Origin of the sequence: Solibacillus merdavium (assembly GCF_014836935.1) — a bacterium.
In the GTDB taxonomy this organism is placed as follows: Bacteria; Bacillota; Bacilli; order Bacillales_A; family Planococcaceae; genus Solibacillus; species Solibacillus ferritrahens.
The window spans coordinates 1-46,569 of the sequence record NZ_JACSPW010000022.1 but is presented as its reverse complement, the minus strand read 5'-3'; the positions used below and the strand labels follow the sequence as shown (position 1 = coordinate 46,569).

Annotated in this window: 41 protein-coding genes, 1 rRNA gene and 3 riboswitches; of the genes, 35 read left to right on the top strand and 7 right to left on the bottom strand. The window is 37.5% G+C overall.

Translation table 11 applies throughout. The annotated features are described in order from the left end of the window. The 7 genes from rrf to tsaD all read left to right on the top strand — a co-directional run. Nucleotides 1-74 (top strand): 5S ribosomal RNA (rrf, locus tag H9632_RS19165); the annotation flags it as partial. A 185-nt stretch (nucleotides 75-259) separates the two neighbouring features. Then, a complete protein-coding gene (locus H9632_RS17060) occupies nucleotides 260-1,351 on the top strand; it encodes an NADH-dependent flavin oxidoreductase (RefSeq protein ID WP_191705268.1) in 1,092 nt (363 codons plus the stop codon). A 131-nt stretch (nucleotides 1,352-1,482) separates the two neighbouring features. Continuing rightward, nucleotides 1,483-1,821: a hypothetical protein gene (locus tag H9632_RS17055; RefSeq protein WP_191705267.1), complete on the top strand. Its 339-nt coding sequence runs from the start codon at nucleotides 1,483-1,485 to the stop codon at nucleotides 1,819-1,821. Between the two features lie 162 nt (nucleotides 1,822-1,983). Further along, the gene (gene tsaE, locus H9632_RS17050; protein WP_191705266.1) at nucleotides 1,984-2,436 is read left to right on the top strand and encodes a tRNA (adenosine(37)-N6)-threonylcarbamoyltransferase complex ATPase subunit type 1 TsaE; all 453 of its coding nucleotides are present in this window, start codon (nucleotides 1,984-1,986) and stop codon (nucleotides 2,434-2,436) included. Then, nucleotides 2,433-3,137 (top strand): tRNA (adenosine(37)-N6)-threonylcarbamoyltransferase complex dimerization subunit type 1 TsaB, encoded by a 705-nt coding sequence (gene tsaB, locus H9632_RS17045; RefSeq protein ID WP_191705265.1) that lies wholly within the window; start codon nucleotides 2,433-2,435, stop codon nucleotides 3,135-3,137. Before tsaE ends, tsaB begins: the two co-directional genes overlap by 4 nt. Next, nucleotides 3,137-3,580: a ribosomal protein S18-alanine N-acetyltransferase gene (gene rimI / locus H9632_RS17040; protein ID WP_191705264.1), complete on the top strand. Its 444-nt coding sequence runs from the start codon at nucleotides 3,137-3,139 to the stop codon at nucleotides 3,578-3,580. Before tsaB ends, rimI begins: the two co-directional genes overlap by 1 nt. Beyond that, nucleotides 3,580-4,593, top strand: a complete 1,014-nt coding sequence (gene tsaD / locus H9632_RS17035; RefSeq protein ID WP_191705263.1) for a tRNA (adenosine(37)-N6)-threonylcarbamoyltransferase complex transferase subunit TsaD — start codon at nucleotides 3,580-3,582, stop codon at nucleotides 4,591-4,593. The genes rimI and tsaD overlap by 1 nt, the downstream gene beginning before the upstream one ends. A gap of 572 nt (nucleotides 4,594-5,165) precedes the next feature. Here the strand turns inward: tsaD and abc-f are convergent. After that, a complete protein-coding gene (gene abc-f, locus H9632_RS17030) occupies nucleotides 5,166-7,106 on the bottom strand; it encodes a ribosomal protection-like ABC-F family protein (RefSeq protein ID WP_191705262.1) in 1,941 nt (646 codons plus the stop codon). 212 nt (nucleotides 7,107-7,318) lie between these two features. On the opposite strand from abc-f, the gene H9632_RS17025 reads away from it, so the two are divergent. From H9632_RS17025 to tatC, 3 genes are all read left to right on the top strand, one after another. Beyond that, nucleotides 7,319-7,951, top strand: coding sequence for a redox-sensing transcriptional repressor Rex (locus tag H9632_RS17025; RefSeq protein WP_191705261.1), 633 nt, complete (start codon nucleotides 7,319-7,321; stop codon nucleotides 7,949-7,951). 83 nt (nucleotides 7,952-8,034) lie between these two features. Next, nucleotides 8,035-8,262 carry a twin-arginine translocase TatA/TatE family subunit gene (gene tatA / locus H9632_RS17020; protein ID WP_318247714.1) on the top strand — a complete coding sequence of 76 codons (228 nt, stop codon included), beginning with the start codon at nucleotides 8,035-8,037 and terminating at the stop codon, nucleotides 8,260-8,262. A gap of 16 nt (nucleotides 8,263-8,278) precedes the next feature. Continuing rightward, nucleotides 8,279-9,100, top strand: coding sequence for a twin-arginine translocase subunit TatC (gene tatC, locus H9632_RS17015; RefSeq protein ID WP_191705259.1), 822 nt, complete (start codon nucleotides 8,279-8,281; stop codon nucleotides 9,098-9,100). Between the two features lie 92 nt (nucleotides 9,101-9,192). On the opposite strand, the gene H9632_RS19100 is transcribed toward tatC, so the two are convergent. Further along, on the bottom strand, nucleotides 9,193-9,921 hold the full coding sequence (locus H9632_RS19100) for a CPBP family intramembrane glutamic endopeptidase (protein WP_191705258.1): 729 nt from the start codon (nucleotides 9,919-9,921) through the stop codon (nucleotides 9,193-9,195). 277 nt (nucleotides 9,922-10,198) lie between these two features. Here H9632_RS19100 and groES point away from each other — a divergent pair, with 277 nt between their 5' ends. From groES to H9632_RS16995, 3 genes are all read left to right on the top strand, one after another. Then, nucleotides 10,199-10,483 carry a co-chaperone GroES gene (gene groES, locus H9632_RS17005; RefSeq protein ID WP_191705257.1) on the top strand — a complete coding sequence of 95 codons (285 nt, stop codon included), beginning with the start codon at nucleotides 10,199-10,201 and terminating at the stop codon, nucleotides 10,481-10,483. Between the two features lie 118 nt (nucleotides 10,484-10,601). Continuing rightward, entirely contained in the window at nucleotides 10,602-12,233 is a 1,632-nt protein-coding gene (gene groL / locus H9632_RS17000) for a chaperonin GroEL (protein ID WP_191705256.1), read from the top strand. Between the two features lie 177 nt (nucleotides 12,234-12,410). Continuing rightward, nucleotides 12,411-13,784 carry an S-layer homology domain-containing protein gene (locus H9632_RS16995; protein ID WP_191705255.1) on the top strand — a complete coding sequence of 458 codons (1,374 nt, stop codon included), beginning with the start codon at nucleotides 12,411-12,413 and terminating at the stop codon, nucleotides 13,782-13,784. A gap of 197 nt (nucleotides 13,785-13,981) precedes the next feature. Here H9632_RS16995 and H9632_RS16990 read toward each other — a convergent pair whose 3' ends face one another. Beyond that, nucleotides 13,982-14,728, bottom strand: a complete 747-nt coding sequence (locus tag H9632_RS16990; RefSeq protein ID WP_191701825.1) for an alpha/beta hydrolase — start codon at nucleotides 14,726-14,728, stop codon at nucleotides 13,982-13,984. Between the two features lie 195 nt (nucleotides 14,729-14,923). Here H9632_RS16990 and H9632_RS16985 point away from each other — a divergent pair, with 195 nt between their 5' ends. From H9632_RS16985 to H9632_RS16935, 11 genes are all read left to right on the top strand, one after another. Then, nucleotides 14,924-15,811, top strand: a complete 888-nt coding sequence (locus tag H9632_RS16985; protein ID WP_191705254.1) for a LysR family transcriptional regulator — start codon at nucleotides 14,924-14,926, stop codon at nucleotides 15,809-15,811. 1 nt (nucleotide 15,812) lies between these two features. Further along, entirely contained in the window at nucleotides 15,813-16,670 is an 858-nt protein-coding gene (locus tag H9632_RS16980) for a tetratricopeptide repeat protein (RefSeq protein ID WP_225223897.1), read from the top strand. Nucleotides 16,671-16,758: 88 nt separating this feature from the next. Continuing rightward, complete coding sequence (locus tag H9632_RS16975) at nucleotides 16,759-17,250, top strand: chemotaxis protein (RefSeq protein ID WP_191705253.1); 492 nt, start codon at nucleotides 16,759-16,761, stop codon at nucleotides 17,248-17,250. A gap of 229 nt (nucleotides 17,251-17,479) precedes the next feature. After that, entirely contained in the window at nucleotides 17,480-18,772 is a 1,293-nt protein-coding gene (locus H9632_RS16970; RefSeq protein ID WP_191705252.1) for a globin-coupled sensor protein, read from the top strand. Nucleotides 18,773-18,940: 168 nt separating this feature from the next. After that, nucleotides 18,941-20,326 (top strand): protoporphyrinogen oxidase, encoded by a 1,386-nt coding sequence (hemG, locus tag H9632_RS16965; RefSeq protein WP_191705251.1) that lies wholly within the window; start codon nucleotides 18,941-18,943, stop codon nucleotides 20,324-20,326. A gap of 102 nt (nucleotides 20,327-20,428) precedes the next feature. Then, nucleotides 20,429-20,526, top strand: a riboswitch (SAM riboswitch). Between the two features lie 109 nt (nucleotides 20,527-20,635). Next, nucleotides 20,636-22,480, top strand: a complete 1,845-nt coding sequence (locus H9632_RS16960) for a bifunctional homocysteine S-methyltransferase/methylenetetrahydrofolate reductase (RefSeq protein ID WP_191705250.1) — start codon at nucleotides 20,636-20,638, stop codon at nucleotides 22,478-22,480. Next, complete coding sequence (gene metH, locus H9632_RS16955; protein ID WP_191705249.1) at nucleotides 22,473-25,901, top strand: methionine synthase; 3,429 nt, start codon at nucleotides 22,473-22,475, stop codon at nucleotides 25,899-25,901. The genes H9632_RS16960 and metH overlap by 8 nt, the downstream gene beginning before the upstream one ends. 63 nt (nucleotides 25,902-25,964) lie before the next feature. Then, nucleotides 25,965-26,477 (top strand): GNAT family N-acetyltransferase, encoded by a 513-nt coding sequence (locus H9632_RS16950; protein WP_191705248.1) that lies wholly within the window; start codon nucleotides 25,965-25,967, stop codon nucleotides 26,475-26,477. 130 nt (nucleotides 26,478-26,607) lie between these two features. Then, nucleotides 26,608-27,651, top strand: coding sequence for a fatty acid desaturase family protein (locus H9632_RS16945; RefSeq protein WP_191705247.1), 1,044 nt, complete (start codon nucleotides 26,608-26,610; stop codon nucleotides 27,649-27,651). A gap of 84 nt (nucleotides 27,652-27,735) precedes the next feature. After that, nucleotides 27,736-28,872, top strand: a complete 1,137-nt coding sequence (locus H9632_RS16940) for a sensor histidine kinase (RefSeq protein ID WP_191705246.1) — start codon at nucleotides 27,736-27,738, stop codon at nucleotides 28,870-28,872. Beyond that, complete coding sequence (locus tag H9632_RS16935) at nucleotides 28,869-29,474, top strand: response regulator transcription factor (protein ID WP_191705245.1); 606 nt, start codon at nucleotides 28,869-28,871, stop codon at nucleotides 29,472-29,474. The genes H9632_RS16940 and H9632_RS16935 overlap by 4 nt, the downstream gene beginning before the upstream one ends. 50 nt (nucleotides 29,475-29,524) lie before the next feature. Here the strand turns inward: H9632_RS16935 and H9632_RS16930 are convergent, their stop codons facing one another. From H9632_RS16930 to H9632_RS16920, 3 genes are all read right to left on the bottom strand, one after another. Further along, nucleotides 29,525-30,496, bottom strand: coding sequence for a proline dehydrogenase family protein (locus tag H9632_RS16930; protein ID WP_191705244.1), 972 nt, complete (start codon nucleotides 30,494-30,496; stop codon nucleotides 29,525-29,527). A gap of 308 nt (nucleotides 30,497-30,804) precedes the next feature. Continuing rightward, nucleotides 30,805-32,112, bottom strand: a complete 1,308-nt coding sequence (locus H9632_RS16925; protein WP_191705243.1) for an ammonium transporter — start codon at nucleotides 32,110-32,112, stop codon at nucleotides 30,805-30,807. 29 nt (nucleotides 32,113-32,141) lie between these two features. Beyond that, complete coding sequence (locus H9632_RS16920) at nucleotides 32,142-32,483, bottom strand: P-II family nitrogen regulator (RefSeq protein ID WP_191701812.1); 342 nt, start codon at nucleotides 32,481-32,483, stop codon at nucleotides 32,142-32,144. A gap of 360 nt (nucleotides 32,484-32,843) precedes the next feature. On the opposite strand from H9632_RS16920, the gene H9632_RS16915 reads away from it, so the two are divergent. The 9 genes from H9632_RS16915 (at nucleotide 32,844) to H9632_RS16875 (ending at nucleotide 42,940) form a co-directional block, all read left to right on the top strand. Next, a complete protein-coding gene (locus H9632_RS16915; protein ID WP_191705242.1) occupies nucleotides 32,844-34,307 on the top strand; it encodes a nicotinate phosphoribosyltransferase in 1,464 nt (487 codons plus the stop codon). An 18-nt stretch (nucleotides 34,308-34,325) separates the two neighbouring features. Next, nucleotides 34,326-35,153, top strand: coding sequence for an ammonia-dependent NAD(+) synthetase (gene nadE / locus H9632_RS16910; RefSeq protein ID WP_191705241.1), 828 nt, complete (start codon nucleotides 34,326-34,328; stop codon nucleotides 35,151-35,153). Nucleotides 35,154-35,261: 108 nt separating this feature from the next. After that, the gene (locus tag H9632_RS16905; protein WP_191705240.1) at nucleotides 35,262-35,597 is read left to right on the top strand and encodes a hypothetical protein; all 336 of its coding nucleotides are present in this window, start codon (nucleotides 35,262-35,264) and stop codon (nucleotides 35,595-35,597) included. A gap of 131 nt (nucleotides 35,598-35,728) precedes the next feature. Beyond that, entirely contained in the window at nucleotides 35,729-36,673 is a 945-nt protein-coding gene (locus H9632_RS16900; RefSeq protein WP_191705239.1) for an AAA family ATPase, read from the top strand. Next, on the top strand, nucleotides 36,670-37,857 hold the full coding sequence (locus H9632_RS16895) for a DUF58 domain-containing protein (protein ID WP_191705238.1): 1,188 nt from the start codon (nucleotides 36,670-36,672) through the stop codon (nucleotides 37,855-37,857). Before H9632_RS16900 ends, H9632_RS16895 begins: the two co-directional genes overlap by 4 nt. Continuing rightward, complete coding sequence (locus tag H9632_RS16890; protein WP_191705237.1) at nucleotides 37,854-40,004, top strand: transglutaminaseTgpA domain-containing protein; 2,151 nt, start codon at nucleotides 37,854-37,856, stop codon at nucleotides 40,002-40,004. The genes H9632_RS16895 and H9632_RS16890 overlap by 4 nt, the downstream gene beginning before the upstream one ends. Nucleotides 40,005-40,035: 31 nt before the next feature. Beyond that, nucleotides 40,036-40,137, top strand: a riboswitch (purine riboswitch). A 117-nt stretch (nucleotides 40,138-40,254) separates the two neighbouring features. Further along, complete coding sequence (gene guaA / locus H9632_RS16885) at nucleotides 40,255-41,808, top strand: glutamine-hydrolyzing GMP synthase (RefSeq protein ID WP_191705269.1); 1,554 nt, start codon at nucleotides 40,255-40,257, stop codon at nucleotides 41,806-41,808. 243 nt (nucleotides 41,809-42,051) lie between these two features. Next, on the top strand, nucleotides 42,052-42,201 hold the full coding sequence (locus tag H9632_RS16880) for a hypothetical protein (protein ID WP_191701804.1): 150 nt from the start codon (nucleotides 42,052-42,054) through the stop codon (nucleotides 42,199-42,201). Nucleotides 42,202-42,436: 235 nt separating this feature from the next. Next, nucleotides 42,437-42,940, top strand: coding sequence for a general stress protein (locus H9632_RS16875; RefSeq protein WP_225223895.1), 504 nt, complete (start codon nucleotides 42,437-42,439; stop codon nucleotides 42,938-42,940). Nucleotides 42,941-43,267: 327 nt separating this feature from the next. Here H9632_RS16875 and H9632_RS16870 read toward each other — a convergent pair whose 3' ends face one another. After that, nucleotides 43,268-43,669, bottom strand: coding sequence for a hypothetical protein (locus H9632_RS16870; RefSeq protein WP_191705236.1), 402 nt, complete (start codon nucleotides 43,667-43,669; stop codon nucleotides 43,268-43,270). Nucleotides 43,670-44,000: 331 nt separating this feature from the next. Then, nucleotides 44,001-44,102, top strand: a riboswitch (purine riboswitch). Nucleotides 44,103-44,239: 137 nt separating this feature from the next. On the opposite strand from H9632_RS16870, the gene H9632_RS16865 reads away from it, so the two are divergent. Then, nucleotides 44,240-45,571, top strand: coding sequence for an NCS2 family permease (locus tag H9632_RS16865; RefSeq protein WP_191705235.1), 1,332 nt, complete (start codon nucleotides 44,240-44,242; stop codon nucleotides 45,569-45,571). 151 nt (nucleotides 45,572-45,722) lie between these two features. Then, complete coding sequence (locus H9632_RS16860) at nucleotides 45,723-46,199, top strand: GNAT family N-acetyltransferase (protein ID WP_191705234.1); 477 nt, start codon at nucleotides 45,723-45,725, stop codon at nucleotides 46,197-46,199. The last annotated feature ends 370 nt before the right edge of the window (nucleotides 46,200-46,569 follow it).

The following is a 46,569-nucleotide window of genomic DNA, read 5'->3' as shown; positions in this document are numbered from 1 at the left end:
AACACGGAAGTTAAGCTCTTTAGCGCCGATGGTAGTTGGGGGCTTCCCCCTGTGAGAGTAGGACGTCGCTTCGCACACGTAAAACCACTGATTCCTCAGTGGTTTTTTTGTTGTTAAAGCATATTATGGTTTCTTTCAAAAAAAATGATTCATATCATCTACCTCTATTTCTACTAAATAACAAGATTAGATGCCTGTTGCTTGAAAATAACGAATTGTTTCGTTAAAGTCATAGCATAGCAAAAGGAGGAATTAAGGTATGAAAGCACTTTTTGAAAAGGTAAAACTAAATGAAAAGATTGAACTTAGAAATCGCTTTGTAATGGCCCCAATGACAACTTATTCGGGTAACGAAGATGATACGGTTTCAGATGAAGAGATTACTTATTATAAAGAACGTGCTTCAGGAGCTGGCATGATTATTACGGCATGTGCATATGTTGCGGCAAATGGAAAGGCCTTTCCAGGGCAAATAGCAGCTCATGAGGATCACTATATACCAAGTCTACAAAGAATTGCACAAGCTATTCAGCAAGGTGGCGCGAAGGCTGTTCTGCAAATTCACCATGGGGGTCGTCAATCCCTTCAGGACTTAGTTCCAGATGGGGATGTTGTAAGCGCAAGTACAGCTATTACAATAGAGAAAAATGAAGCACGATCATTAACTCTCGATGAAACAAAACAACTTATAAAAGCATATGGAGAAGCGACAAGACGAGCGATTCAAGCAGGCTTTGATGGTGTTGAAATTCATGGGGCGAATACGTATTTAATTCAACAATTCTTTTCAGCATATACGAATAAAAGAAATGATGAATATGGTGGAACGATAGATAAACGAATGCGTTTCCCATTAGAGATAGTTGAAGAAGTATTAAATGTTAGAAATATGTATGCAGATGATTCGTTCATTGTTGGCTATCGATTTAGTCCAGAAGAGCCAGAGGAAGGTGGAATTACGATGGATGATACTATCGTGTTAGTAAATGAATTAGCTAAAACAGAGCTAACGTATTTACATATTTCACTTGGAGATTTCCGCTCAGAGACACATCGCTATGAAAAGGGACAACAGAATCGAATCTCGGCTATTCAAAGTTTATTAGATGGAAGAAAGCCTTTGATTGGTGTTGGTTCAATATATACAGTTGAAGAGGCAGAACAAGCATTACAGCTAGGGGCAGATTTAGTTGCGCTTGGTCGTGCATTACTTATTGAACCACACTGGGTTGAAAAAGTAGAAAAGGGAGAGCAAGTTTATACAGCATACAATGAGAATGTTGATACTGTACTTCCAAGTCCATTACTAAAAAGGTTGAAATCTAGACCGGGATGGGTTCCGGGTTTTTAATTAAAGGTAATTATAAAAGGTTTAGTAAGGGGGTTAAGTCCTTTACTAAGCCTTTTTTATATTGCGAAAATGTTTTGTAGTGCAATGTTGCGGGAAAAGTTCGCTATATACATAGTGAAGGAGGGATACTGATGAATAAAAAGGGTTTCTTTATCTACCTATCTATTTGTCTTGTTTTCTTTCTAATGATGATGGTTTCTGCATGTACTGATGAAATTTTGGAGATTGAAGAAGGTAATACATATAGCTGGCAGAAGTATATGAATGAAGAAGAATATAATAAACTGAAAGAAGGTATGTCGTATCTGGAGGTAGTGCGGATTACAGGTGGCGCAGGTGAAGAAATTGACAGTGGAGTTTATGAGTGGAATGATGAATTTTTACTAACAAAGGCTTATCGTCTTCAGTTTAATGAGGATGCTTTAGTTCAAAAGGAAATAGTAGAACGGAAAGGTCACTCTTCACGTTAAAATAGATCTTATAGGCATTTTGCTTATAAGATTTTTTCTTTTTAAATACCTGAACCTAAGTTTTCATGTGTAAACATTATCTAGGAGTAATACATTTTGAACAATTGCCTCAGTTCAAGTAAACTAGAGATAATTGATTTTTTGTGGAAGGAAGCAAATTACATGATATATGAAAAATATATAGATACTCTAGAGGAGACGCAAGTACTTGCGATAAGACTGGCAGGTTTAGTTCATCCCCAGTATACAATTACTCTTGAAGGGGACTTAGGTGCTGGCAAAACGACTTTTACACAGAGTTTTGCAAAGGGACTTGGTGTAAAACGAACAGTTAATAGCCCAACATTTACGATTATGAAACAGTATGAAGGACGGATTCCACTGAATCATTTAGATGTCTATCGATTAGCCGATAGCGATGAAGATTTAGGATGGGAGGAAATTTTTTTTGGTGATGCGGTTACAGTTGTAGAATGGGCCCATTTAATTGATGAGGATTTACCAGAGGAACGTTTAGCAATAGAAATTACACGTATTGATGAAACAAAACGTAAGTTTATATTGAAACCAATTGGCGAAAAATATATTCGCCTTTGTGAGGAGTTATTAAAATGATTTGGTTAGGAATTGAAACAGCAAATGCACCGCTTTCTGTCGCAATTGTGAACGAAAATAAAGTGCTGGCAGAAGTTGTACAAAATATAAAGTTAACACATTCAGTTGGGGCAATGCCTGCAATTGAAGAAGTAATAAAAAAAGCAGGATTATTACCAGCAGATATCGAGGCTATTGCTGTTTCGGAAGGACCTGGCTCCTATACAGGTGTCCGTATTGGCGTTACCCTTGCCAAAACTTTTGCGTGGTCATTGAAAAAACCTTTAGTAGGTGTTTCTAGCTTAAAAGTACTGGCTGCCAATGCCAGTACTTCTAATTATGCGATTTGTTCTTTAATCGATGCACGTCGTCAAAATGTATATGCAGCGGTTTATGAATCAGGTAGTTTAAATACAGTGATTGAAGATTATCACGATCATATAGACGGTTTATTACAAAAGCTTCAACAACTTAATCGACCAATTTTATTTATAGGGAGCGATGTAGAAATATACTTCGAAAAAATTCAGCATGAATTAGGAGATTTAGCCATAAGAGCGCCTTATACAATGGATTTACCGAGAGCTTCTGAATTGGTTGCCTTAGCACAACAGATGCCATTACCTGCTATTGGAGCGGTTCATGAATTTGTTCCCCAATATCGCCGTATTGCAGAAGCAGAAGCGAACTGGATTAAGGAACAGAAAAAGGAGCAACACTAATGGTACAGTATCGTAAAATGACAATTGATGATGTTCCGGCTGTCCATGCAATCGAGCTTGCCACATTTCCAACACCATGGACATTAGAATCGTTTTACTATGAGATGACAGAAAATCAATTTTCTCATTACTTAGTAGCGGAAAGCGAAACAGGCGAAATTATCGGTTTTTGTGGTATATGGCTTGTCATTGATGCTGCACAAATTACAAATGTAGCTGTGGTAGATTCTGTACGTGGTCAAGGTATTGGTGAAGGGCTTATGCGTGAGGCATTACGAATAGCCAATGAAGCTAATATGGATGTAATGAGTTTAGAAGTACGTGTAACAAATACGGTTGCACAAAATTTATATCGCAAGCTTGGATTCCAAGAAGGTGGGCTTCGCAAAGGCTACTATACGGATAATCATGAAGATGCGTTAGTAATGTGGGTGAAATTATAATGGATAACTATATATTAGCAATAGAAACAAGTTGTGATGAAACAGCAGCAGCAATTATTAAAAATGGTACAGAAATTATTTCAAATGTCGTGTCATCGCAAATTGACAGTCATAAACGCTTTGGAGGAGTTGTACCTGAAATTGCGTCACGTCATCATGTCGAACAGGTAACAATTGTATTAGAAGAAGCATTAAATCAGGCGAATATGGAACCAAAGGATTTAACTGCTGTGGCCGTAACAGAAGGTCCTGGTTTAGTAGGAGCTTTATTAATCGGGATTAATGCGGCAAAGGCTTTTGCATTTATTCACGGCTTACCGTTAATTGGTACCCACCATATTGCGGGACATATTTATGCAAACAATCTAATACAGCCTATGGAATTTCCATTGTTGGCTTTAGTTGTTTCAGGTGGACATACGGAGCTTGTCTTAATGCGTGAACATGGTTCCTTTGAAGTGATAGGTGAAACTCGAGATGATGCGGCAGGCGAAGCGTATGATAAAGTAGCACGTGTATTGAATATGCCATATCCAGGAGGACCACATATTGACCGTTTAGCGCACGAAGCAACCGAAGCAGTACCTTTTCCTCGTGTATGGTTGGAGGAAGGATCCTATGATTTTAGCTTTAGTGGCTTAAAATCGGCTGTTATCAATTACAAGCATAATATGGATCAGCGCGGGGAAGAAATTATTCCTGAGAAAGTCGCAAAAGGATTCCAAGATAGTGTAGTGGAAGTATTAACAGCGAAAACATTACGCGCGGCACGTGAATTTCATGTAAAACAAGTTATTGCAGCTGGTGGCGTATCAGCAAATAAAGGGCTACGTACGGCATTGGAGAACGCTTTTAAAGAAGAAGGTATTCCGTTTTACGTACCTCCTTTAAAATTATGCACGGATAATGCTGCAATGATTGGTGCAGCTGCCTATGAAATGTATCAAGCAGGTGTTCGTGGGAATTTAGCTATGAATGGACGTCCTGGTATGGAACTAACAAGTTGGAAATAAGAACCAAAGTCATGATAGATCGGAATGATTTCATTTCCGTTCTATCATGCTTTTTTATTTAAGAGAATAAAGTAATCAGTATTTCAGTGTATTGCAATAATATAAGAAAGTCGAAACTAATAATTTATGATAGATAAATCTTATTTATAACAAGATTTTATCCAATGTTCAATTTTTCTGAAAATTATCCACAGATAAAGTTGATAAATCATAAAAAAGTTGTACGAACATGCGTACTTATGCACAAAGTGTGTATAACTTGTGGAAAACATGTGATTTATCTATATATAGTGGTGGCTTTTTCACATCGGATTGTGTATAACTTTGATTTTAATTGTGGATAATGTGGAAAACTATGTTGATATGTTGGTAGAACTAGATTTGTAATGTGAATAAAACTGTGGAGAAATTTGTAGAAATTTGGCGTATTGACCTATATATATGATTAATATGTAAATAGATTATTTATAGAATTAGTATTATACAATAATAATGAAAAATAGAGTTTTTATGTGAAAAAGATGCCAACAGCAAAAAGAGAGTGCCCAAAATTTCTTCTGGACACTCCCTTATTATAGTTGTTCTAATTCGTCATTTAGTTCAAGCCATTCCATTTCAAGTTCCTCATGTTGCTGCTTTACTTCATTTAATTCGGATTGAATCAATAGTGTTTTTTCATGGTCTGAGTAAATAGCGGGATCACAAAGTTGTTCTTCAAATACGGCGATAGTTTCAGCTAAAGCATTCATTTTCACTTCAAGTTCCTCGACAGCGCGGCGAATTTGGCGTTCCCTCTTTTTCGTGTCTTTATCAATCATAGACGTCGATTTCGAAGGGGCGCTTTTCTCAGTCGTATTTTTTTCTGAGGTAAGACTTTGCATTGCAGCTAGCTCTTGAAGTTCTTCTTTTTTCTCTAAATAATAGTCATAGTCTCCTAAATATTCAAAAGAACCTGTGCTGGAAAGTTCAATGACTTTAGTTGCGATCCGGTTAATGAAATAACGGTCGTGTGAAACGAATAAAAGTGTGCCAGGATAATCGATTAATGCATTTTCCAATATTTCTTTACTGTCTAAGTCTAAATGGTTTGTAGGCTCATCTAGTACTAGAAAGTTTGATTTTTGCATCATTAATTTTGCTAGTGCAAGACGAGCCTTTTCGCCACCGGACAGTGAGTTTACAGATTTGGCAACATCATCACCACTGAAAAGGAAGCGCCCTAAAATATTGCGAATATCCTTTTCATTTAATAATGGCCATTCATCCCAAAGTTCACTTAATACAGATTTATTGGAATGGAGTTTTGCCTGTTCCTGATCATAGTAGCCAATATGGACATTGGTACCGTAACGAATATCTCCCGCAAGTGCCTGTATATCCTTGACAATTGTTTTTAATAATGTAGATTTACCCACACCGTTTGGTCCAACAAGTGCAATGCGGTCTTCCCTAAATACTCGCATTCGAATATTCGTTGAAATTTCCTCTTTAGAAAAGCCAATTGATAAATCATCGATGGATAGTACATCGTTTCCGCTTTGACGCTCAATAGTAAAGCCGAAGTTCGCACTTTTCTCATCACCATCCGGAGAGTCCATCCAATTTGTTTTTTCCAATACTTTACGACGAGACTGTGCCATTTTTGTTGTTGAGGCGCGTGCTAAGTTTTTTTGAATGAATGTTTCGAGCTTTGATTTTTCATCCATCTGGCGTTCATACATTTTTAAATCCCGTTCATAGTTTTTCGCCTTTTCCTCTAAATAGCCACTATAATTTCCAATATATTTCGATACTTTCGTACGTGATACTTCATAAACAATCGACACTACTTGGTCTAAAAAGTATCGGTCATGTGAAACGATTAAAATTGCCCCTTCATAACCTTTTAAATATCCTTCCAGCCATGACAATGTCTCGATATCCAAATGGTTTGTGGGCTCGTCCAAAATTAGTAAGTCAGGCTTTGATAAAAGAAGCTTTGCAAGTGCCAAGCGTGTCCTTTGTCCGCCGGAAAGTGAGCGGATCGGCTTATCGTAGTCCTCAGGGAAAAACTGCATCCCATGTAATACGGAACGTGTATCTGCTTCATATTGATAGCCGCCTGCATCTTTGAAATCATGCTGTAATTGGTCATATTCTCCAGTAATCCGTGTATATTGTTCAGTATTCTCATAGATGCTTGGATCTGCCATTTGTTTTTCCAACTGGCGCAGCTTCTGTTCTTGATTTTTTAGGGTAGTGAAAATTGTCATCATTTCGTCCCAAATAGATAACTCTGAATCGATTCCTGCATGCTGCTCCAAATAACCGAGCCGAACATCTTTCGGAATAATAATTTCACCTGAGTCATAACTCATTTGCCCAGCAATTATTTTTAATAGCGTTGATTTTCCTGCACCGTTTCGACCCACTAATGCAATGCGATCACGGTGTTGAACTTCTAGCTTTACACCACTTAAAATTTCATCGGTAATAAAGGATTTATATAATTGATTTACTTGTAAGACAATCATTTTTACACCTCAGTTTCTCCTACTTAGTTTAATGGATGGGAACATCGTACGCAACGATGGATACTTTACTTGTTGCTACTAGTTTAGTAAGATTAACTTGCTTCTGCTCAAATAGGGGGAGCTCAGGCAAAGAGTGTTACATCGTGTTGCAATGCCTGAATGATCAACATCATGTTGGCAACAATTTTCAAATGTACATAGGAGGAGAATGTGTGAAACCAGATATAAAAATTCCACAAGCAACGACAAAAAGACTTCCTCTTTATTATCGGTTTTTAAAAAACTTCTCAAATGAAGGTAAAAAGCGTATTTCATCACAAGAATTAAGTGATGCGATGAAAATAGATTCAGCAACGATTCGACGTGATTTTTCTTATTTTGGGGCTCTCGGTAAAAAGGGGTATGGCTATGACGTACAATATTTGCTAGAGTTTTTCCGTCAAACATTGGATCAGGATGAGGCAATGAATGTTGCGTTAATAGGGGTCGGGAACCTAGGGAATGGTCTACTTAAATATAATTTCCAAAAAAATCATAATACGCGTATTGTTGTCGCATTTGATACAAAAGCACCTTTTGAAGGAACGACAATTAGCGATATCCCTGTATTCCATCCAGATCGTTTAGAGGAAATGTATGAAGAGTTTGGCGCAGAGTTAGCAATTCTTACTGTTCCATCACGTTCTGCCCAAATGATGACAGATCGCCTTGTTAAAATGAATGCAAAAGGTATACTAAATTTTACGCCTGTACGATTATCCGTACCCGAAACATTAAAAGTAATGAATATAGATTTGTCGGTAGAATTACAGGCACTTATTTATTTAGTACGAAATTCAGGTTAGTAACAAATTGTTCACATTAGTATAAATAGCAAATTCTAGTTAATTACTGTAAAATGTACATAATAATAGAGGAGGTGGCTATAGTGGTTGTGCATCTAAATGCGATTGGACCTGTGAGCCTAATTATCATTGGACTTATTGCTTTATTAATTTTTGGACCAAAAAAATTGCCATCATTAGGTCGTGCAATGGGGACAACTTTACGCGAGTTCCGTAGCGCTACGAAAGGCTTGACAGATGACGATGATGATTTTGAGAACAAGAAAAAGGTTATTGAACATAAAGAGAACGAAAAAAACGACGTTAAGTAAATAAGGAAGTCATACTATGAATTCAAGAGAATTAACTGTAGTTGAACATATGGATGAGCTTAGAAAACGCTTATTTTTCGTGGCGATTTTCTTTGTAATGGCTCTTTTCGTAGGATTCTATACAGCTAAACCACTAATTCGACACATTCAACAAAGCGATTTAGCTACTAGTTTTTCCATGAATGCATTTAGCCCGGCGGATCCTTTAACTGTTTATTTACAAGTAACCTTTATTGTGGCGGCAGTCATTGTTTCTCCGATTTTGCTATACCAGCTATGGGCTTTTATTACTCCAGGCTTGCATGAAATGGAACGCAAAGCAACGTTGAAGTATATCCCTTATGCATTTGTTTTAGGTATTGGAGGAATTACCTTTGCCTACTATATATTATTCCCGTTTATTATGCGCTTTATGACGGAATTATCGGCAGATTTGAATATTACACAAACAATTGGCATTAATGAATTTTTCTCTTTTTTAATAAAGCTAGTAGTACCATTTGGTATACTATTTCAATTGCCTGTTGTTACGTTATTTATATCCCGTCTTGGTATTATTAATCCTAAGCTCATGATAAAGTTTCGTAAGTATGCATACTTTGTATTGATCGTTATTTCGGTATTGCTGGCACCGCCTGATCTAGTATCGAATATTATTATTGCGATTCCACTTTTTATTTTATATGAGATAAGCATTGTCATTTCCCGTATCGGCTATCGGAAATACGAAGTGGCGGAAAAGGAACGCATATTGGAAGAGGAAGAACGTGAGCGTGAGCTGCAAGTAGAAGAGTTGCTTGAACAGCAACGTCGACAAATGGAGCAAATGAATAGTTGATGTAAAACGCTATCAAAAGGGATAGCGTTTTTTTATTGAATTATATTATGGAATGGAAAAACCCGCTATTTCTATCCATAGCGGGTTTAAAATTACGCTTGAAACTTATCTGCATTCATCTGCACAAATGTCACGAACCCATTTAAAAGGATATGTGCAATAATCGGTGTGAGAAGCCGCTTTGTTTTATAATATAAAAACGCGAATATCATACCGCAAATTGTATAAAGTAAAATATGTGTGAAGTCCATATGAATGGCAGCAAAGACGATGGCACTAACAATGCTTGCTATCCAGAAATTATAATTTTGTATAATAGAACCGAAAATAACACGGCGGAATACGAGTTCTTCCAAAATTGGTCCTAAAAATACGGTAGCAACAATCATGATAGGTGCTACTTTTGTGACATTCATAATCGCCTCTGTATTTTCCGAGCCCATATCAATTCCTAAAGCGAGCTCAATATATGCTCCGATTGTTTGCCCTAAAAATACGAGGAAAAATCCAATAATACCCCAACCGATTGATGCGCCAATCGATGCTTTTTCTCCTTTAAAAACATCCCAAAATTGCTTATTGCGGGAAATTAAAATAAAACTCACGACAAAAGCAATCCCAAACGAAATCGTTGACCACCAAGCAGATAATTTAATAAGCTGATCTTGCTCAGACACTCCAGAAAAAAGTTGTAAAAGGGAATCTTTTAAACTAGGAATGAATATAAGTATTAAGACTGATAACTGACAAATGATATAAGTTAATAACACATAAAATGCAGTTTTCTGTGTTTTAAACTTAGAAGATGAGGTAGATGTCACGGATTAATAACCTTCTTTCTAAATATTAACAGCAGGAAATTCTTCACAAAAAACGTGTGAATATGCCGTATATTTTATTATACATTTAAGCAAGGACTATTATGTTATAGCCTTTTTCATACATTACTTCTTTTATTGTAGAGGAATTTGGTAATAAAACAAAATTTTTTAATGCACATACTTGCAAAAAAATATAGAATTCATTAAACTAATAAATGTGTTAGCACTCGACAATCGAGAGTGCTAAAAAGAAAATTTCTTTAGGAGGTTGTTTCAATTGTTAAGACCATTAGGAGATCGCATCATTATCGAACTTGTTGAGGTAGAGGAAAAAACGGCATTTGGTATCGTATTACCCGACTCAGCAAAAGAAAAACCACAAACTGGTAAAGTAGTGGCTGTAGGTACAGGTCGTGTTCTTGACAACGGCACTCGTCTTGAGCTTGACGTAAAAGAAGGCGACGAAATTATCTTCTCTAAATTCTCTGGTACGGAAGTGAAGTACGACGGCGTAGAATATTTAATTATACGTGAGAGCGATGTACTTGCAATTGTCGGATAATTCCAAATTAAAATGTAATTTTGCAGCTAGTTATACATAATCAACTTTACTAGCTGCTCATCTTCATAAAAAAATTAATTGAAATAATTGATCGCAAATTTTAGGAGGAAAATGAATTATGGCAAAAGATATTAAGTTTTCAGAAGAAGCACGTTCATTAATGGCATCTGGTGTAGATAAGTTAGCTAACGCTGTAAAAGTAACTTTAGGACCTAAAGGACGTAACGTTGTTTTGGAGAAAAAATTCGGTTCTCCACTTATTACAAATGACGGTGTATCAATTGCAAAAGAAATTGAATTAGAAAATGCATTTGAAAACATGGGTGCAAAATTAGTAGCGGAAGTTGCTTCTAAAACGAATGAAATCGCAGGTGACGGTACAACTACTGCAACAGTTTTAGCACAAGCTATGATCCGTGAAGGTCTTAAAAACGTAACAGCTGGTGCAAACCCTGTTGGTATCCGTAAAGGTATGGATAAAGCTGTTGCTGCTGCATTAACAGAACTTCAAGCTATTTCACGTCCAGTTGAAAATAAAGAATCAATTGCACAAGTAGCGGCAATCTCTTCAGCAGATGAAGAAATTGGTCAATACATTGCAGATGCAATGGAGCGCGTAGGAAACGACGGCGTTATTACAATTGAAGAATCAAAAGGTTTTACAACAGAATTAGATGTAGTGGAAGGTATGCAATTTGACCGTGGCTATGCATCACACTACATGGTAACAGACACAGATAAAATGGAAGCGGTATTAGATAACCCATTCATTTTAATTACAGATAAAAAAATCGCTAACATTCAAGAAATTTTACCAGTGTTAGAGCAAGTAGTACAACAAGGTCGTCCAATTTTAATTATTGCTGAAGATGTTGAAGGGGAAGCTCTTGCAACATTAGTAGTAAATAAATTACGTGGTACATTCAACGCAGTAGCGGTAAAAGCTCCAGGCTTCGGTGACCGTCGTAAAGCAATGTTAGAAGATATTGCTGTATTAACTGGTGGACAAGTAATTACACAAGATCTTGGCTTAGATTTAAAATCAGCGGATTTATCATCTTTAGGTCGTGCTGCTAAAGTTATCGTATCAAAAGATAACACAACAATCGTTGAAGGTGCTGGTAACACAGATGCAGTAGCTAGTCGTGTAAACCAAATCCGCGCACAACTTGCTGAAACAACTTCTGAATTTGATAAAGAAAAATTACAAGAGCGTTTAGCAAAATTAGCTGGTGGGGTTGCAGTTATTAAAGTTGGTGCAGCAACAGAAACAGAATTAAAAGAACGAAAATTACGTATCGAAGACGCATTGAACTCAACACGTGCAGCAGTAGAAGAAGGTATAGTATCAGGTGGTGGTACAGCACTTCTAAATGTTTACGCGGCAGTTGAAAAAGTATTAGAACAAGTAGAAGGCGATGTAGCAACGGGTGTACGTATTATTTTACGTGCATTAGAAGAGCCAGTACGTCAAATTGCTGAAAACGCTGGTTTAGAAGGTTCAATCATCGTTGACCGCCTAAAACGTGAAGAAATAGGAATCGGCTTTAACGCAGCAACAGGCGAGTGGGTAAACATGATTGAAGCAGGTGTAGTTGACCCAGCAAAAGTTACACGTTCAGCATTACAAAATGCAGCTTCTGTAGCTTCACTATTCTTAACAACTGAAGCAGTGGTTGCAGATATTCCAGAACCAGCAGGATCAGGTATGCCGGATATGGGCGGCATGGGTATGCCAGGAATGATGTAATTCGTAATTAATCATTATCCGAAATTAATATAGACAGCCTTAATTGGAGTTAAAACATCGTATGGTTATGAAGTCATACGATGTTTTTTGTCTATAACAAACAATATAAGAAGATTTTGTTTTTTTACAACCAATAATTTATAATATGAACAAGTTACATAATAAGGGGGAAACTGGATGAAAAGATTCTCATTTTTTGTAGTAGTACTATTGGTATTGCAACTAATACTGCCTTTTTCTACAACGGTAAGTGCTGAAGAAAATAGTGATTTATTGAACTATTTAGCGCTTGGAGATTCATTAGCAGCAGGGATGAATGAAAATAGTGAAATTGGACTCGGTTATGCCGATCTAATCGCTAAAAGTTATATGGATGAGCAAGAGGGAATCCTGTTTAACAAAGGGTTTTCTTACCCTGGCTATACAACTGTAAATGTACTAAACGATATTGTAGAAAATGTCACAAAGCCAATGTATGATCTAAATGGTCAGTCAGAAAAAACAGCTTCCATTAAGCAGGCAATTCAGGAAGCAGACCTAATTACATTAAGTGTAGGTGCAAATGATATATTGAAATATGTGACTCGCTCAGAGACAGGCGGTATTACATTTGATGCAGCAGGTGTTTTAAAAGGAGTACAGGAAGTATCATCGAACTATGATAAGATTTTCAATACTATTTATTCGATTAATCCGAATGTTGATATTATCGTAATGGGACTTTACAATCCATTTCCCGCTATACAAGATCCAGTTATCCAAACACAATTAAATATGCTTGTAACAACGATAAACAATTCAATCAAAAATATAGTAGAAACAAATAAAGGTATCTTTTCAGAAGTAGCCCAATTAATTGCAGCTGATTCGAAAGCGTACCTTCCTAACCCTGCAAATATTCATTTAAGTGAAGCAGGCTATAAAGTGGTCGCAGATAAGATGATGAATGATTATTTAAATTCCATCATTAAAGAAGTAGAAGAAACAATTCCGGAAGAGGAAATTAAAGAAGCACCGTTCCAGGATATTAAAAACCATTGGGGTAAAGAATATATTGATATTGCATATACTAAAGGCTTTATGAATGGGTACGAAGATGGCTCCTTTAAACCAAATGCGAATATGACACGTGTGCAGGTGATATCGGTTATTTCACGTGCTTTTGAATTAAAGGCAACAAAACCTGCCCCATTTAAAGACATTAGCCATTACGCTCAGCAAACGCAAAATCAAATTGCCGCAGCATACGAAGCCGGCTTAGTACGTGAAAATGACGGATATTTCAATCCACAAGGCAATATTACGCGCTCGCAGTTAGCTTTAATTTTATTGCGTCTATCAAATGCTTTGGCTGAAGAAGAATATAAACCGGAAGAGCTTGCTCTATTTAAAGACATCGAGAACTATGCTTACGAAACACAAGCAGCTATTACCTATTTATTTGAGAATGAGATTGTACAAGGAACGAGTGCCACTACATTCTCACCACAAGGTAATGTTACACGCGCACAATTAGCAAAAATTCTCGTACTTACAAATTCAAACGAATAAAAAAACGAGCGTTGAATGGACGGGGATCCATTTAGCGCTCGTTTTTTCGAGACGAGATAACAAAAGTCAACTCGTCGGAAGAAAGGGTACATTCCTACTCAGAAGAGCATGAAATGTCTTTCAAATATATCATTGCAAAAACGGGGATTTTTGCAAGGGGACACTATTTTATCTTAATACACTTACTTTGAGTAATTCTACTCTTTCCACTTTAAACCTTCAAAGAAGCGGTAAATTTCTTCAAACACTAATTCACGTTCTTTACCTAATGTTAATATATGTCCGGAATTAATGAAAGTTTTAATTGATTTAATTCGTGAATTTACTGAACTATATATTAGATCGGCACTTTCACAATAATATTCATCATCTTCAAAACCGCGTAAAATATGAACAGGTGTTTCAATGACATTTAACTTTTCGCTTGTTTCATTAATCATGCTCTGTAAATAATTTAAAGACGGCATTTTCATGAGTTCAGCAATTTTAGTATGGCTATCTACTGTTTCGTCATACGTACCTGATAACTTTTTATAGTTAATCGCATATTCAACAATTCGATTTTGCAGACTATCCGTTGATTTTGACATTGCTGGAGCAGACATTGTAACAATTGCCTTTGTTGGTCGTTCTTCTCCAAGCTTTAATGAGAAAATACCTCCAAGGGAAACACCTGCTACTGCGATTTCTTCATAGCCACGATTACGTAAATCATCATAGCCTTCGATTACACTATCCCACCACTCAGTTGGTTGAGATTGGATTAATAAGTCAGGACCACCGCCATGACCTTTATATAATGGTGCATGAACTGTGTAGTTACGATCCGCTAAATATTTTCCTAAACGTTTTACATCATTTGTATTTCCAGTAAATCCATGCAGTAATAAAACAGCACGTTTACCGGCTTCCATTGTAAAAGGTTTCGGCGCGATGAGTTTCATTGTCTATTAGACCCCTTTGTAAAATTAATTATGTCCATTTTATAAAAATTTATAAAAACTATTGAAATTTTAAATTATTTTTGTTATGAAAACTAGCTGCTATCGCTTATTATAAAGAGTATAGATATATAAGTACAATTTATTATTCTTATTGTTTTGAGTCGAAAAAGTTATGAATAATGTGGGGGTTGAATTATGGAGATTGAACAGCTTCAATATTTCAAAACCGTTGCTACAATGCAACATATGACACGTGCGGCTGAAGTTTTAGCTATTTCCCAGCCAGCGTTAAGTAAGTCAATAGCGAATATCGAACAGCATCTCGGTGTGCCACTATTTAACCGTGAAGGTCGTTCGATTTATTTAAATCGATTTGGTGAACTTTTTTTGCAAAGTGTAAATGTGATTTTAGATGAATATGATCGTATTAAAGAGGAATTTGAAGATATTATTAAGCCAGGTTCAGGAGAAGTGTCGTTTGGTTTTATTCATACACTCGGTATGGAAGTAGTTCCTGAATTAATCGCTTCAACGAGCGCGGCATTTCCGAATATGCATTTTTCTTTGACGCAGGCTACTTCACTAAATTTAATGAAAAGGTTGGAAGAAGGGGCCATTGATTTGTGCCTATCTCAAAAAATAGAATCAAAGGTAATTGAAATAGAAACAGAAGAATTGTTTGTTGAGGAACTTTTCGTAATTGTTCCGACAACACATCCATTAGCTATGCAAGAATCGGTAAAGCTCGATGAAGTAAAAAATGAACCATTTATTGCGATAAAAAAAGGCAACTCGCTGCGACAGTTAGTGGATGAATTTTTTTTAGATGCGGGGATTGAGCTTAATACAACATTTGCTGCTGAAGAAATGCATACAGTGGCAGGATTTGTTGGAGCTGGGATGGGTATTTCCCTTATTCCAAATATTAAGGGGCTTGACCATTACAAAGTAAAAAGGCTAAAGGTTGATCCGCCGTGCTATCGTTCCGTTGGTGTTTCTTGGGCAAAAAATCGCTATCTACCACCTGCTGTTGTTGAATTCAGACAATATTTATTAAATTATTTTCAGCAAAGGGAAGTTTGAAATGATGGACAAGCGTACTGAATTTTTTGGATGGTTTAAGCAACAAGGATTAGATAATATAGAGCTATGGCTTGAGGAGTTCGAATTAGCGGAAAAGGGTATGGAAAAAGCAATGATCAATGTTGCTTTATTATATAAACAGTATGGATTTTTTGAGGAAATGTACAATTTACTTACTACAGTCAGTGAACATAAAAATTCAGAGGCGATGTATGAGCTGGCGAATTGTTATATTGAAGGACTTGGTGGAAAAGGCAGTGAACAGCAAGCATTCTCATTGTATAAAGACGCAGCAAATTTAGGTCACCGCGATGCGATGAATAATTTAGCTGATATGTACTTCAATGGGGAAGCTACAGAAGTGGACGAAAAAAAAGCGTTCCTTTGGTTTGAAAAAGCAGCGAAACATGGTGTACCAGAAGCGATGTATACGTTGGGAATTATGTATGAGCAAGGTTTGGGTACCCAATGCAATGCATCACTAGCTTTGGAATATTATAAACGCAGTGCCGATCTTCAATATGCAGAGGCTAAATATCGCCTTGGTATGATTTTCTATTCAGGGGAACTTGGTCAACAACAGAACGATAAAGAAGCAATCGAGTGGTTTAGAAAAGCGAGCGAGCATTACCATGTCGATGCGATTTATAACTTAGGTTACTGTTATGAGCATGGTCATGGTGTTATTCAGGATGTAGACAGAGCAATGACTTATTACAAGCAGGCTAGTATGCTGGGCGATAGAGAAGCTACTAAAAGAATAGTAATCTATTACGAACAAATAAATCTTAAAGAAGCTGCTAAGTGGCGTGAAAAATTGGAAAGCCTTGAAAGCTTTAAAGGATTTGATGAAAATTAATCATATTTCATAGTAATTTGTATGTTTAGTTTCCTAATAAATTTGGGAATGTAATCAATAGGGGAAAGTGATAAGGAGGGGAATTTTTATGTTTATGTTTGCAGTACCGCATATCTCTTCTAATGACAGTGAAGATGTTATTCAAAAATTACAGCAAATTCTATTGGAGCAACGTGAAAGTTTAACAACGCTTTGTACAATTGTTGAATATTTAAGAGAATATGTCCAAACTGGATTAGAAAATAAAGATGTCATCAAATACAATCAACGAATCCAAATGATGACCTATAAACAAACAGATCGTTATAATGAGATTGATCATCTCATTAATAAAAATATTATCGAAATTAAAAAAGGTAAAACTAAAGATAACACCGCTTTAACATTTGGCAAAGAGGTCAGGAAGATTGAATCAGGTTTTCGAACGCTAAAGCTATTCACTTGTGATGTTATTAATATGTTGGATTCCAATAAACATATCGAAAATCGTAGTATAGAGCGCATACGTTATTTTGATAAGCGTTCAGCATCGCTAGAAGCGGAAATTATTTCCCTGACACAGCAACTATCTTTTAAATAAGAATAACCTGCTCCATCAAAATGGAAATGAGAAGCAATCCTATTAAAAATTAATTAGTAGGATTGCTTTTATTGTAACAATTTGCTAAATTATACAAGATAACAAGCGGTACTATTTTAAATTGAGGCTTTGGTTTTACTTTTAAGTAACAAGGGAATTTATACATTTACATTGTTTCCAATTACATAGTATACAAAAGGAAATACCAATAGGGTGAGGATGGAAACATATGTTTTTTAAAAAAAAGGATATAGAGAATCAGGAAGATTTATCAATACATAATGAGGTAATGTTAGCGTATGTATCTGATGAGGAATTAAGGACACAAATTCAAATGTTAGGCTTAACAAAAGAAGATTTAAAATACTTGAAAGTAATGAAACCGTATGTTGATAATAACATCGAACATATTGTAGATAACTTTTATAAAAAACTAGGTCTGGAAAATAGTTTGGTTGAAATAATTAATAAACATAGCTCAGTTGACCGTTTGAAAGGTACTTTGAAAACCCATATTTGCGAAATGTTTAGTGGAATTATTGACGATACGTACTTTGAGAAACGAAAAAAAATTGCGCGTATCCATGTACATATTGGATTAAAAACGAAATGGTATATGACGGCCTTTTCAAACCTATTAATAGATTTTATTCATTTAGTAAATGTAAATATTAAGAACGACGAGCAACGTTTTCTTACGCTTGCAGCCATATCGAAAATATTAAACCTAGAGCAGCAAGTTGTTTTAGAAGAATATGAAGCAGTAGTGGAAAGAAAGGAAGAAAAGCTAGTAGAGGAAAAACGTAAAATAGGAAATGCTATTATTGAATCTTCCTCTAATTTAGCGACAATGTCTGAGCAAACAAATGCATCGTTCCAACAACTGAGTGCACAATCCATGGTCATTGTATCCCATTCGAAAAAAGCGAGTGATATTTCATCGGTGGCTACAGAACAGGCAAATCAAGGGAAAGCTCAAGTTCAGCATCAATCAGAGAGTATGACTGCAATCAATCAATCAGTAGCAACGATTTCGTCAGAAATAGATAAACTAGCTGACATATCAAAAGAGATGGAATCCACGATGGGTATAGTAACAAACATTGCGAATCAAACTAATTTATTGGCGCTAAATGCAGCGATAGAAGCAGCCCGTGCTGGAGAAGCTGGTAAAGGCTTTGGTGTTGTAGCCGGGGAAGTGCGGAAACTATCGGAGCAGACGAAAAATTCAGCAATAAATGTAGAGGGACTGTTGCAAAATACAGATATCCGAACGACAAAGCTACTCGAATCATTGCAGGAAATAAAAGCAGCGATACTTATCGGGGAAGAAAGTATGAAATCTACTGAAGTTCAGTTTAATGCTATTGTTAATTCAATGGTTGAGACGAAAAAGCAAAATGATTTAGTCGAGCAAGAGGTGGGGCTAATTGGAGACGTTATAGTAGAACTTGCGGGTGCCTTTGATTTAGTAACAAATTCTGCAGATTCATTGGCGCAAATTTCGCACGACTTAGAATAACTTAAAAGAAAGCTATGCGAAAGGTTCTTCCTTTTTGCATAGCTTTTTAATTTGAAATTATAAGCGATGACTTTAAATTTTGAAAATTGTTTTATCTGCCTGTCCATATCTCTGGTGAAAACGATTATACTAAGAGAAGAAAAAGTGAACGAAATAGGAGAGAACAACATGAAAACAGTAGTAGTTGTAGGTGGCGGGATTACTGGATTATGTACGATGCACTATTTAAAAAATCAAATGCATGAAAAGAATATTGAAGCGCGGTTAGTATTAATAGAGAAAAATCAGTATTTAGGCGGAAAAATACATTCAGAGTATGAAGAGGGATTTATTATGGAAACCGGTGCGGATTCCATTGTAGCGCGTCATCCCAATGTGCTAGAGCTAGTGAAAGAGCTTAACTTTGAATCGGAGCTTGTTTATAACGAAACAGGCATTTCTTACATTCATACTAATAATGAGCTGCATGCTATTCCCGCAGGGTCAACATTCGGCATTCCGATGAGTGTGGAATCACTTATGTCGAGCACGTTAATTTCAGAAGAAGGAAAGAAAAGGGCATTACAGGATATTGAAATTCCAAATAAAGATTTTACAAAGGAAAGTTCAATTGGTTCATTTTTAGAATATTTTTTAGGTGAAGAAATTGTGCAAAAACAAATTGCTCCTGTATTGGCAGGGGTTTATTCAGGTGATTTATATCAGCTGAGCTTAGCGTCAACGTTACCTTATTTAGTAGATTATAAAAATAATTATGGGTCGATTATGAATGGTTTTGAAGCAAATCGCGAGCAGTTTGAAAAAGCAGCAGATAAGAAGTTTATTTCTTTTCGAAAGGGTTTATCTACATTAATTGACCGTCTTGAAGAGCAGTTGCCAGAAGTGGAATTCATAAAAAGGACCGCAACAGAGCTAATACGAAAAGTAGGCAGACAGTATGAAGTCGTTTTAGAAAACGAAACGATTATAGCGGATATCGTTGTTCTTGCCGTACCAAATGATACAGTACGTACTGTATTGCAAGACGACAATTTGGATGTACAGCTTGAAAAGTTTACAACGGCATCTGCTTTAACGATGTATGTTGGCTTTGATGTACCGGACAATGTTTTACCAGCAGACGGTACAGGTTTTATTGTCTCCCATAATAGTGATTTAGTATGCAATGCATCTACATGGACAAGTCGTAAATGGAAGCATACGTCAGCAGAAGGGAATCTGCTCGTTCGTTTATTTTATAAAAACATTAATCCGCGATATGAAGAGCTGGTAGCAATGCCTGATGAAGAGTTGAAGAAAGTCGCAATGGAGGATATCCGATTAAGTTTGGGTATTGAAGCGAAACCGACCGTCGTAAATGTTACGAAATGGATCAATCAGATGCCCCGTTATGATTTAGCGCATAATGAAGCGTTATCAAAAGTTGTAGATTATTTACAAGTGCACTACCCGAATCTGCTTTTAGCTGGATGTTCCTACTTTGGGGTAGGGATTGGTGCATGTATTCAAAATGGTAAAAAAACGGCGGAACAAATTATTACACGAATTATGTAAAGAAATACTTTATTCGGCTAAAGGGTATTGACGTCTTATTTAGATAACGATATGATTACTTAAATAATTTTTAATTTTAAATTTTAGAAAAATTCATATAATTTCTTATCGAGAGAAGTTGAGGGACTGGCCCGTTGAAACTTCAGCAACCAACATTATGTCAGGTGCTAAATCCAGTGGCGATTGCCAGAAGATGAGAAGGGATTAAGTTGACGACTGACAACTATCAAGCCTTCTTTTGCTTAATGAAAGAAGGCTTTTTTGTATTAAAAATATACTGAAAATACTGTGAATGATGGAGTGGAAGCAATGGGTTTACTACAAGATTTAAAAACACGCGTTTTAACGGCGGATGGAGCAATTGGAACTTTACTTTATTCCTATGGGTTGGATTACTGCCATGAGGAAATGAATATTGCACGGCCTGAAATTATCGAGAAAATTCATAGTGAATATATTGCTGTAGGTGCAGACATTATTCAAACAAATACATATGGAGCGAATGCGATTAAGTTAGCTCGATATGGTTTTGAAAGTCGTGTAAAGGAATTTAACGAAGCTGCGCTGAAGATTGCGAAGCGAGCAGCTGCTCCGGGGGGACAGTATGTTCTGGCAACAATCGGTGGCATTCGAGGGATTCGAAAAAGTGATGCAACATTAGATGAAATCTTAGCTGCCTTTCAAGAGCAAGTGGAAGTATTACTAGCTGGTGAACCGGATGGATTCTTACTGGAAACGTATTACGATTTTGAAGAATTATCGCATTGTGTCCATCTATTACGTTCAATGACCGATTTACCGATTATTGCACAAGTAACGATGCAGGAGCCAGGTGTACTTCAAAATCAAATGACATTAAACGAAGCACTACAAGACCTTGAACGAGTAGGTGCAGATATTGTTGGAAGCAATTGCCGTTTAGGGCCATTTCATACAATTCAGGCTTTTGAAGGGGTAAATCTACCTAAAACCGCCTTTCTATCGGCATACCCAAATGCTTCTCTTTTAGATATAGAAGATGGGCGTGTTGTATATGAATCAGAAACCGATTATTTTGCACGTGCAGCTGTAGAGCTTGTAAACCAAGGGGTGCGTTTAATTGGTGGTTGTTGTGGGACTACGCCGAAGCATATAGCAGCAGTAAAAAAATATTTAGCAAATTTAACGCCAGTTGAAACAAAAGAGGAAAAGCATGGCCATACGCAATTTGTTCGTATTGCAGAACCTCGAAAGCAGGAACCGCTTCATGAAAAAGCAAAACGTGAGCGTTCTGTTATTGTGGAGCTTGATACACCACGACATCTTGAAATTGAAGGCTTTGTTGAAGGGGCAAAACAATTGGCGAACGCAGGGGCGGACGTTATTATGATGGCCGATAATTCGCTTGCTTCACCCCGTATAAGCAATATTGCGATGGCGGCTATTTTGAAGGAACATGGTATTCGTTCATTGCCGCATTTAACATGTCGTGACCGTAATTTAATTGGTCTTCAATCGCATTTAATGGGACTGAATGCTTTGGAGCTACATGATATTCTTGTCATAACAGGAGACCCGACGAAAGTTGGAGACTTCCCGGGTGCAACGAGTGTATATGATGTGTCTTCAATGGAGCTAATTTCGTTAATTAAGCAGTTAAATAAAGGTGGTTCATTTACAGGGAAATCGTTAAGAAAACAAGCCGATTTTTCTGTGGCCGCTGCATTTAATCCGAATGTGCGTGTACTGGACCGTGCAGTAGCCCGTTTAGAGAAGAAAATTGAACATGGTGCCGATTATTTCATTTCGCAGCCGGTTTATACGAAAGAAAAAATAATCGAAATTTATGAGGCGACGAAGCATTTGGATACGCCGATTTATATTGGAATTATGCCGCTTACCTCATCACGCAGTGCAGAGTTTTTACACCATGAAGTGCCGGGGATTAAACTATCTGATGAAGTACTTGCTCGTATGGCAGCCTGTGGGGACGATAAAGATGCAGCTACAGCAGAAGGCATTGCCATTGCGAAAGAATTGCTCGATACAGCGTGCAAATACTTTAATGGGATTTATTTAATTACCCCGTTCTTACGTTATGAAATGACACTGGAATTAATGGAATATGTAAAACAATATGATGTGGAAAGTAAAGGAGTTCAGTCAAATGTATAATCACCCAATTCATGAGCAATTACAAAAAAGAATCTTAATCATCGATGGTGCCATGGGGACGATGCTTCAGGCAGAAAATTTAACATATGAAGACTTTGGTGGAGAAGAATTAGACGGTTGTAATGAAAACCTGGTGCTGACAAGACCTGATGTATTAGGTAAGATTCACCGCGAATACTTAGCTGCAGGGGCAGACATTATTTGTACAAATACGTTTGGAGGTACACCGCTCGTTTTAAATGAGTATGATTTAGGAGATAAGGCAGTTGAAATTAATAAGAATGCAGTCAAAATCGCATTACAAGCTGCGAAAGAATTTTCAACAGCAGAATGGCCACGTTTTGTCGCAGGTGCAATCGGCCCTACGACAAAAACATTGTCGGTAACAGGCGGTATTACATTTGAAGAGCTAGAAGAAAACTTTTATATCCAAGCAAAAGCATTAACTGAAGCAGGGGCAGATTTAATTTTGCTTGAAACTTCTCAAGATATGCTTAATGTGAAAGCGGGGACGATTGCAATCCACCGGGCATTTGAGGAGCTTGGTAAAGAGCTGCCAGTTATGATTTCAGGGACAATTGAGCCAATGGGAACAACGCTTGCTGGACAATCAATTGAGGCATTTTATATCTCGATTGAACATATTAAACCATTGTCTGTCGGATTAAACTGTGCGACAGGTCCGGAATTTATGACCGATCATATTCGTTCGTTGGCAGAGCTTTCGACTGGTTATATTAGTTGTTACCCAAATGCCGGTTTACCGGATGAGGAAGGTTGTTATCATGAAACGCCGGATTCATTATCCAAAAAATTGAAAGGTTTCGCAGAAAAAGGCTGGCTAAACATTGTCGGCGGATGTTGCGGGACGACACCTGCGCATATTGCAGCAATTCGAAAAGCAGTAGAAGGCCATAAACCACGCGAGCCGAAAGCCATTACACATGGACATGTCGTATCGGGTATTGAGCCTTTGCAATATGATGAATCGATGCGTCCGTTATTTATCGGAGAGCGAACAAACGTAATTGGTTCGCGTAAATTTAAAAACTTGATTGTTGACGGGAAGTTTGAGGAAGCAGCGGAAATTGCACGTGCGCAAGTGAAGAATGGGGCGCATGTAATTGATATTTGTTTAGCAAACCCAGACCGTGATGAAGTAGAAGATATGAAAAATTTTATGCAGGAAGTTGTAAAAAAGGTAAAGGTGCCACTCGTAATAGATTCAACCGACGAAAAAGTAATGGAAGTTGCACTAAAGTTCTCGCAAGGTAAAGCGATTATCAACTCCATTAACTTGGAAGATGGGGAAGAGCGCTTTGATGCGGTAATGCCACTTGTGAAAAAATACGGTGCCGCACTTGTTGTAGGAACAATTGATGAAACGGGAATGGCAGTTACACGCGAGAAAAAACTGGAAGTTGCCAAGCGTTCATACGAGCTGCTTACGGAAAAATGGGGGATGGCAGCAGAGGATATTATCTTTGACCCGCTAATGTTCCCAGTTGGTACAGGCGATGAACAATATATTGGTGCCGCTGAGGAAACAATTGAAGGAATTCGCCTCATTAAAGAACATTTACCTGGCTGTTTAACAGTACTCGGTGTAAGTAATGTTTCGTTCGGTTTACCACCAGTAGGTCGTGAAGTGTTAAATGCGGTGTATTTATACCACTGTACACAAGCAGGTTTGGACTATGCAATCGTAAATACTGAAAAGCTAGAGCGGTATGCATCGATTCCGGAACAGGAAATCAAACTGGCGAACGATTTAATATTCAATACAAATGATGAAACACTGGCTGTATTTACAGACTTTTATCGTGACAAAAAGAAGGATGCAGTCGTTAAAGAATTACCGGCAACAGTAGAAGAACGCCTCGCGTATTACATATTAGAAGGTACGAAAGAAGGCTTAATTGAAGATCTAAATGCGGCACTTGAAAAATTCGATGCCCCACTTGATATTATAAATGGTCCGTTAATGGCAGGAATGGCAGAGGTAGGCCGGTTATTTAATGAAAACCAATTAATTGTAGCTGAAGTACTTCAAAGTGCAGGTGTCATGAAAGCAGCAGTCGCTCATTTAGAGCAATTTATGGAAAAGGGCGATACGAGTGCTAATAAAGGAACAATGGTATTAGCAACTGTTAAAGGTGACGTACATGATATCGGAAAAAACTTAGTCGATATTATATTAAGTAATAACGGTTTTCGTGTTGTTGATTTAGGGATTAAAGTAACGCCAGCCCAGCTTATTGAAGCAATTCGTAAAGAAAAGCCGGATTTTATCGGTTTATCGGGATTACTCGTAAAATCAGCTCAGCAAATGGTCATTACAGCACAGGACTTCAAAGAAGCAGGCATTGATGTGCCGATTTTAGTAGGGGGGGCAGCATTATCCCGACGCTTTACAGAAACAAAAATTGCCGCTCAATATGATGGACCTGTCATTTATTCAAAAGATGCGATGCAAGGGTTAGAACAGGCAAATCGCTTAATGAATGTAAATGAGCGTGAAGTACTATTGGAAGAGTTACGTGATTCTCGGGAAAAACGACTGGAATCAGACGCAAAACGCGCGGCTCGACCAGTTGCAGTTGCCGTTAAGCCAGTTCGTACAGTGAAGGATGCGGAAGTGTGGAAGCCGAAAGATTTTGTGCCGCATATTAAACCAGAATACTCTATTGCCCATTTACACCCATATGTAAATATGCGTACATTAATCGGGCATCACTTAGGGTTAAAGGGTAATTTAGAGCAAATGCTTGCTGATCAGGATGACCGTGCAATTTTATTGAATGATTTAGTAAATCAATATTTGAAAAGTAATGTATTAAGCGCATCAGGTATGTATCAGTTTTTCCCTGCTCAATCAGATGGTGATGATGTAGTTGTATATAGTCCTGAAGATGCGAAAACAGAAATCCAGCGTTTTACGTTCCCGCGCCAGCAGGTTGAGCCATTCCTATGCTTGTCGGATTACCTGAAGTCGGTCGATAGCGGAGAGATGGATTACATTGCATTAATGGTCGTGACAGCAGGTAAAGGTGTGAGCAAACAGGCAAATGAGTTGAAAGAAGCAGGAAAATTTTTGGAAAGCCATGCATTGCAGGCGACTGCACTAGAACTTGCTGAAGGTTTTGCTGAACGTATTCACCAGGAAATACGTGATCAATGGGGCTTCCCAGATGCGACAGATTTTACAATGCGTGATAGATTTGCTGCTAAATACCAAGGGCAACGTTTCAGCTTCGGTTATCCTGCATGTCCAAATTTAGAAGATCAGGAAAAGCTATTTCATCTATTAAAGCCAGAAAAAATTGGTGTACAATTAACAGAGGGCTTTATGATGGAACCTGAAGCAAGTGTATCAGCGATTGTGTTTGCACATCCGGATGCACGCTACTTCAACGTATAATTCAAAAGCCGTTTCGCCGCATTTTAGGGTGATGCGGCTTTTGCTACCTAGAGGAGGGAATATATGATTCGACGAGCGACAAAGGAAGATGTACCGACAATTTTAGAGATATTTAATGACAATGTCATAAATTCCACAGCTATTTATATGTATAAGGAACAAACGTTGGAACAAAGAATTCACTGGTTTAAACAAAAGCAAAATGCCGGCGAACCATTAGTTGTGTTTGATGTTGATGGGGAAGTAGCGGGCTATGCTACGTACGGAAGCTTCCGTGCTTATCCGGCCTTTCAATATACAGTAGAACATTCGGTATATGTGCATAAAAATCATTATAAAAAGGGAATTGCCAGTAAACTCATGCATTGGCTCATAGAAGAGGCGAATGTAAATGGTGTGAAAACAATGGTCGGCTGTATCGATAAAGAAAATACAGCGAGTATAAAAATTCATGAGAAGCTAGGGTTTACGTACAGCGGAACGGTCCGCAATGCAGGATATAAGTTTGGTCGTTGGTTGGATTTGGTGTTTTATCAGCTAGATCTTGAAGGGCCAGAAAATCCGCTGGAATATTAATGTAGCCTTTGTTTGTTACCTGGTCATATGACAACTGTCATAAAAAAGATGTGATATTTGAGCGTTTCGTCATGTGTGTCCTTTTTGTACGATGTAATTAATTATTTTTACAGGAAAGAGGGATTAACACATGGCAAACATACATGCAGAGAAAACAAAGCAACTACGAAAAGATGTAGCGCCGTTCGCAAAATCAGAAACAAGACTTAGTATTCAACAACTAATAAATACGCTGGGACCACTTTTATTGATTTGGGGAGCAGGTTATGTATTGTTGCAATATTCACCTTGGTTCACAGCGCTTTGTAGTATTCTTGCTTCAGGTTTTGTAATTCGTGCATTTATTATTTTCCATGATTGTACACATGGTTCATTTTTCCAGAATAAAAAAGCGAATGCAATTATTGGGAATATCACTGGGCTTTTAACATCATTCCCATATGAAAAATGGAAACGTGAGCATACGATTCATCACGCAACAAGTTCGAACTTGGATAAGCGTGGTATTGGCGATATTGATATGCTTACAGTGGACGAATACCTCGAAAAATCAAAGTTAGGTCGTATAGGTTACCGTTTTTACCGTAACCCAATTGTTATGTTTGGCTTAGGGCCACTATTTATGGTACTTATATTAAATCGCGTAAACCGCAAAGATGCAAAACGAAAAGAACGTTTAAATACGTATTTTACAAACATTGTATTATTAGCGATTTGTACAACTCTTATTTTAATATTTGGTTGGACGACATTTTTATTAGTCCACGGATTAACACTATTTATCGCAGGTGCTTTAGGTATTTGGTTGTTCTATATCCAACATACTTACGAAGATTCGTACTTTGAAGTAGATTCTGAGTGGGATTATGTTAAAGCTGCTGTAGAAGGAAGTTCATATTATAAATTACCAAAGATTCTACAATGGGTGACTGGTAATATCGGCTTCCACCATGTGCACCATTTATCGCCGCGTGTACCAAACTACAAACTTGAAGATGCACATGAGTCAATTAAACCGCTTCAGCAGGCGACAACGATCACATTAAAGACAAGTCTAGAATCAATTCGCTACAAGTTATATGATCCGGAAAACTACCGTTTTGTTACGTTTAAAGAAGCGGCAGAACGCGAAACAAAGCGTGATAAAACACGTGATAAAACACTTACTAACTAACTTCATTAAAAAACAGGTATCTCAACCATGGATTGAGATACCTGTTTTATTATAGAATAAAGAAAAAAGAGAATCGAGGCTATTATGCAAACTTGGTATAGTATCATCCCGAAAAGTCCGATGTTAAGTATTTATATATGGATAATCTTTTGTATTATGCCATTTTTCTTTATTATCCAATCCTTCACATTGTGGCAAATTATATTAGGAATCAATTTAATATTGGCTTATTTTTTATGCCATTACTTTTCTTTCACGGCTAAGCCTGGGCTAAAGTATATGTGGATCAGTTTCCAAATGGTGCTCAATATAGTAATGACACTTGTGTTTGGTTATGTATATCTATCTTTATTTACTGCATTTTTTATTGGTAATATAAGGCAGGCAGTTGGGTTTTATATTATGTATGGTTTACATATCGGTTTTACCGTTCTATCGATAGTTGGAGGATATTTTATTTTCCTTGAATTATTTATATCGCAAACCCCGTTCATAATTATTAATGTACTTGGTGTTGTACTATTACCGTTTACATTATATTCGAGAACGAAACGTGAAAATTTGGAAGGTGAGCTGGAAACGGCACGTGAACGCATTTCAGAATTAACGATATTTGAAGAGCGTCAGCGTATTGCACGTGATTTACATGATACACTAGGTCAAAAGCTTTCAATGATCGGTCTTAAAAGTGACTTGGCTGCAAGGTTAGTGGAAAAAAATCCAGAACAGGCGATTTTGGAAATAAAGGATATTCGTCAAGCGGCGAGACTTGCCTTAAAAGAAGTGCGAGAGCTAGTCGCGGATATGCGGGCTGTTCGTATTGAGGAAGAGCTATACAGAGTAGAACAGATATTAAAAGCCGCACAAATTAAACTTCGATTAAACGGTGATAAAAGAGAAATTAATATGCCTACTTTGGCGGAAAATGTAATAAGCATGTGTTTAAAAGAGGCTGTAACAAATATTGTAAAGCATAGTAAGGCAACAATTTGTCGGATCAATTTTTACCAAAGCGATGACGAGTTTAAAATGACGATACAAGATAATGGTATTGGTTTCAAACGTTCTCATGAATTAGAAGGTGGCAATGGTTTAAAGGGGATGCAGGAGCGTATAGAGTTTATTAATGGCTCGCTTGAAATAGAAAATGGTGATGGGACAACGGTTGTTTTAAAAATACCGTTAGCTATTACGCACCAAAAGGGGGAGAACAAGAAATGATTCGAATTGTTATTGCAGAAGATCAGGGTATGCTACTTGGGGCAATGAAATCACTGCTTAGTATGGAAGATGATATGGAAGTAGTTGGTCTTGCAAAAAACGGTGAAGAAGCAATTGATATGGTAACGGAATTAAAACCCGACATATGTATTATGGATATTGAAATGCCGATAAAAACCGGATTAGATGCTGCTGAGGCCTTACGGGAAAACGATTGTAAAATAATTATTTTAACAACCTTTGCACGTCCTGGCTATTTTGAAAGGGCGCGAAAGGCGGGAGTGCGCGGGTATTTGCTGAAGGATAGCCCGATTGAGGAGCTTGTCAATTCCATTCGAATTATTATGGATGGTCGTCGTATTTATGCACCGGAGCTTGTGGACTTTGTATATGAAGATGACAGTGAAAACCCGTTAACTGAACGTGAAAGCCAAGTGCTCGAACTCGTTGCAGAAGGGAAAACGACGAAGGAAATTGCAGCAGAGCTTTTCTTATCTGCTGGTACAGTACGTAACTATATTTCTACCATCTTAGATAAGCTGGGAGTGGGGAATCGAATTGAAGCAATAGCCCGGTTTAAAGAAAAGGGCTGGAATAAATAAAATGCTTCGCTTACTTTTGACGAGTAGGCGAAGCATTTTATTTAGCGTAATTAATCTTTTTTCGTTAAACGGCCAAGGACGAATGCACCGGCTGCTACGGCTAATATGGTGTTCGTCTTTTTATTGAATACTTGCTTTGTTACGAGCGAAATATTTTGCGGACGCTCAGCAAGACGACGCATAAAATATCCGTACCAATCCTTGCCATATGGGACATATACACAGACTTGGTAGCCTTCGCGTGCAAGCTCCAGCTGTAAATCCTTCCGGAAGCCGTAAAGCATCTGGAACTCGAATTTTTCTTTCGGAATATCGTATTGCTCAACGAAATATTTTACGTGTTTAATAATATTATGATCATGTGTTGCAATCGATGTGAAATGACCGTGAGCTAAATGGTATTCAATTAGTTCGATAAAGTTAATATCAATATCTAGTTTGTCTTGGTAGGCTACTTCTTCGGGCTCTTTATACGCTCCTTTTACAATACGCAGACGGTAGTCTTTAAATTGCTCGGCATCATCCTTTGCGCGGTGGAAATACGCCTGGATAACGGTACCCACATTATCAAATGATTTTGCAAGCTCTTCCAGCATATCAAATGATGGTTGCAGACGTTTATAATCCTCCATATCAAAGTTGACAAAAATACCATACTCATAAGCTCGTTCAACAATGTCACGTAAGTTGTCATAACAAAAATCAATATCAATATCGAGTCCAAGCTGTGAAGGTTTTAAAGAAATATGTGCATCCAATTCTTCTAGATGAATAGCTTCGATTAATGCTAAAATTTCTTCTTTTGCTTTTACAGCTTCTCCTTCATCGGAAACAAATTCACCTAAACTATCCACTGTACATGAAATGCCTTGTTCATTTAGTTTTCGAATGCTCGTAATTGCTTCTTCTAAGCTTGTCCCCGCCACAACGCTTTGTGCACCGAGCTTTAAACCGTATTGATGAGCAGCGTTGCTAAGTGCTTGGTTTTCCGATAATGAAATGAAAAAATCACGTAAAGCCATAGAAACATCTCCTTAAAATTCGTTATTTTCCTAAAAATTATACCATAGCGTTATTTATAGACATTAGCATTCATCCTCATATTATAAGTTTGACTTTCAGTTGCTCAAGCTTTGTACTATTAGAATATCGGAAAATCCGAACCGCTGGAGTTTTAAGTAAGTAAAAAGACTGAATTAAAAGTCGGTTTTGACTTTTAAGACAGCCTCCTTCTCGATTATATAAAAGAATGGGGTGGAAGTGTGTGAAGGGGAAGGGGCACACACTTCATTTTTTGGTTTTCTGGGAGCATGAAATTCAGGGGATATATTTATATCCGCTTTTCTTGTACATTTTGACTGGATGATACTTTGCCTAAGTTAGTTAAACGTTGGGCAAAACTATCATTTGATTTTATAACACCTTTGAAAGTGTCTTGCATTTCATATGCATATGCACCATGTTCTGCAATGTCTAAGCCCTGTACTTCTTCTTCATGAGTTACACGTAATGGGATGAAGGCTTTAATGACAAGAGTAGAAAGAGCGACTGTGCTGGCAGTCCAAGCAATAATTGCTACAACGCCTAATGCCTGCACGCCAAGCAATGTTGCGCCCCCACCATATAAAAGACCTCCACCAGTAATATCAAATAGACCAACAGCTAATGTTCCCCAAATACCGGCAACACCATGTACTGCTACTGCTCCAACTGGGTCATCAACTTTTAACTTATGATCAATGAAGCGTACAGCTTCCACTAAAATGAAACCGCCGATAGCCCCTGCGATAATAGCACCGACAATGCTTAAGTTTGCAGCACCTGCTGTAATACTAACTAAGCCTGCTAAAGCTCCGTTTAATGTTAAAGAACCATCGATAAAGCCGTAACGCAAACGAGTGTAAAATGCTGTAGCAATAACACCCGCTGATGCAGCTAAAAATGTATTTGCAATAACGCCTGGAACTAATGATGGGTCGGCAGCTAAAGTTGAAGCACCATTGAAGCCATACCAACCTAACCATAAAATGAATACACCTAATGCGCCAAGTGGAATTGAATGACCTGGAATTACATTCACGACGCCTTTTGCATATTTCCCTACACGAGGACCAACCATTGCTGCAACAACTAATGCACCAACTGCACCAGTTAAGTGAACGACTGTGGATCCTGCGAAATCAGTGAAGCCTAATGCTGTTAACCAACCATCACCTTGCCAAATCCAATGCCCAACAACAGGATAAATGAATGCTGTCATAACTACTACTAACGCCATATAGGCAACAATGTTGGTACGTTCAGCAACAGCACCTGAAATAATAGTGGCGCATGTTGCAGCGAACATAGCTTGGAATACGAAGAAGGCAATGTCATCAACACCGCTTAATGCAAAACCAGAAGTACCGATAAGTCCGTTTGCTGTGTCACCAAACATTATGGCGTAGCCAACTGCAAAATAGACAATACCGCCGATTGAAATTGTTAAAATATTCTTCATTAATATATTGACCGCATTTTTAGAGCGAGTAAATCCTGCTTCAACCATTGCAAACCCAGCATGCATGAAGAAAACGAAAAATGCACCAAGCATTACCCATACTAAGTTAATCGATAATTCTAAAGCTTCGTTTGTCATAAAAATATCCTCCTTTATTTAACGGTTAATTAATCAATTGCAATGGAACCAAGTTCTTTCGTGCGTATACGAATCGCCTGCTCTACCGGATAGATGAAAATTTTACCGTCACCAACTTCTCCTGTAGAAGCTTCGCGTAATAAAACATCGATAATCGCTTGAACTTTTGCGTTGTCTACAACCATTTCAAGCTTTAGCTTTTGAGAGAACTCCATTGAAAAGGAATTGCCGCGAAACAATCCAATTTTTCCTTCTTGTCGACCTGCACCGGCAATTTCGGAAATGCTCAGCCCGTCAATACCTTCTAAAGCTAAACCTTCTCGCACTCTTGCGAAAACTTCAGGACGAATAATTGCTTCGATCTTTTTCATTTCTCCCCAACTCCTTGTGTTATGTTATCTAACATGATAAATCGAATTTCATAATAAATCAATACCTTATGTTAGGAAAAATGACATGGATATTCGATTGGTTTAATCGCATTGTGAGATGAAGTGAGGAAGGAGGAGGTGAATAGCTTGAAATGGCTTTATATAGAATAAGAGAAGCTATTCAACGGAAGCTGTACATAACGAACGTTTTTTATTGATTCATTTGGGGAAAACTAAAAGGAATTGAAACAAAATGTGTGTGAAAATGCAAATATTGAAAATAAAAACTCTTCATACTTCGAATTAATTCAAGATAGTGTATACTATGACTAATTATGTTTTGGAAGAAGGGAACTCACGATGAATGAAAAGTATGTAGATGATAGTTTCGCTTTGCATACCGATTTATATCAAATTAATATGGCGGAAAGCTATTGGGCAGACGGTATACATGAACGCAAAGCTGTATTTGAACTCTATTTCAGGCAGTTGCCATTCGGTAATGGCTACGCTATTTTTGCAGGACTGGAACGTATGTTGAATTATTTGAAAGACTTTAAATTCAGTGAAACAGATATCGACTATTTACGTGAAGAACTCCATTATAAAGACGATTTTATTGACTATTTAAAAACTATCCGCTTTACAGGTTCGATGTATTCCATGGTGGAAGGAGAACTTGTATTTGCTAATGAGCCAATTGTACGCATCGAAGCGCCATTGGTTGAAGCGCAGTTAATCGAAACGGCTTTACTGAATATCGTCAACTATCAAACGCTTATCGCAACAAAAGCGAGTCGCATAAAGCAAGTGGTCCACAATGAAATTGCAATGGAATTTGGAACACGCCGTGCACAAGAGATGGATGCTGCAATTTGGGGAGCTCGTGCCGCAGTAATAGGCGGTTTTGAATCTACTTCAAATGTACGTGCAGGTAAATTGTTCAATATTCCTGTATCGGGCACGCATGCGCATGCTTTAGTTCAAGCATATAAAAACGACTATGATGCATTCCATTCGTATGCGAAGCGTCATAAAGACTGTGTGTTCTTAGTCGATACGTACAACACATTAAAGTCAGGTGTACCGACGGCGATAAGAGTTGCAAAAGAACTTGGGGATAAAATTAATTTTGTAGGTATTCGACTGGATAGTGGGGATATTGCCTTCCTGTCAAAAGAAGCGCGCCGTATGCTGGATGAAGCCGGATTCCCTAATGCGAAAGTCATTGTTTCAAACGATCTGGATGAATACACAATACTAAACCTAAAAGCGCAGGGTGCTCGTGTTGATATGTGGGGTATTGGTACAAAGCTTATTACTGCATATGATCAACCGGCATTAGGCGCGGTATATAAAATGGTTTCAATTGAAAACGAACATGGTGAAATGGAAGATACGATAAAAATTTCTGCCAATGCTGAAAAGGTAACAACGCCGGGATTAAAGCGAGTTTACCGTATTATTAATAAGAAAAACGGTAAATCGGAAGGCGATTACATCGCGATGGCGGATGAGAACCCGGCGGCAGAAGAACGTATTAAAATGTTCCATCCGGTTCATACATTCATTTCCAAATTCGTTACAAACTTTGAAGCGAAAGAGCTTCACCAACTCATTATTGATCATGGGAAAATTGTATATGATAACCCATCGTTAACAGATATACGTAAATACGCTCATGCCAATTTAGATTTATTATGGGATGAATATAAGCGTTCCTTAAACCCGGAAGAATATCCAGTAGATTTGAGTCAAAAATGCTGGGACAATAAAATGCGCAACATTCAAGAAGTGCGAGATATGGTAACAGAACTCGAATAACGTTAAGGGGTGTGTACATTGTCATTATTACAACAACAAATTATTGAAGAATTAAAAGTAAAGCCGACAATTAATGTAGAAGAGGAAATCCGTAAATCCATTGATTTTCTAAAGAATTATGCAAAGAAGCATCCGTTTTTAAAAGGATTTGTTCTAGGTATTAGTGGCGGACAGGATTCTACGCTAACAGGGAAGCTTGCACAAATGGCGGTGGATGAGTTAAATGAAGAAGCTGGTGCACACACATATTCATTTTGGGCGGTACGACTTCCGTATGGGCTTCAGAAGGATGAACAAGATTGTCAAGATGCGCTCGACTTTATCCAGCCGACAAAAATTTATACAGTGAATATTAAAGAATCTGTTGATGCGAGTGTCAAAGCTTTATTAGCGGCGGGTGTAACGCTGAGTGATTTTGCGAAAGGGAATGAAAAAGCCCGTGAGCGTATGAAGGTGCAGTATTCAATCGCAGCCATGCATAATGGAGTCGTAATTGGTACGGACCATGCAGCGGAAGCAGTGACAGGATTCTATACAAAATATGGAGATGGTGGCGTAGATTTAGTGCCAATCTTCCGTTTAAATAAACGTCAGGGCCGTCAACTATTAAAATATTTAAATTGTCCGGTTCATCTATATGAAAAAGTCCCAACTGCTGATTTGGAAGAAAACCGTCCAGCATTACCTGATGAAGTGGCATTGGGTATCACATACGAGCAGGTTGATGATTATTTAGAAGGTAAAGAGATTCCAGAACAGGCACGGATTACGCTGGAAGGACATTATTTGCGCTCAATGCATAAACGGCATATGCCGATTACAATTTTTGATGATTTTTGGAAATGATAATTAAAGCTGTGTCATGGGAAAAGTGACACAGCTTTTTTATTTGTAAATATAATAGTTTTTGAACAAGTCGATATATAAAGAAAGGGAGGAAGGGGGAACTACACTATGAGGACTTCGAGAGTTACCGCAACAACAAGCAGCATTTATCGCAACTCGACGCGTGCTATGATATCGGATACGCATTTTGCGGATGCGATCAATAGTGGGATGCATGACCATTTTCGTGACCCACGCGAGCAGCTACCCCAAAAGAAACAAAGGAAGAAACCGCAGCAACGTCCAAAAAAGCTTATACATAACAAGGGGCACTATATTATAAAAGGTATGCAGTACAATGCAAATTCAGCAGAAAATTTAAGGCGTTTACTGCAGTATTCTGAACGAGTAACTACACTCAATAATGCCAATCGTCGGATAACTACCTATAAGACATCTATTTAAATCACCCCAACTTTGAAATAAAAGTGAGGTGATTTTTCATTTATAAAGTAAACTAGTTGTACTAACATTTTCTTTTCGTTATGCTTAAACTATATGTCATACATGGTACATTTCAGCTGGGAGGACTATTCATGAACGAACAAATCGAGAAAATAATCAGAAATATCGAAAAAGTGATGATAGGGAAAAGAGAGATTGCTGAGTTAAGTATTGTTTCATTACTCGCTGGAGGACATGTATTGTTGGAGGACGTGCCAGGTGTAGGGAAAACAATGATGGTACGTGCCCTTTCGAAATCATTAGGTACGAGCTTTAAGCGAATTCAATTTACACCGGATTTATTGCCATCTGATGTAATTGGCGTTTCAATATATAACCCGAAAACTTTGCAATTTGAGTTTCGTCCAGGACCGATTGTAGGAAATATTGTATTAGCGGATGAAATTAACCGTACATCTCCAAAAACACAGGCCGCATTGTTAGAAAGTATGGAAGAGGCTTCAATAACAGTAGATGGTGATACGATTCAACTGCCGAAGCCGTTTTTCGTAATGGCTACACAAAATCCAATTGAATATGAAGGGACATACCCGCTCCCTGAAGCACAATTAGACCGATTTTTGCTCAAAATCAAAATGGGCTATCCAACAAAAGAAGAGGAAATCGAAGTGCTTCGACGTGCCGAGAGAACGGTGCCAATTGATGATATTTCTGCAGTATTAACGATTGAACAATTAATGGAACTGAAGAGGCAAGTAAAAGAAGTGCATGTAGAAAATAATATTAAAGAATATATCGTGTCACTCGCTCAGAATACTCGTCACCATCACAATGTATATTTAGGAGTTAGTCCCCGTGCTTCTATTGCATTAATGCGTGCAGCACAAAGCTATGCGTTTATGAAAGGGAGAGACTATGTGATCCCGGATGATGTCCAATATTTAGTGAAATATGTATTCAGTCACCGAATCATTCTAAAACCAGAAACACGCTATGAAGGAATTACAGAAGAGCAAGTAATTAAAAGTGTGCTTCATTATGTCCATGTTCCTGTGAAAAGGTATGTTCCTGAATGAGTGGATTCAAACAGTTTTTCCGGCATAGCGGTCGTTTGATTACCGTTATTTTATTGCTCGCTATAACGTATTGCTATGCGATGTTTCAAGGGGGCTTTGTCAGCTGGTTTGTCTTTTTTACTATTTTGCCCTTTTTGCTTTATTCAATATTACTGGCTGTTTTTCCGATTCATTTTAAGGAAATATCCCGAACATTATCAAAGGATCGGATTGAGCGAGGAAGTAATGTACAGGTGACAGTAACATTTCGGAATACGAGTTGGTTTCCAATCGTGTTTATGATGGTACAAGAGCTACCGATGGATAATGGGCATTACGAGAGACCAAATGGGAATGTGACAAAATTGTTTTTAGTCGGTTGGAAGCGTGAGTTCGAATGGACATATGAATTAAAGGAGTTAAAGCGTGGTGAACACCATTTTAAAGGGTTGGAGTTTACGTGTACGGACTTTTTTGGATGGACAATTCGTAAAGTAGCGGTCAATCATCCTCAACTTTTTTTAGTTTATCCAAAAGTTTCGGATGTAGATGTATTGCCAATTGGAATGCAATATGAACAAGGTTCCAGTCAGTCGCGCTATTCTTTGGTAAAGGATACAACGATGGCAACCGGAGTTCGTGAATATATACCGGGGGATCGTTTTTCCTGGATACATTGGAAGTCCTTTGCGAAAAATGGTGAGCTTCGGACGAAAGAATTTGAGGATCGCAAGTCACAAAATATGTTTATATTAATCGATCGTGCTGTACAGAAAAATTTTGAGCAAGTAGTCGATTATACCGCATCCTATATTAATAAAATCGTAAAAGGACGCGGGGATGTTTCGTTTTTAAGTGCAGGTAATGATCGATATTTTGCCCCAATAATAAAAACGGACAAACAATTTGAGAAGGTACTGCAACACTTGGTAACTGTACAGCCTGATGCGCAGTTTGGTGTTGAGCGTCTGCTATATGAAGAGCAAAAAATCATGAGCCGCTCAGTCGTAGTTATTGTAACGGGTGAACTTGTGCCAGAACTGCAGGAAATTTTAAACTCAGGCACAAAATACGCTCGAAAAATTATTTGCTTTGTCGTTAGTGACGAAAAAAATTTGGTGCAATTCATTAGTCAGAATAATGAGGTTCATTACGTTGATTCGGATGAGCTGCAGTCAATGTATTCGGAGGTGAAGCACGCATGAGACGTAGTACTTCCGAAAAAATTGAATTCGCTATTTTCTATATTATTATTTTCCTGATTTTAAGAGAGTGGCTTTTGCCGATTATGGAACTGACAAGTACAGGGTATTTCATGCAGTTTTTACTCTTTATGGGGATCTGTTTGTTACTGGGTATTTTTTCATTACCGTTTGCCGTTTCGTGGTTTATTAAGTTAGCTTATATTACATGGTTTAATGTAAGTGTTTATAATGATGGTCAATTAACGACGGTACAGTTTCTATCAAATGAACTAAAAACTAATATGAATACAATTTTAGCGGGTGAGTGGATTTATGTAAGTGATCCATTCCGTACCAGCTTGTTTTTCATTTTAATTTGGATGCTGATTTATTTAATTCAGCATTGGGTAACTGTGCGCTATAGTATCTACTATTTCCTTTTACTTACAGTGTTTTTCATCGGTACTCTTGATGCTTTTACCGACTATGACGGAACTATGGCCATTATAAAAGTAATGATTTTAGGGCTTATTCTTACAGCTCTCCTTTTCATAAAACGATTGATGCAGGCAGCCAATATGCAAAAAGATTGGACGAGCTATTTAGTTTATGCCGCCCCGATTATTATTTTTGTTACAATCGCAGGGATCGTAGCAATCTATTTACCAAAGTCAGAGCCGCAATGGCCAGATCCGGTGCCATATATGAAGGGGGTTGCTGGTATTGGGGGGTCTTCTACACAACCATTTGCCACGGTCGGTTACGGGGATAATGATGAAAGTCTTGGCGGTCCGTTTTTTGGCGATAATACACTTGTTTATCAAATCCAAACACCGATTCGTCAATATTGGCGTGTAGAAACGAAAGATTTTTATACGTCAAAAGGGTGGATTCACTCTGCTGACGAGTCATTGCAACAGACACTGCAAATGGCAGATAAGATACCGCTTTCTATTAGTCCGGGAAAGGAAGACCCGCAATCTGTACAAGTACAGGCGGTAAATGAAGATTACCGATTTTTACTGCAGGCATATGGAATAACTTCCTATGAGCTCTATGATCCGCAAAGTGTGATCAGGTTTAATGGTGGCAATGAAAAAATGATTCCAGTTATAAACAATAACGTGGTTTCTCCTTCATCCTATGAAATGACATTCCAACAACCAGAATATAGCTATACTGCATTAAAGGAATCTTTATCCTCCACGGAAAATGATTCCCGTTATTTGCAGCTGCCGGATGATTTACCGCAGCGTGTTGCAGACTTGGCGTATGAAATTACGGATATGTATGAAAGTGTTTATGATAAGGCGCGTGCAGTAGAAGGTTATTTTGCGCGAAGTGGCTTTCAATATGAAACGACAAACGTGCAAGTACCTAGCGGCAATCAAGATTATGTAGACCAATTTCTATTTGAGACAAAACTCGGCTACTGTGATAATTTCTCAACTTCGATGGTTGTGTTGCTTCGCTCGGTAGGAATCCAGGCGCGTTGGGTGAAGGGCTTCTCGAGTGGAGAGCGAATTCATGAAGAAGACGGCATGTATACGTATCAGGTGACAAATAATGATGCCCATTCTTGGGTAGAAGCTTATATTGATGGAATTGGCTGGATGCCGTTTGAGCCGACAATTGGATTTAGCAACCCGGTGAATATAAACTATGATGTCGATGTGGAAATGCCAGAAGAAGAGCAATTACCAGAAGCGGAAGAACCGGAAGCGCCGCAGCTGGAGCTGGAAGAACAAGATCCGCAACAGGCTACTGGGGATGCAACAAGTTCAATTAACTGGTCTAACTTTAAATGGGTAGTTTATGGATTATTAGCCATACTTTTAGTAGGTTTTATTATTCTGTGGAGAAAGCGCGGTAAGTGGCAACCGAAACTTGCTGTGAAAATGAATCATTCCAAGCTAAATCGCTCGGATACATTTGAAGAAGGCTATTTAGTGTTATTGAAACAATTGGAGCGTATTCATTTAAAACGCGGGCAAGATGAGACGTTACAACAATTTGCGCTACGAGTGGATGAGCAGTTGGATACGACAAAAATGAGGGAACTAACGGCCTTTTATGAGAAGCTGATTTATGCAAAACAAACTGAACAAATAGATATGACGAAGATGAAAGAAATTTGGGAATATTTAATCAATCGCACGAGTGGTTGATTTTAGTTCGGTGAAAGAGTAAAATTTAGAAAAATCAATAGTATAGTGCCTTCATATAAGTCTGGTAATATGGTCCAGATGTTTCTACTAAGTTACCCTAAATAACTTATCTATGATGGTGGGATTCGTTATATCCTTAACAGGGATAGTGTACCCACTTGAAGAAGAGATGAAATATGAACGCGTAGAATTTATTTTCTTACGCGTTTTTTTCTTAAATATAGGCCGCAAAAAATTAGAAGAGGTGGAAATTGTGTCAACTCCTTTATTAAAAGAGCAAGAGAAAATTGTCGTTCTTGATTTCGGTAGTCAGTTTAACCAATTAATTACGCGTCGTATTCGTGAGTTTGGTGTATTTTCAGAATTACATCCGCACACGGTTACAGCAGAAGAAATCAAAGAAATGAATGTAGCGGGTATCATATTCTCAGGTGGTCCAAACTCTGTATATGATGAAACGGCATTCCATGTAGATCCGGCAATTTTTGAATTGGGTTTACCGATTTTAGGTATCTGTTACGGAATGCAGTTAATGGCGCAGACGCAAGGTGGTAAAGTAGAAGGCGCGATAACTCGTGAATACGGGAAAGCAGAAATTAACGTGACTTCAGACAACAAACTGTTTGCAGAATTACCAAAAAATCAAGTTGTATGGATGAGTCACGGAGACCATGTAACAGCGGTTCCTGAAGGTTTTGAAGTAATTGCGACAAGCCCTGCATGTCCAATCGCGGCAATGGCTGATGTTTCCCGCAAGTTTTACGCAGTTCAATTCCACCCGGAAGTACGTCACTCTGTATACGGAAATGATTTACTAAAAAACTTCGTATTCAATGTATGTGAAGCAAAAGGCGACTGGTCAATGGCTAACTTCATTGATATCGAAATTGCAAAAATCCGCGAGCAAGTTGGCGACAAGCAAGTTCTTTGTGCATTATCAGGAGGAGTAGATTCTTCTGTAGTAGCAGTATTAATCCATAAAGCTATTGGTGATCAGTTAACTTGTATGTTCGTTGATCACAACTTGAATCGTAAAGGTGAAGTTGAGCAAGTAATGAAAACTTTCACGGAAGACTTTGATATGAAACTAATCAAAATCGATGCTCGTGAGCGTTTCATGAACAAATTAAGAGGCGTTTCTGACCCAGAGCAAAAACGTAAAATTATCGGTAACGAGTTTATTTACGTATTTGATGAAGAATCATCAAAACTAAAAGATATGGATTTCTTAGCCCAAGGTACGCTTTACACGGACATTATCGAGTCAGGTACAGCAACTGCTCAAACAATTAAATCACACCATAATGTTGGTGGATTACCAGAAGACATGAAGTTTGAATTAATCGAACCTTTAAATACATTATTCAAAGACGAAGTGCGCGCTTTAGGTTTAGAGCTAGGTCTTCCTGAAGCGGTAGTATGGCGTCAACCATTCCCAGGTCCTGGTTTAGGTATCCGTGTACTTGGTGAAGTAACAGAAGAAAAACTGGATATCGTTCGTGAAGCTGACTATATCCTACGCGAAGAAATTAAAAAAGCGGGTCTTGACCGTGATATTTGGCAATACTTCTGCGTATTACCTGACATCCGTTCAGTAGGTGTAATGGGCGATGGCCGTACGTACGATTACGCAATCGGTATCCGCGGTGTAACATCAATCGACGGCATGACATCTGACTGGGCACGTATCCCTTACGATGTATTAGAGAAAATTTCTGTACGTATCGTAAACGAAGTGAAGCACGTAAACCGTGTGCTGTATGACATTACTTCTAAGCCACCAGCGACGATTGAGTGGGAATAAACGCTCTCCAAATTTCGAGGAGCCACTGCACCGCAGAAGTACAATAAATTAATGAACACCGTAATAAGCTTAGTAGAGCCTTACTTGATAAGGTTTCTGCTGAGCTTTTTTACTTAGTTTTAAATTTTTTTTACGAATATATGTAAGGTTGGCAGTGCACTATAAGGTTTACTTCAGTAAAATAAGGTATAGTATATTTGTTGGATGGATTCTCTTTAAGGATTAGAAAAGTAGGTGAACAAAGTGGGAAAATATCAATTGGATACAAAAGGCAAGGTAGCTGTGACAAAGTATCATGAAAAAAACAAACCTGCCAAATTTGATAAAAAACAGCAACTTGAAAAAATACGTGCAGAGTATTTGAAGAAGAAACAAGAACAAACAGATAAATAAAACGAATTATAAACATAGGAGGATGGTTTTCCCCTATGTTTTTTATTTTTGAATATGTGGGACTAAAAAATGGTAGTGGTAAATAAACATTTTTATTCTTTCAATTTTATTGCGAATTGTTAAATTTATATTACTCGGGTTTAGTATTTCTGAGAAAAGGTATTGATTAGTATACCTATAATCAAGATAAACGAGCGGTATGAACTAAACTATTAAAAAAATGGAGGAATGAAACATGGAAACAAGTGAAAACAAAAAATTGCATGGTATTTACAATACGGAAATGGAATTACAAGCAGAAATGGATCGCCTTCGTACACAAGGGTATGGCGAAGAGGATATGTATATTGTATCGAATCGTAACCAACAGCTTTCAATGTATCGAGGATCATCTTCATATGGAAATGATGGAAAAGAGGGTTCATGGTGGGATCGCTTCAAAGCATTTATCATGGGAGAAGATTTAGTGCGTGATAAATATTTCACACAAATGGGTTTAACAGAAGACGAAAGAAATCGTTATTATAAAGAATTGCAGGAAGGCAAGTATTTATTGTATGTAGATAAAGACTATGGAGCTTACTTCGATGAAGGTACAGAAAATTACGGGGTAAATAAAACTGAAGAAGAGCGATTAGCCCTTCATGAGGAAGAGTTACTACAACGTGAAAGAAATGATATTCATAATACATCGACAAATTTAGATGAGTCGTTAAATCGAACAAATCGTCAATATTAAGAGCTGTAATTAAATATAAGGAAGTCTATATTGTATAGGCTTCCTTTTTTTATGTTTAGAATTATTTACTCTTCAATAGTATCTTTTGGGCGGGATTTCCACTCAATTCCACTCGATACACAACCTAATGTCACAATTAATAAAAGTACAAATAATGTGTTATGCAACCAATACGGCAATTAAAGCCCTCCTTTAAACTATCTTTAACATCTTTAACGAATATTATTTTAACATACTAAAAAGATAGAATGTACAATTTAGGGCTGGTGAAGTTAACAAAATAATTAAAAGCCTAAGCAGCTTATAGGCATACTCAGGCTAATGTGATTAGTTTTCTTTTTTTTCGATGAAGAACGTTACGATGAAAAATAGGAAGAATGCGATTAATAAAATTGATCCGCCTACAATGAAGAACACCATATTTAATGTTTCATTAGTGTTCAATGGATCTAAGTAGTGTAGCCACATTCCTATACATAACCCAACGGCACCAATCATCCCTAAAATACTTTGAACCTTTACGTAAAGTAATTTGCGGATTGGTACAGAATAATAGAAAATTCCCCACGCAAATACTGATAACCATCCTACTAATACAAAGTGAGCGTGAATTGGACGTAAAGCATAATTCATTTCTCCACTCATAATAGAACCGATTAAAACACCTAAAAAGCCAAAAATTGCCGCAAAGCGAATTAAGCGCATCGCCCATATTCGTTGTTGTATCAAAAAAATCCCTCCAAAAAAATTCATTTCAAGTTAACTATAAAAGAGTAATATGACATCTCTATAAACTTTCCTGAGAAAATATTCTATTATTCCAGTAAATCCAACACTTCATATAACCTTTATTTCATTCAAAAAATCCCATCCAAAGTAAATGTGTGTAATAGAAAAGTGAATTGAATTACAGTATATACCAGGTCGGTAAAAAGGCGTTTAGTAAATTCCAAGAAAAGACTTGGCTAAATTATGAATGTTTTCACGAACCTTTTATGATAAAAATTAAAAAATGTTCGGATATGGGCTTGTAATTTAAAAAATGAAATGTTATATTACTAGCGTAAATTAAATATGTCGTCGTATAATGTCGGGAATATGGCCCGTAAGTTTCTACCGAATCACCGTAAATGATTCGACTACGATTTAAAATAAGTTTCGATTCTATTTAACTAATAGAAACAATTCTTATTTCCATAAATCGTAGACATGCAGCATAACAGCTTAGCGTGTCTTTTTGTTTTATAGGATCGAAACCCTCGATAGTTGTAAGACGACAACACGGAGGAAAATTACATTATGAAAAAGTATTTCGAGTTTGATAAACTTGGGACAAATTATCGCAAAGAGATATTAGGTGGTTTCACTACATTCTTAGCGATGGCCTATATTTTAATTGTCAATCCATTAACTTTAACATTAGCGGATGTACCTGATCTTCCGGATGCAATGCGTATGGATTATGGTGCAGTATTCGTAGCAACAGCCTTATCGGCAGCTGTTGGATCGTTTGTAATGGGATTCTTGGCAAAGTATCCGTTGGCATTGGCACCGGGACTTGGACTAAACGCATTCTTTGCTTATACAGTTGTTTTAACAAACGGAAGTCCATGGCAGCATGCATTGGCAGCAGTATTCGTTTCAGGTGTGTTCTTCTTGATTTTAACTTTAACAGGTTTACGTGAAAAATTAATTAATGCAATTCCAATGGAATTAAAATTAGCAGTTGGTGCAGGTATTGGTTTATTCATCGCATTTATCGGTTTGAAAAATGCCGGAATTGTTATTGCGAATCCAGCAACATTTGTTGGTATTGGTAACTTAACAGATCCAGAAGTATTGTTGGCTATATTTGGTATAGTTATTACAGTTATTTTCTTAGTTCGTGGTATGAAAGCCGGTGTATTCGTCGGTATGGCTATTACTGCTATAGCTGGTATGATTTTTGGTTTAGTAGAACTACCGTCACAAATTGCAGCAATGCCACCATCTTTAGAGCCTACATTCGGTGCGCTATTCTCTGCTTTTGGTGACGCGGAATTTTATACTTTAGCAATGCTTTCAGTTATCCTAACATTCCTATTCGTTGACTTCTTTGACAATGCTGGAACATTAATGGCTGTAGCCAACCAAGCAGGATTTGTTAAGGACAATAAACTACCTCGTGCAGGTAAAGCTTTAATTTCTGACTCGATTGCAACCATTGCAGGATCTATTTTTGGTACATCGACAGTAACTTCATTTGTTGAATCTTCTTCGGGAGTAGCTGCTGGTGCTCGTTCTGGTTTTGCAGCAATTGTGACAGGTGTATTCTTCCTATTAGCACTATTCTTCTTACCGATTCTAAGTGTTGTAACTTCAGCGGTAACAGCTCCAGCGTTAATTGTTGTAGGGGTATTAATGGTTGCATCACTTGGTAAAATTGAGTGGGAAAAATTCGAAATTGCAGTACCGGCATTCTTTACTATGTTAATGATGCCTTTAACATTCTCGATTGCAACAGGTGTTGCTGTAGGTTTCGTATTCTACCCATTAACAATGATTGTCGCAGGGCGTGCAAAAGAAGTTCATCCAATTATGTACGTATTCGGATTTATATTCTTGCTTTACTTAGGCACTGCAGCACATTAATGAAATTTATTCTTAGCTACTTAGACAATCCGTTTAAGTAGCTTTTTTTATTTGGCGGTCTCTACCATTAGAATTACAAATTAAGTTACGGATGATTAGAAGGACAATCTATATCGAGGTAGAAGATAAATATATAAGGAGTGAATAGATTATGGAAGTTGAAATTATTGAAGCCAGTACATCTGACTATATAGAAGTAAACCGAATTGTAAGGGAAGGGCATGAGGAACACGTAGAAGGGGATCGGTCTATTTTTCGTAGTGTGGAAACGGTGATGCCTGAAGATTATTACAATGAACTATTAAAGAATGATAATAGTAAAATATTTATTGCGAAATTAGAAGAAGAGACGGTTGGCTTTGCAATAATAAGTTTGGAAGTATCGCCGCCATTCCCTTCATTAGTTTCTCGGAATTATGCCTACATACATGATTTTGGCGTTGATCAAAGAAAGAAACGTCGATCAATCGGTTCGAAGCTCTTTGAAAGGTGTATTCAATGGTCGGAAGAAAAGAATGTAACGACAGTGGAGTTGAATGTGTGGGAATTTAATAAAGATGCATTAGCGTTTTATGAGAAACAAGGCATGAATGCTATTAGTAGAAGAATGCGAATCGATATTAAATAGCTTCTTTTTCTTATAGGAGGAAGGGGTAGAGAGATTACTTTTGGAGCGACAAGTAAAAGTACTTTACTGTATATATAATAGGAAGAAACTCTAAATGGCTTACTGTATAAATATCAGAAAATTTTTTCTTTTAAAAAGGGGTTGCGCAAAGATTAGATACGGGTGTATAGTTAATCACGTTGCTGCGACACACTGAAGCAAGCAACACAATCGAAAAACAAATTCTAATAAAGTTGTTGACAAGTAAAAACAACTCAGTTATAATTTGAAACAGTCGCACAAACGACTAAAACATGAACCTTGAAAACTGAACAAGCAACGTTAATGAAACAAGCTTCTTAAATGAAGCAAACAATAGATTATAACTTTT

Bases quoted from the DNA above. Each gene is read 5' to 3' on its own strand.
- H9632_RS16940 (WP_191705246.1), top strand. From the start codon at position 27,736: ATGCAAACTTGGTATAGTATCATCCCGAAAAGTCCGATGTTAAGTATT.
- H9632_RS16975 (WP_191705253.1), top strand. From the start codon at position 16,759: ATGTTTATGTTTGCAGTACCGCATATCTCTTCTAATGACAGTGAAGAT.
- H9632_RS16985 (WP_191705254.1), top strand. From the start codon at position 14,924: ATGGAGATTGAACAGCTTCAATATTTCAAAACCGTTGCTACAATGCAA.
- abc-f (WP_191705262.1), bottom strand. From the start codon at position 7,106: ATGATTGTCTTACAAGTAAATCAATTATATAAATCCTTTATTACCGAT.
- rimI (WP_191705264.1), top strand. From the start codon at position 3,137: ATGGTACAGTATCGTAAAATGACAATTGATGATGTTCCGGCTGTCCAT.
- tsaE (WP_191705266.1), top strand. From the start codon at position 1,984: ATGATATATGAAAAATATATAGATACTCTAGAGGAGACGCAAGTACTT.
- H9632_RS16935 (WP_191705245.1), top strand. From the start codon at position 28,869: ATGATTCGAATTGTTATTGCAGAAGATCAGGGTATGCTACTTGGGGCA.
- H9632_RS16960 (WP_191705250.1), top strand. From the start codon at position 20,636: ATGGGTTTACTACAAGATTTAAAAACACGCGTTTTAACGGCGGATGGA.
- H9632_RS16860 (WP_191705234.1), top strand. From the start codon at position 45,723: ATGGAAGTTGAAATTATTGAAGCCAGTACATCTGACTATATAGAAGTA.
- H9632_RS17055 (WP_191705267.1), top strand. From the start codon at position 1,483: ATGAATAAAAAGGGTTTCTTTATCTACCTATCTATTTGTCTTGTTTTC.
- tsaB (WP_191705265.1), top strand. From the start codon at position 2,433: ATGATTTGGTTAGGAATTGAAACAGCAAATGCACCGCTTTCTGTCGCA.
- H9632_RS16895 (WP_191705238.1), top strand. From the start codon at position 36,670: ATGAGTGGATTCAAACAGTTTTTCCGGCATAGCGGTCGTTTGATTACC.
- H9632_RS16905 (WP_191705240.1), top strand. From the start codon at position 35,262: ATGAGGACTTCGAGAGTTACCGCAACAACAAGCAGCATTTATCGCAAC.
- hemG (WP_191705251.1), top strand. From the start codon at position 18,941: ATGAAAACAGTAGTAGTTGTAGGTGGCGGGATTACTGGATTATGTACG.
- H9632_RS16920 (WP_191701812.1), bottom strand. From the start codon at position 32,483: ATGAAAAAGATCGAAGCAATTATTCGTCCTGAAGTTTTCGCAAGAGTG.
- H9632_RS16915 (WP_191705242.1), top strand. From the start codon at position 32,844: ATGAATGAAAAGTATGTAGATGATAGTTTCGCTTTGCATACCGATTTA.
- tatC (WP_191705259.1), top strand. From the start codon at position 8,279: ATGAATTCAAGAGAATTAACTGTAGTTGAACATATGGATGAGCTTAGA.
- H9632_RS16980 (WP_225223897.1), top strand. From the start codon at position 15,813: ATGATGGACAAGCGTACTGAATTTTTTGGATGGTTTAAGCAACAAGGA.
- H9632_RS16865 (WP_191705235.1), top strand. From the start codon at position 44,240: ATGAAAAAGTATTTCGAGTTTGATAAACTTGGGACAAATTATCGCAAA.
- H9632_RS16995 (WP_191705255.1), top strand. From the start codon at position 12,411: ATGAAAAGATTCTCATTTTTTGTAGTAGTACTATTGGTATTGCAACTA.
- H9632_RS16890 (WP_191705237.1), top strand. From the start codon at position 37,854: ATGAGACGTAGTACTTCCGAAAAAATTGAATTCGCTATTTTCTATATT.
- metH (WP_191705249.1), top strand. From the start codon at position 22,473: ATGTATAATCACCCAATTCATGAGCAATTACAAAAAAGAATCTTAATC.
- H9632_RS16930 (WP_191705244.1), bottom strand. From the start codon at position 30,496: ATGGCTTTACGTGATTTTTTCATTTCATTATCGGAAAACCAAGCACTT.
- H9632_RS16925 (WP_191705243.1), bottom strand. From the start codon at position 32,112: ATGACAAACGAAGCTTTAGAATTATCGATTAACTTAGTATGGGTAATG.
- H9632_RS16945 (WP_191705247.1), top strand. From the start codon at position 26,608: ATGGCAAACATACATGCAGAGAAAACAAAGCAACTACGAAAAGATGTA.
- H9632_RS16990 (WP_191701825.1), bottom strand. From the start codon at position 14,728: ATGAAACTCATCGCGCCGAAACCTTTTACAATGGAAGCCGGTAAACGT.
- H9632_RS16900 (WP_191705239.1), top strand. From the start codon at position 35,729: ATGAACGAACAAATCGAGAAAATAATCAGAAATATCGAAAAAGTGATG.
- H9632_RS16970 (WP_191705252.1), top strand. From the start codon at position 17,480: ATGTTTTTTAAAAAAAAGGATATAGAGAATCAGGAAGATTTATCAATA.
- H9632_RS16950 (WP_191705248.1), top strand. From the start codon at position 25,965: ATGATTCGACGAGCGACAAAGGAAGATGTACCGACAATTTTAGAGATA.
- H9632_RS17060 (WP_191705268.1), top strand. From the start codon at position 260: ATGAAAGCACTTTTTGAAAAGGTAAAACTAAATGAAAAGATTGAACTT.
- H9632_RS16875 (WP_225223895.1), top strand. From the start codon at position 42,437: ATGGAAACAAGTGAAAACAAAAAATTGCATGGTATTTACAATACGGAA.
- tsaD (WP_191705263.1), top strand. From the start codon at position 3,580: ATGGATAACTATATATTAGCAATAGAAACAAGTTGTGATGAAACAGCA.
- groL (WP_191705256.1), top strand. From the start codon at position 10,602: ATGGCAAAAGATATTAAGTTTTCAGAAGAAGCACGTTCATTAATGGCA.